The organism is Micromonospora sp. NPDC049645, assembly GCF_040675155.1.
Lineage (GTDB): Bacteria > Actinomycetota > Actinomycetes > Mycobacteriales > Micromonosporaceae > Micromonospora.
In genome coordinates, this window is the sequence record NZ_JBFAOI010000014.1 from 115,343 (window position 1) to 162,242 (window position 46,900).

General features: G+C 72.2%; 51 protein-coding genes (1 of these 51 only partly in view). 27 read left to right on the forward strand and 24 right to left on the reverse strand.

The features are described 5' to 3' along the window. Positions 1-325: the 5' portion of a TraR/DksA C4-type zinc finger protein gene (locus AB0J33_RS25905; RefSeq protein ID WP_363616801.1), read on the reverse strand. Its footprint begins 20 nt before the window's first position; only the first 325 of its 345 coding nucleotides appear in the window; it begins with the start codon at positions 323-325; its stop codon lies off the left edge, out of view. Positions 326-430: 105 nt separating this feature from the next. Then, on the reverse strand, positions 431-1,378 hold the full coding sequence (locus tag AB0J33_RS25910; RefSeq protein ID WP_363616803.1) for an ion transporter: 948 nt from the start codon (positions 1,376-1,378) through the stop codon (positions 431-433). 219 nt (positions 1,379-1,597) lie between these two features. On the opposite strand from AB0J33_RS25910, the gene AB0J33_RS25915 reads away from it, so the two are divergent. After that, positions 1,598-2,287: a helix-turn-helix domain-containing protein gene (locus tag AB0J33_RS25915; RefSeq protein ID WP_363616805.1), complete on the forward strand. Its 690-nt coding sequence runs from the start codon at positions 1,598-1,600 to the stop codon at positions 2,285-2,287. A gap of 22 nt (positions 2,288-2,309) precedes the next feature. Here AB0J33_RS25915 and AB0J33_RS25920 read toward each other — a convergent pair whose 3' ends face one another. Both AB0J33_RS25920 and AB0J33_RS25925 read right to left on the reverse strand, forming a co-directional pair. After that, a complete protein-coding gene (locus tag AB0J33_RS25920; RefSeq protein WP_363616807.1) occupies positions 2,310-2,759 on the reverse strand; it encodes a GNAT family N-acetyltransferase in 450 nt (149 codons plus the stop codon). Between the two features lie 176 nt (positions 2,760-2,935). Then, on the reverse strand, positions 2,936-3,793 hold the full coding sequence (locus AB0J33_RS25925) for an SDR family oxidoreductase (RefSeq protein ID WP_363616809.1): 858 nt from the start codon (positions 3,791-3,793) through the stop codon (positions 2,936-2,938). Positions 3,794-3,890: 97 nt separating this feature from the next. Between AB0J33_RS25925 and AB0J33_RS25930 the strand changes: the two genes are divergently transcribed. The 3 genes from AB0J33_RS25930 (at position 3,891) to AB0J33_RS25940 (ending at position 6,084) form a co-directional block, all read left to right on the forward strand. After that, positions 3,891-4,286, forward strand: coding sequence for a helix-turn-helix domain-containing protein (locus tag AB0J33_RS25930; protein WP_363616902.1), 396 nt, complete (start codon positions 3,891-3,893; stop codon positions 4,284-4,286). 104 nt (positions 4,287-4,390) lie between these two features. Continuing rightward, positions 4,391-5,077 carry a HEAT repeat domain-containing protein gene (locus tag AB0J33_RS25935; protein ID WP_363616904.1) on the forward strand — a complete coding sequence of 229 codons (687 nt, stop codon included), beginning with the start codon at positions 4,391-4,393 and terminating at the stop codon, positions 5,075-5,077. Then, complete coding sequence (locus AB0J33_RS25940; RefSeq protein ID WP_363616811.1) at positions 5,071-6,084, forward strand: HEAT repeat domain-containing protein; 1,014 nt, start codon at positions 5,071-5,073, stop codon at positions 6,082-6,084. Before AB0J33_RS25935 ends, AB0J33_RS25940 begins: the two co-directional genes overlap by 7 nt. Positions 6,085-6,209: 125 nt before the next feature. Here AB0J33_RS25940 and AB0J33_RS25945 read toward each other — a convergent pair whose 3' ends face one another. Next, positions 6,210-6,881 carry a DUF6624 domain-containing protein gene (locus tag AB0J33_RS25945; RefSeq protein ID WP_363616813.1) on the reverse strand — a complete coding sequence of 224 codons (672 nt, stop codon included), beginning with the start codon at positions 6,879-6,881 and terminating at the stop codon, positions 6,210-6,212. 56 nt (positions 6,882-6,937) lie between these two features. Further along, positions 6,938-7,900 (reverse strand): helix-turn-helix transcriptional regulator, encoded by a 963-nt coding sequence (locus AB0J33_RS25950; protein WP_363616815.1) that lies wholly within the window; start codon positions 7,898-7,900, stop codon positions 6,938-6,940. 423 nt (positions 7,901-8,323) lie between these two features. On the opposite strand from AB0J33_RS25950, the gene AB0J33_RS25955 reads away from it, so the two are divergent. Together AB0J33_RS25955 and AB0J33_RS25960 are read left to right on the forward strand one after the other, a co-directional pair. After that, positions 8,324-8,986 (forward strand): hypothetical protein, encoded by a 663-nt coding sequence (locus tag AB0J33_RS25955; protein ID WP_363616817.1) that lies wholly within the window; start codon positions 8,324-8,326, stop codon positions 8,984-8,986. Positions 8,987-9,243: 257 nt separating this feature from the next. Then, positions 9,244-10,755: a phosphoesterase gene (locus AB0J33_RS25960; protein WP_363616819.1), complete on the forward strand. Its 1,512-nt coding sequence runs from the start codon at positions 9,244-9,246 to the stop codon at positions 10,753-10,755. Between the two features lie 135 nt (positions 10,756-10,890). Here AB0J33_RS25960 and AB0J33_RS25965 read toward each other — a convergent pair whose 3' ends face one another. Beyond that, positions 10,891-11,493 carry a MarR family winged helix-turn-helix transcriptional regulator gene (locus AB0J33_RS25965; RefSeq protein ID WP_363616821.1) on the reverse strand — a complete coding sequence of 201 codons (603 nt, stop codon included), beginning with the start codon at positions 11,491-11,493 and terminating at the stop codon, positions 10,891-10,893. 114 nt (positions 11,494-11,607) lie between these two features. Between AB0J33_RS25965 and AB0J33_RS25970 the strand changes: the two genes are divergently transcribed. The 3 genes from AB0J33_RS25970 to AB0J33_RS25980 all read left to right on the forward strand — a co-directional run bounded on the left by AB0J33_RS25970 (position 11,608) and on the right by AB0J33_RS25980 (position 15,095). Then, positions 11,608-13,182 carry an LLM class flavin-dependent oxidoreductase gene (locus AB0J33_RS25970; RefSeq protein ID WP_363616823.1) on the forward strand — a complete coding sequence of 525 codons (1,575 nt, stop codon included), beginning with the start codon at positions 11,608-11,610 and terminating at the stop codon, positions 13,180-13,182. A 63-nt stretch (positions 13,183-13,245) separates the two neighbouring features. Beyond that, positions 13,246-13,842, forward strand: a complete 597-nt coding sequence (locus AB0J33_RS25975; protein WP_363616825.1) for a helix-turn-helix domain-containing protein — start codon at positions 13,246-13,248, stop codon at positions 13,840-13,842. Beyond that, entirely contained in the window at positions 13,839-15,095 is a 1,257-nt protein-coding gene (locus AB0J33_RS25980; protein WP_363616827.1) for an MFS transporter, read from the forward strand. Before AB0J33_RS25975 ends, AB0J33_RS25980 begins: the two co-directional genes overlap by 4 nt. A 58-nt stretch (positions 15,096-15,153) precedes the next feature. Here AB0J33_RS25980 and AB0J33_RS25985 read toward each other — a convergent pair whose 3' ends face one another. The 3 genes from AB0J33_RS25985 to AB0J33_RS25995 all read right to left on the reverse strand — a co-directional run bounded on the left by AB0J33_RS25985 (position 15,154) and on the right by AB0J33_RS25995 (position 17,587). Further along, the gene (locus AB0J33_RS25985; protein ID WP_363616829.1) at positions 15,154-15,849 is read right to left on the reverse strand and encodes an alpha/beta hydrolase; all 696 of its coding nucleotides are present in this window, start codon (positions 15,847-15,849) and stop codon (positions 15,154-15,156) included. A 106-nt stretch (positions 15,850-15,955) separates the two neighbouring features. Further along, on the reverse strand, positions 15,956-16,993 hold the full coding sequence (locus tag AB0J33_RS25990) for an L-dopachrome tautomerase-related protein (RefSeq protein ID WP_363616831.1): 1,038 nt from the start codon (positions 16,991-16,993) through the stop codon (positions 15,956-15,958). A gap of 171 nt (positions 16,994-17,164) precedes the next feature. After that, positions 17,165-17,587 (reverse strand): MmcQ/YjbR family DNA-binding protein, encoded by a 423-nt coding sequence (locus tag AB0J33_RS25995; RefSeq protein WP_363616833.1) that lies wholly within the window; start codon positions 17,585-17,587, stop codon positions 17,165-17,167. A gap of 155 nt (positions 17,588-17,742) precedes the next feature. On the opposite strand from AB0J33_RS25995, the gene AB0J33_RS26000 reads away from it, so the two are divergent. After that, a complete protein-coding gene (locus AB0J33_RS26000; RefSeq protein ID WP_363616835.1) occupies positions 17,743-19,545 on the forward strand; it encodes an acyl-CoA dehydrogenase in 1,803 nt (600 codons plus the stop codon). Between the two features lie 6 nt (positions 19,546-19,551). Here AB0J33_RS26000 and AB0J33_RS26005 read toward each other — a convergent pair whose 3' ends face one another. After that, positions 19,552-19,728: a hypothetical protein gene (locus tag AB0J33_RS26005; protein WP_363616837.1), complete on the reverse strand. Its 177-nt coding sequence runs from the start codon at positions 19,726-19,728 to the stop codon at positions 19,552-19,554. Between the two features lie 97 nt (positions 19,729-19,825). Further along, the gene (locus AB0J33_RS26010; RefSeq protein ID WP_363616839.1) at positions 19,826-20,545 is read right to left on the reverse strand and encodes a spermidine synthase; all 720 of its coding nucleotides are present in this window, start codon (positions 20,543-20,545) and stop codon (positions 19,826-19,828) included. Between the two features lie 128 nt (positions 20,546-20,673). Between AB0J33_RS26010 and eccB the strand changes: the two genes are divergently transcribed. Then, entirely contained in the window at positions 20,674-22,053 is a 1,380-nt protein-coding gene (eccB, locus tag AB0J33_RS26015; RefSeq protein WP_363616841.1) for a type VII secretion protein EccB, read from the forward strand. 21 nt (positions 22,054-22,074) lie between these two features. On the opposite strand, the gene AB0J33_RS26020 is transcribed toward eccB, so the two are convergent. The 5 genes from AB0J33_RS26020 to AB0J33_RS26040 all read right to left on the reverse strand — a co-directional run bounded on the left by AB0J33_RS26020 (position 22,075) and on the right by AB0J33_RS26040 (position 26,678). After that, a complete protein-coding gene (locus tag AB0J33_RS26020; protein WP_363616843.1) occupies positions 22,075-22,680 on the reverse strand; it encodes a class I SAM-dependent methyltransferase in 606 nt (201 codons plus the stop codon). A gap of 56 nt (positions 22,681-22,736) precedes the next feature. Next, positions 22,737-23,351 (reverse strand): methyltransferase domain-containing protein, encoded by a 615-nt coding sequence (locus tag AB0J33_RS26025; protein WP_363616845.1) that lies wholly within the window; start codon positions 23,349-23,351, stop codon positions 22,737-22,739. A gap of 110 nt (positions 23,352-23,461) precedes the next feature. Next, positions 23,462-24,328 (reverse strand): carbohydrate ABC transporter permease, encoded by an 867-nt coding sequence (locus AB0J33_RS26030; protein ID WP_363616847.1) that lies wholly within the window; start codon positions 24,326-24,328, stop codon positions 23,462-23,464. Next, positions 24,328-25,287, reverse strand: coding sequence for a sugar ABC transporter permease (locus AB0J33_RS26035; protein WP_363616849.1), 960 nt, complete (start codon positions 25,285-25,287; stop codon positions 24,328-24,330). The genes AB0J33_RS26030 and AB0J33_RS26035 overlap by 1 nt, the downstream gene beginning before the upstream one ends. Further along, on the reverse strand, positions 25,284-26,678 hold the full coding sequence (locus AB0J33_RS26040; RefSeq protein ID WP_363616851.1) for an extracellular solute-binding protein: 1,395 nt from the start codon (positions 26,676-26,678) through the stop codon (positions 25,284-25,286). Before AB0J33_RS26040 ends, AB0J33_RS26035 begins: the two co-directional genes overlap by 4 nt. Before the next feature lie 115 nt (positions 26,679-26,793). Between AB0J33_RS26040 and AB0J33_RS26045 the strand changes: the two genes are divergently transcribed. From AB0J33_RS26045 to AB0J33_RS26065, 5 genes are read left to right on the forward strand one after another with little or no spacing between them, the layout of a single operon-like run. Beyond that, positions 26,794-27,831, forward strand: coding sequence for a zinc-binding dehydrogenase (locus AB0J33_RS26045; RefSeq protein WP_363616853.1), 1,038 nt, complete (start codon positions 26,794-26,796; stop codon positions 27,829-27,831). Further along, positions 27,831-28,652: a sugar phosphate isomerase/epimerase family protein gene (locus tag AB0J33_RS26050; RefSeq protein WP_363616855.1), complete on the forward strand. Its 822-nt coding sequence runs from the start codon at positions 27,831-27,833 to the stop codon at positions 28,650-28,652. The genes AB0J33_RS26045 and AB0J33_RS26050 overlap by 1 nt, the downstream gene beginning before the upstream one ends. Continuing rightward, positions 28,649-29,983: a hypothetical protein gene (locus AB0J33_RS26055; RefSeq protein ID WP_363616857.1), complete on the forward strand. Its 1,335-nt coding sequence runs from the start codon at positions 28,649-28,651 to the stop codon at positions 29,981-29,983. Before AB0J33_RS26050 ends, AB0J33_RS26055 begins: the two co-directional genes overlap by 4 nt. Before the next feature lie 50 nt (positions 29,984-30,033). Further along, positions 30,034-30,432 (forward strand): NUDIX domain-containing protein, encoded by a 399-nt coding sequence (locus AB0J33_RS26060; protein ID WP_363616859.1) that lies wholly within the window; start codon positions 30,034-30,036, stop codon positions 30,430-30,432. A gap of 39 nt (positions 30,433-30,471) precedes the next feature. Further along, entirely contained in the window at positions 30,472-30,969 is a 498-nt protein-coding gene (locus AB0J33_RS26065; protein WP_363616861.1) for a DUF2267 domain-containing protein, read from the forward strand. A 19-nt stretch (positions 30,970-30,988) separates the two neighbouring features. On the opposite strand, the gene AB0J33_RS26070 is transcribed toward AB0J33_RS26065, so the two are convergent. After that, on the reverse strand, positions 30,989-32,218 hold the full coding sequence (locus tag AB0J33_RS26070; protein WP_363616863.1) for a hypothetical protein: 1,230 nt from the start codon (positions 32,216-32,218) through the stop codon (positions 30,989-30,991). A 26-nt stretch (positions 32,219-32,244) separates the two neighbouring features. Then, entirely contained in the window at positions 32,245-32,760 is a 516-nt protein-coding gene (locus AB0J33_RS26075) for an NUDIX domain-containing protein (RefSeq protein ID WP_363616865.1), read from the reverse strand. Positions 32,761-32,810: 50 nt separating this feature from the next. On the opposite strand from AB0J33_RS26075, the gene AB0J33_RS26080 reads away from it, so the two are divergent. Then, the gene (locus AB0J33_RS26080; RefSeq protein WP_030336385.1) at positions 32,811-33,302 is read left to right on the forward strand and encodes a type II toxin-antitoxin system PemK/MazF family toxin; all 492 of its coding nucleotides are present in this window, start codon (positions 32,811-32,813) and stop codon (positions 33,300-33,302) included. Between the two features lie 85 nt (positions 33,303-33,387). Here AB0J33_RS26080 and AB0J33_RS26085 read toward each other — a convergent pair whose 3' ends face one another. After that, positions 33,388-34,038 carry an NAD(P)H-dependent oxidoreductase gene (locus tag AB0J33_RS26085; RefSeq protein WP_363616868.1) on the reverse strand — a complete coding sequence of 217 codons (651 nt, stop codon included), beginning with the start codon at positions 34,036-34,038 and terminating at the stop codon, positions 33,388-33,390. 212 nt (positions 34,039-34,250) lie between these two features. Between AB0J33_RS26085 and rox the strand changes: the two genes are divergently transcribed. Beyond that, positions 34,251-35,678 carry a rifampin monooxygenase gene (gene rox, locus AB0J33_RS26090; protein WP_363616870.1) on the forward strand — a complete coding sequence of 476 codons (1,428 nt, stop codon included), beginning with the start codon at positions 34,251-34,253 and terminating at the stop codon, positions 35,676-35,678. Positions 35,679-35,681: 3 nt separating this feature from the next. Here the strand turns inward: rox and AB0J33_RS26095 are convergent, their stop codons facing one another. Beyond that, entirely contained in the window at positions 35,682-36,332 is a 651-nt protein-coding gene (locus tag AB0J33_RS26095; RefSeq protein WP_363616872.1) for a GGDEF domain-containing protein, read from the reverse strand. 263 nt (positions 36,333-36,595) lie between these two features. Here AB0J33_RS26095 and AB0J33_RS26100 point away from each other — a divergent pair, with 263 nt between their 5' ends. The 6 genes from AB0J33_RS26100 to AB0J33_RS26125 all read left to right on the forward strand — a co-directional run bounded on the left by AB0J33_RS26100 (position 36,596) and on the right by AB0J33_RS26125 (position 41,471). After that, positions 36,596-36,835 (forward strand): DUF397 domain-containing protein, encoded by a 240-nt coding sequence (locus tag AB0J33_RS26100; RefSeq protein WP_363616874.1) that lies wholly within the window; start codon positions 36,596-36,598, stop codon positions 36,833-36,835. A gap of 141 nt (positions 36,836-36,976) precedes the next feature. Next, on the forward strand, positions 36,977-37,864 hold the full coding sequence (locus tag AB0J33_RS26105; RefSeq protein ID WP_363616876.1) for a helix-turn-helix transcriptional regulator: 888 nt from the start codon (positions 36,977-36,979) through the stop codon (positions 37,862-37,864). 126 nt (positions 37,865-37,990) lie between these two features. Continuing rightward, positions 37,991-39,034, forward strand: a complete 1,044-nt coding sequence (locus AB0J33_RS26110; protein ID WP_363616878.1) for a LacI family DNA-binding transcriptional regulator — start codon at positions 37,991-37,993, stop codon at positions 39,032-39,034. Positions 39,035-39,036: 2 nt separating this feature from the next. After that, complete coding sequence (locus AB0J33_RS26115) at positions 39,037-39,240, forward strand: hypothetical protein (RefSeq protein ID WP_363616880.1); 204 nt, start codon at positions 39,037-39,039, stop codon at positions 39,238-39,240. A 110-nt stretch (positions 39,241-39,350) separates the two neighbouring features. Further along, complete coding sequence (locus tag AB0J33_RS26120) at positions 39,351-40,796, forward strand: protein kinase (RefSeq protein ID WP_363616882.1); 1,446 nt, start codon at positions 39,351-39,353, stop codon at positions 40,794-40,796. Positions 40,797-40,829: 33 nt separating this feature from the next. After that, complete coding sequence (locus AB0J33_RS26125) at positions 40,830-41,471, forward strand: histidine phosphatase family protein (protein ID WP_363616884.1); 642 nt, start codon at positions 40,830-40,832, stop codon at positions 41,469-41,471. Positions 41,472-41,493: 22 nt separating this feature from the next. Here the strand turns inward: AB0J33_RS26125 and AB0J33_RS26130 are convergent, their stop codons facing one another. The 3 genes from AB0J33_RS26130 to AB0J33_RS26140 all read right to left on the reverse strand — a co-directional run bounded on the left by AB0J33_RS26130 (position 41,494) and on the right by AB0J33_RS26140 (position 43,674). After that, on the reverse strand, positions 41,494-41,994 hold the full coding sequence (locus AB0J33_RS26130; RefSeq protein WP_363616886.1) for a DinB family protein: 501 nt from the start codon (positions 41,992-41,994) through the stop codon (positions 41,494-41,496). Between the two features lie 91 nt (positions 41,995-42,085). Further along, positions 42,086-42,919 (reverse strand): MOSC N-terminal beta barrel domain-containing protein, encoded by an 834-nt coding sequence (locus AB0J33_RS26135; protein ID WP_363616888.1) that lies wholly within the window; start codon positions 42,917-42,919, stop codon positions 42,086-42,088. Between the two features lie 56 nt (positions 42,920-42,975). After that, complete coding sequence (locus AB0J33_RS26140; protein ID WP_363616906.1) at positions 42,976-43,674, reverse strand: carbon-nitrogen hydrolase family protein; 699 nt, start codon at positions 43,672-43,674, stop codon at positions 42,976-42,978. Between the two features lie 82 nt (positions 43,675-43,756). Here AB0J33_RS26140 and AB0J33_RS26145 point away from each other — a divergent pair, with 82 nt between their 5' ends. The 3 genes from AB0J33_RS26145 (at position 43,757) to AB0J33_RS26155 (ending at position 46,425) form a co-directional block, all read left to right on the forward strand. Further along, positions 43,757-44,539: a DedA family protein gene (locus AB0J33_RS26145; protein WP_363616890.1), complete on the forward strand. Its 783-nt coding sequence runs from the start codon at positions 43,757-43,759 to the stop codon at positions 44,537-44,539. Positions 44,540-44,629: 90 nt separating this feature from the next. Next, positions 44,630-45,790, forward strand: coding sequence for a histidine kinase (locus AB0J33_RS26150; protein ID WP_363616892.1), 1,161 nt, complete (start codon positions 44,630-44,632; stop codon positions 45,788-45,790). Continuing rightward, positions 45,781-46,425, forward strand: a complete 645-nt coding sequence (locus AB0J33_RS26155) for a response regulator transcription factor (RefSeq protein ID WP_363616894.1) — start codon at positions 45,781-45,783, stop codon at positions 46,423-46,425. Before AB0J33_RS26150 ends, AB0J33_RS26155 begins: the two co-directional genes overlap by 10 nt. Positions 46,426-46,900 lie beyond the last annotated feature (475 nt).

Consider the following 46,900-nt stretch of genomic DNA (forward strand, 5'->3'; position numbering starts at 1 on the left):
CCACACACGTACGTGCTGACGGGCGGGCGGCGAGCCGTTCGCCGGGAATCGGGCGGCCACAGCCTTCGCACACGCCGTAGCTGCCCTCGTCGACCCGTCGCAGCGCGCCGTCCAGCTCGGCCAGGCGTCGGCGGGTGGCGTCGAGGACGGCGGTGAGCTGTGCGCGTTCGAAGGCGATGGTGCTGCCCTCGGGGTCGTGTTCGTCATCGGCGTTCGACGACCGGGACGCCTCGAAGAGGCTCCGCAGGTCGCCCTCCAGCGCGACGGCCTGCGCCTCGGTCTGCGCACGCAGCCGGTGCAGTTCCTCACGCGGGTCGCTGGTCATCGCCGTTCCACGGTACCGCTACCTGACGTTGCGGGTGCAGGGCGGAGAGCGCCGCCGCCCCGTCGGGCCGGGAATCCCAGGCGGACGAGGCGGCGCCGACTCGGGTCACCGTCTGGTGTGGGCGTTGTCCCGGTGGGGTCGGCCGTTGCCGTCGTCCCGGTCGATGCGTAACTCGCGTTCCAACTCGGCGATGACCGCCCGCAGGTCGTCGAGCCGTTGGGTGAGCGCGATCCGGTCGACCTCGTCCGGGACGCCGTCGCCGTCCTCGTCGTACCCGGGGGCCAGTCGCTCGGTCATCTCCAGCCGGCGGGCCTCCTCCATCGAGTTGACGATGACCGCGATGAGGATGTTGAGCAGCAGGTTGACGGTGATGACCACGTAGCTGACGTAGTAGAGCAACGTCCACGGCGAGATCGCCATGCCCTGTTCGATGAGGTCCGGCAACGTCTCCAGCGAGAGCAGCACGAACAACGTCAGCAGGGATCGGCCGATGTCGCCGTACTCCTCCGGGTACCTGTTGCCGAAGATCAGCCAACCGGCCATGCCGTAGACGTAGAGCGTCACCACGGCCAGGGCGAGGAACCCGGTGACGCCCGGCAGGCTGCGCCACAGCGCGGAGACGATGGTCCGCAGACCCGGCGAGAACCGCACCAGGCGCACCATGCGGGCGACCCGTACGACCCGCAGCAGGGCGGGGTCGCCGTGCAGGCCCGGAATGAAGATCGCCGCGATCACCACGAAGTCGAACACGTTCCAGCCGTGCCGGAAGAAGTCCTGCGGACGCCTGCCGTACGCCGCCAGTCGGATGCCGATCTCGACGACGAAGACGGCCCGGAAGAACAGCTCCAGCCCGTGCAGCGCGGTGCCCGCCGGGCTCAGGTCCTCGTACGTCTCCAGGCCGAGGACGATGCCGTTGGCGAGAATGACCACCACGATGGCGATCTCGAAGGGGCGGGACCGGGCGAGTTGGTCGCAACGCTTGGCCCAACCCGACCCGTGCGTGCGTGACGTGGGCGGCCCACCTCGCGGGGCGGGCACGGGGGCGTCGCTCACCAGTCGGTTGGCTCGATCGGACGGGCCGGGAGCGTGGCTGGGGCCCACCTCCGGCCGTCGTCGTGGCGCTGCGGATGGTGTGCGGGCATGCCACCAGCCTAGCCAAGATCAATGACCGTGGGCGACCGCGCGGTGCGTGCAGCGTGACTTGCCGGCCGCCGGTGCGACAGCTGCGGCGGGATCAAATCGCGAACGACGTTTGCAGTTTACAGTAGATCAGTGAGTGACACAGCCGCCAACAGCGGCCCCGACCGGCAGCCGATCTGGAGCAGACCCGAACGTGGCAGTCGTGGCCCCGCGCCGACGCACAGTCGGGACGCCATCGTCGGGGCCGCGATCGCCCTGGCTGACGCCGAAGGGCTCGCCGCCGTGTCGATGCGCGCCGTGGCCGCGGCGCTCGGCACCGGCGCCGGATCTCTCTACCGCTACCTGTCCTCCCGCGACGACCTGCTCGACCTGATGACCGACCGGGCCGTGCGGGAGCTGCGGCCGTACCCGCAGGCCGAGGGGGACTGGTTGGACACCATGGTGCTGTTGGGCCGCCGGCAGTTGGCGCTGTTCGGCGCACATCCGTGGCTGCTCGACGTGTTCCACCGGCCCTCCGGCATCGGCCCGGAGACCCTGGCCTGGTTCGACAACTGCATCCGGGTCCTGGAACCCGTGCGCTGTTCCGCCGTCGCGAAGTTCGAGGCCATCGCGATGATGACCGGCGTGGTGAGCCTCTTCGCCCGCCGGGAGGCCGGCGCCGGGGCGTTCAGCTTCGCCGGGGTCGATCTCGCGGCGTACCCGCACCTGGTCGCGGCGTTCAGTCGGCCCTCCGGGCCGGCGCCCCGCGCGGACCTCGTCGAGCGGACCCTGCGGGGTCTGCTGACCGGCCTGCTGCTCGCCGAGCCGACCGAGGCGGGCTGACCGGGTCGGTGTGCGGGCGGTGTCAGAGGTACCGGCGGTAACCGACAGCGGTTTGTGCGAATCCGACGGACGCGTAGAAGCGGTGGGCGTCGGTCCGCGCGGCGTTCGACACCAACTGGACCTTGTAGCAGCCGGCCTCCGTTGCCTGCTCGAACGCCGCCAGCATGAGGGCCCGGGCGACCCCGCGGCGGCGCCATCCGGGCGCGACCACCACGTTCTCCACCACCATGTACGGTCGCGCGCCGTGGGTGAGGTTGGGGGCGACGAGGGTGTCCAGGGTGCCCACGAAGGCGTCCCCGGCGACGGCCAGCAGGAGGCGGCGGCCGGCCTGCGCGTGCAGGCCCCGCCAGGCGGTGATCAGCCGGGAGGCGTCCGGCCGCGCGTCACCGGGAGCGAGCTGCCACAGCACGTCGAAGACCTGCTCGGGGTCGTCCTGCGGCACGGCGGCGCGAACGACGAACTCGGCGCTCACCGTGCCGACGCCGGTGTGTCCAGGTCGGACACCGCGGGGTGCCGACGTGACGGTCGGGTGTGCCGGCAGAGCTGGCTGTCGACGTGCCTCACCATGCCGTCGAGGATACGTCTCCGGCCGCGCCCCGTGGCGGACGACGGCGACCGCCGCCGCCCACCACGGCGGTGGGCCCCAGGTCAGGCCCGCGCGGCCCGGATGGCGTCGCGGAGCGGGGTGCTCGGGCGGCCGAGCAGCCGGCTGAGGTCGTCGCTGTCGGTCACCAGCTCACCGTTGGCGATCGACTCATCCAGCGCGGCGACGAACCCGGCGGTGCCCGCGTCCAGGCCGACGTTCTCCAGGGCGGAGGCCAGCTCGGCGGCGGACATGTCCTGGTGGACGACGGTGGTGCCGGTCACCTCGGTGACGGCCTCGGCCAGTTCGTCGAAGGTGAACGCGGTGCCGCCCAGTTCGTAGACGGCGTTGCCGTCCTCCTCGCGGGTCAGCGCCGCCACGGCGGCTCCCGCGTAGTCGGCCCGTGTCGCGGCGGAGATCCTGCTGCCGCCGGTGGCGCCGAGGATCGTGCCGGACCCCAGGTACTGCGGCAGCTGGTCGGTGTAGTTCTCGGTGTACCAGCTGTTGCGCAGCACGGTGTACGTCAGACCGGACGCGGCCAGGACCTCCTCGGTGGCCTTGTGCTCCGGGGCGAGCGGGTTCGCGGTGGTGTCGGCCCTGAGGATGCTGGTGTAGACCAGGCGCTCGACCCCGGCGAGCTTGGCGGCGTCGATGACCGCGGTGTGCTGTGCGACGCGCTGACCGGGAGCGTCGCCGGAGATGAGCAGCAGGCGGCGTACGCCCGCCACGGCACCGGGCAGCGTGGACGGGTCGTCGTAGTTGGCCTTGCGGATCTCGACCCCGCGCGCGGCCAGGTCCGCGGCCTTCTCCGGATTCCGGACGATGGCGGCGACATCGGCGGCGGGCACGCCGTGATCGAGCAGCTGCTCGATCACCAGGCGGCCCAGCCGGCCGGTGGCGCCGGTGACGGCATACGTGGGCATGAGAACCTCCGACGGGTAGGGGGCAAATTCGCCAGCACTTACTAATCTATAGCACTTACTGATGGTGGGTATGGGATAGGCTGGTGAGGTGAGCGACATGCCGGCCCGGGATCCGGCGGGGCCTACCCAGGAATTCGTCAGCGATGTCTTCGCCCGGGGCTGCACTTCCCGTGCGGCCTTCGAGGACGTCACCTCGAAGTGGGCCTCGCTGGCCCTGTTGGCGCTCGGCGAGGGTCGCTACCGGTTCAACGCGCTGCGTCGCCGCATCGACGGGGTCAGCGAACGGATGCTCTCCCAGACCCTGCAGACCCTCGAACGCGACGGAATGCTCACCCGCGAGGTGCTCACCGCGATCCCACCGCGCGTCGAATACTCGCTGACCCCCCTCGGCGCCCGGGTCGCCGAGCAACTGCGTGGTCTCGCCGATCTGCTGGAGGCCGCGGTGCCCGAGTTGCAGACCGCCCGCGACAGCCACGAGCGCGATCGGGCCTAGACCTTGACCGGCGTCGCCGTCCGGGTCGCTCAACGTCTGCTGCCCCGGGGCATGACGCGCACTTGACGTTGACACTGTGCCAAGGCTTTGACTGGGTGCAGGAGGTGGTCCCCGTCAACTCGACATACCGGAATTCACAGGACGCGCGCCTGCTCGCCGCGTTGAGCGCCGAAAATTCGTCGACGCGGCTTCAGGCGGCTTTGACGATTGGCACGCGCGCCGAGTCCGGGCTCGTCGATGCGCTCGTGGCACGGTGCGCGACAGAGCCGGACTTCTTCGTCCGCGACATGCTCACGTGGGCGTTGACCCGCCTCCCGTCGGAGATCACGGTGCCCAGACTCCGTGCGGAACTCCGTTCGGAGCGCGCTCAGGCCCGAAGTCAGGCGTTGCACACGCTGTCCAAGATCGGTGACAGGAGTGCGTACCCCGCGATCACGCGGGCGTTGCTGCACGACGCCGACGACGAGGTTGCGCGAAGCGCATGGCGTGCTGCCGTCGTGCTCGTGCCCGACGGGGAACAGCGAGGGCTGGCCGCGGAGTTGGCCGCACAACTCGGTCGCGGTGACCGGAATGTGAAGCTGAGTCTCAGCCGAGCGCTGGTGGCACTCGGAGACGTGATCGAGCCGGCCCTGCGGACGGGAATGGCGAGCGACGACCCGACGGTGAGTGCGCATGCCCGCGCCACGAAGCTGCTCCTGCGCGACCCGGATGTCGGCTTCGACGCAGCCGTCGACGAGGCGAAGCGGATCACCGCGCTCGGCCCGACACGAGTCGAGGGCACCGCGTGCTGATCGGCGAGGTGGCACGCCGCTCGGGGGTGAGTACCCGGATGCTCAGGCACTACGACTCCCTCGGGCTGGTGCGACCAACAGGCCGCACCAGGGGTGGATACCGTGCGTACTCCGCCGAGGACATCCGCCGGATCTTCCACGTGGAGAGTCTGCGGTCCCTGGGATTGTCTCTGCGACAGATCAGACGTGCTCTGGAGAATCCTGCCTTCGCGCCGTCCGCGCTGGTCGGCGACCTCATTCGACGGACCGAGGACCGACTGAAGCGGGAGCAGGAGCTACTCGACCGCCTCCGCGTGGTCAACGCCTCGGCGCCCTCCGGCTGGCAGGGCGTCCTACGGATCGTCGAGCTCCTGCGGGGGCTCAACTCGCCCAGTGCCGCGCGCCGGCAGCAGACTGTCCTGAACCCGGCCGAGGGCGTGCCGGTTCCCATCGAGCTGCTGGCTGGGGCGGTTCTCGCCGAATCCGATCCGAACGTCGCCGGCGCCCTGCGGTGGGCCCTCGCGCGGGCGGGCGGTGACGGACTGGCGAGCGTGACGTCCGGCATGTGCTCGGAGAACGTCGACATCCGGCGGCGCGCGGTCCTGGCGATCGCGGAGATGTCCGGTGACGAGGCGACCGCGGTGCTCGCGGACGCACTCGGCGATTCGGACCCGACGGTGCGCAGGCACGCTGCGCTGGCATTGGGTACGCGTGGCGCGACCGAAGCCGTGCCGACACTCGTCGGCATGGTGGTCGAAGGCACGAACGACGTCGAAGCAGCCGAGGCCCTGGGGGCATTGGCACTGGACCCGGGATGCGCGGACCGGATCATGGGCGAACTGGTCCACGAGTTCGCCGCGCACACTGCCGACCCCGCAGTGCGGATACGCCTGACCCAGGCCCTCGCCGAGATGCCGGGGACCACCGCGCAGGGCACCCTGCAACAATTGGTCGACGACGACGATCAGACTGTCGCCCTCATCGCCTCGGCCCTCCTGAAAGCGTCCGAAGAGCGGTCCAACGGCTGAAGGCCCTGCCAGTAGCACCAGGTTTTGCGCCAGATCCCGTTCCGTTCTTCCGCGACCCCCTGATCGAGTTCGAACTACTCGTCTGGGGCTGGCCCGTTCCCGGCGAGCGGGCGGTGGACGGCGCGTCAGTTGGTGTCCTGCGCGCAGATCGTGGTCATCTCGGCCAGGTAGCTGGCCAGCGTCGGCAGGCCGGCCTCGGCCCGACGCCGCTCGACGCCCGGCTCGTCCCTGATCGGAGTCGCCGGGACGGGGCCGTCCGGTCCGCAGCGGATCTGTGTGCCGTACACCTGGGGCTCGCCCCTGCCCGCCGCGACCCGGTCCTCCAGGTAGGCCAGATTGCCCGGCGATGCCTGGCGTGCGGACACCGCTGCCCGCAGCAGGTCCAGCGCCTCCTGCTGGAAGGCCGGGTCCAGGTCGGAGTGCTGGGCGATCGCCCAGGCGGCGTTGCCGCCGTCCTCGCCCGCGAGGGCGAAGGTCGGCCAGCCGTGGGTACGGAGGATCTCCTTCAGCCGGGCGGTGCGGGCCTGGTCGGACTCGCTCTGCGGCGTGCCCTCGCGGTCGGCCTGGTCGCGCTTCAGCATGCCGACCAACTCGTCGTGCAGCGCCTTGTCGAAGGCGACGGGTGACCGGACGGCGGCGGACGGGGCGGCCGCGGACGGGGCGGCGGGGGAGGGGGCGCTCGGAGATGCGGGTGGCGAGCTGCTCGGCGGGTCGCCGGTCGACCTGGACGAGGTCCCGCAGGCGGCGAGGGTCAGCAGCGCCAGCAGCGGCACCGTGATCGGCGACGGGAGCTTCACGCCGCCGATTGTTGTCGGGTCGGCTCACCCCCACAAGGCGCGGACCGGGCCGCGGCTCAGGCGTTCAGCGTCTCGCGGGGCGGCACGCCGTAGCTGGCGTGGTAACGCGCGGTGAACCTGCTGTGGCTGGCGAACCCCCACCGACTGGCGATCGCCGAGACCGTTTCCTGGCGCGGGTCGGCGCGTACCAGGTCGTGGTGTGCCCGTACCAGCCGGATCCGACGCAGGTGGGCCATGGGGGTGGTGCCGAGATGACGGCGGAAGGCGAGTTGCACCGCCCGCAGCGAGACGCCGGCGGCGCCGGCGATGTCGGCCGCGCTGATGTCCCGGTCGGCGTGCTCCTCCAGGAACGTGATCGCCCGTCGCAGGGTGGCGGTGGTGGCGTCGTTCCGGTCCGTGGCGGTCGGTTCGGTGAACGCGGTGTTGGGAAAGACCGCGAGTGCCGCCGCGGCCAACATGCGGGCGGCGTTGCCGATCACCAGCGGTTGGGCTCCGGCGGCCGGACTGTTCAACACGACGTCCCGGACGAAGCTGGTGGTGTTGCGCCACTGTCGGGCGAGGGCCGTGCCGGCGGGACCCAGATCGGTGAACTGGATCCGGCCGGGCCGGCGAGCCGGCGCGGTGGTGGCCACCTGTGCCAGCACCGACAGGTCCAGTACGCAGAGTTCCACCTCGCCGGGGTGCCAGCGGACGGCGCACGGCTCCTCCGGCCGGGTGACGAGGAAGACCTCGCCGGGGCCGAACCGGTGGGCCGGCCCGGTGCAGGAGCGATCGACGCGCGCGGTGCGGGTGCGACCGATGACCAGCCCGCTGAGCCTGCTGGCATCGATCTCGAGGTGCCCGGTCTGGCGGGTGGTCGCGATGGCGAACGGACCGGTGTCGACGCGGTGGTGGGTGAGCCGGTACCCGTTCCTGCTCTCGACACGCAGCTTCGGGTCGTACGTGGCGGACAGGAACTCCTGAATGGCCGCCGGGTCACGGCTGTCGAACTGGTGGGTCTGCACTGGCGATGACGTCATCCGCTGTCTCCGTCCGGTGGAGGTGCCGCCCGGTGGTGGAACGGGTACCGACGGCACGATCGGGACGTGCCGGGGTGCTCGGCGGCGACCCGGCACGTCGTGAGCCGGCGGTGCGGTGAGGTGGAACGTCGCGAGCGGGACGGCAGCGACCGGTTGAGGGCGTCGGACCTGGTCTGACCAATCAGTGGCGCTGAGACGCAATATCCGTGAATGGGAATGTCACCATACGACAATCATTCGCCTGGCGTCCCGCGAATCACTGTGGTGTGTCGGCAGCTCGACTTCGTTTTCCGGCTAACGCGCCGAATGGTTCTACGTCTGCTGTCCTAGCCACCCTCGCGGCCGACAGCGAAATCTTGTTCATGATTCGTCGGAGGATGACCGGACCACTGCCGGCAGACCGGCCCACGAAAGGGGGAGACGTTGGACGCTGGTGATCCTGAACGCGTCGTTCGGCTGGCCGTCGCCGAGGCGCTGGCCCGGGTGGCGGACGAGGACAGCCTGGGTCTGGGCGAGGGCGACGCGCTGGAGAGGCTCGGCGGCGGGCTGCGCGCGGTGCTGCGCCGCGCACTCGACAACCGGGTGCCGCTGACCACGCCGGACTTCGTCGACCTCTGCCGTGAGCTGCGGCTGAATCGTGAGGTCTTCGATCTGTTGGGGCACTACCTGATGACCGCGTTGCTGACACAGCATGTCGGACCGGACGCCCTGATCCGCGTCGGAGTGCTCTTCGGCACCGTCGGGCGCTACCTGCCCGGCGCCCGTCCGGTCGTGCGCCGCAACGACGGTCCCGCGCCCCGCCGACGCGACGTACGCTCGGACAACAGCGTCGTCGGACGGTACCGCCGCTCCAAGCTGCCGGAGCACCTCCCCAGCCCACCGAGCTGGACCTGCACCGGGTGTGGCCGCGAGTGGCCCTGCGCCACGAAGCAGAGCCAACTGCTCGCCGAGTTCGGCGGAGCACGCGCCTCTCTCGCGGTCTATCTCGGCTCCTGCCTCGTCGCCGCGGCCCAGGACCTGCCCACGCTGCCGCTGCCTCGGGTCCGGCTCCGGTTTCTGGGCTGGCTGCCCCGGGCCCGGATCTGATCGGGGCCGTCGGCGGCCCACCGGTCGGCCCGGAGCAGTCGCGGCGCTCCCGGCGGCTGCCCTGAACCGGCCCCGGACCCCCGGATCGGACACACGGTGGGGTCGAGGGGTGACCCGCTGCTGTCCCGGTCCAGCGCTCCACCGGTCCGGGCCAGGGAGTTCATCGGACGCATCCGCCCCGTACGACCGGCGTTCATCGCCCTCTCCGAGGCTCCTTGATCGAAAGAGCATTCGCTTGATCGAGGAGAGGCTCTCACGTGAGAGACAAGCAACCCGAAGAGACCGAGCGCGCGCAGCTGTCGCGGCGCAAGTTGGTCAAGTACGCGGGCGTCGGTGCGACGCTGGCCGCGGCCAGCCCCCTGGTCGGTGCCGGCGCGGCGTGGGCCGACGAGGACCGCCGGCCGGGTGACGACGACAAGAGCGACCGGGGCGACTCCAAGAACCGGGCGTGGCGCGCTGGTGACCACCACATCCACTCCGAGTACAGCGGCGAGTTCGACACGACCAAGTCGCCGATCGTCTTCCACAAGGGCGCGGACGCGGTCTACCCGATCGTCACCAACGCCATCATGGCCAAGAACTTCGGCCTGACCTGGGCGATGTGCACCGACCACGGTGGACCGACCCACTCGAAGGTGAACATCGAGCAGGCGTACCCCGACCTGCTGCGGTCGCGCAAGCTGGTTCCCGAGGTGCTCCAGTTCTGGGGGATGGAGTTCGACGCGCCGTCGCTGGACCACCACACCCTGATGATCCCGCGCCACGACGACGAGGCGAAGCAGCTCTTCGAGCTGGAGAGCCGCTTCGCCAAGTACGACGCGTTCCCCACCGACCCGGCCCGGGACACCGAGGCGAAGATGGTCGAGTTCCTCAAGGTCGCCCGGGGTATGCCGCACAAGCCGCTGGTGATCGCCCACCACGCGTCCCGTTCCGCGCCCGGTCTCGGCGTCTACGGTCAGGACACCCCGCGCGAGTTCCGCAACGGCAACAATGCCGCGCCGGACGTCTACATCGGCTTCGAGGGCGCGCCCGGCCACCAGGCCGGTCCGCTCAACGGCGGCAAGCGGGGCGGGTACGGCAACCACCCCACCTACGGCGGCTTCGACCAGATGACCGCTCGGGTCGGTGGCCTGTGGGACTCGCTGCTCGGCGAGGGCCGTCGCTGGTGGATCACCGCGACCTCGGACTCGCACGTGCACTGGACCCGCGGTGGCTCCGACTTCTGGCCGGGCGAGTACAGCAAGACGTACGTGCACGCCCGCCAGGACTACGGCGACATCATGGACGGTCTGCGTAACGGCCGGATCTGGGTCACCACCGGTGACCTGATCCGCAGCCTCGACGTCACCGCCACGTCGCAGGGCAAGACCGCCGACGTGGGCCAGACGATCACGGTCAGCCGTCGCAGCCGTACCGATGTCGAGATCGAGATCACGTTCCGTCCGCTGGGCGGGGTGAACGCGAACGGTGACCGTCCCGAGGTCCGCCGGGTCGACCTGATCGTCGGTCAGATCACCGGCCCGAGCGCCAACCCGGACGCCGACACCAACCCCACCACCAGGGTGGCGGCCCGGTTCGGCCCGCGGGACTGGCACCGCAAGGGCGACAGCTACGTCATCCGGCACACTCTGCGCAACGTCGAGGCCGACACCTACGCGCGGGTGCGTGGCACCAGCACCGACGAGGCCGAGCCGCTCGCCGACGGGCTGGAGAGCCCGTGGGACGACCTGTGGTTCTACTCGAACCCGGTGTTCGTGCACGTGCGCTGACCGGGTGCGGTAGCGAATCGCGGGCCCGGCCCGCACCGCTCGACGGACGACGTCGGGTGGTGCGGGCCGGGCCCGCCCTGCCGTAACCGCAGGGCCTCCGTCGTCTCGGCTCCTCGGCGACGGGTCGGCGGCCTGTCAGTCGGGCTTGCGGCGGCGGGCGCGGGGGGCGGCGGTTCGTCCGCTGCGCACCGCCGCGGTGTCGGTCCGACGTGCGGTGGGTGCCGCCGGCGTCGGATCATCCCGCACCTGCGTGACCACCTCGCAGAGGTCACGCAGCGGGTCCACCGCCTGCGTCGAGCAGGCGACCTTCTGCAGCAGTGACCGCAGCGTCGCCGACTCGGCCGGTGTGAGCGCCCCCAGCAGGTGCGACTCGACCTGTCGAAGTGTCGACCGCCGCTGCTCCCAGGCGGCCCGGCCGGCGTCGGTGACGTCGATCAGCCGGTTGCGCCGGTCGGCCGGGTCCGCCCGACGGGCGACGAACCCGGGCCGCTCCAGGTCGTCGATCAGATACGTGAGGCCGGTGCGGTCGATGCCGAGTTCCTCGGCGATCGCGCCCTGGTTGCGAGCGGGTCCGTTGATCACCGCGGTGAGCAACTGGTAGCCGCGGGGGCCAGCGGGAAAGCCGGCGAGCGCGTGCTCGGCCGCCCGTACGTAGCCGCGGAAGGCGATCCCGAGCATCCAGCCCAGGTCGTCGTCGAGCGGATCGGGCCGGTCCGGCCGGTCACTGGCACCCGTCATCCCCCGAGAATAGCGCAGTGAGCCATACCTTATTGGCAACAGATGTTCTGGATGGCATAAGGTTGACGTCATGACGCATCACCCGAGGCGTCGCGGAGTTCGGGAGGCTCGCAGATGAGCGACTACGGCCACGACCTGGTCTTCGGATCCTTCGTCACGCCGAGCGCCGGCGATCCGGACCGTACGGTCGGCGTCGCCGTCCTGGCCGAGCAGGTCGGGCTGGACCTGGTCACCTTCCAGGATCATCCGTACCAGCCGGCGTTCCTCGACACCTGGACGCTGCTGAGCTTCGTCGCGGCCCGCACCAACCGGGTGCAGGTGGCGGCGAACGTGACGAACCTGCCACTGCGTCCGCCGGCGGTGCTCGCCCGCAGTGTGGCCAGCCTGGACCTGCTCAGCGGCGGTCGGATCAGCCTCGGTCTCGGGGCGGGAGCGTTCTGGGAGGCCATCGAGGCGATGGGTGGCCGGCGGCTGACGCCCGGCGAGGGCGTGCGGGCGCTGGAGGAGGCGATCGAGGTCATCCGTCAGCTCTGGGACGTCGAGACGCGCGGCGGAGTTCGGGTCGACGGCGAGTTCTACCGGGTGGTGGGTGCCAAGCGCGGTCCCGCTCCGGCCCACCCGGTGCCGATCTGGCTGGGTGCGTACAAGCCCCGGATGCTCCAACTCACCGGTCGCCGGGCCGACGGCTGGCTGCCGACACTGGGTTACCTTCAGCCCGGCGACCTGGCCAAGGGCAACGCGATCATCGACGACGCCGCACAGCAGGCCGGTCGGTCGCCGCGGGACGTGCGTCGGCTGCTGAACATCGCCGGGCAGTTCTCGGCCGTCGGGCGTGGCCCGCTGAACGGGCCCGCCGAGCAGTGGGCGGAGGAGCTGGCCGAGCTGGCGCTGGGGGAGGGCGTGAGCGCCTTCATCCTCGGCAGCGACGACCCGGACGACCTGCGCCGGTTCGCCGGCGAGGTGGCTCCCGCCGTCCGCGAACTGGTGGCGGCCGAACGGGACGGTGACGCGGCTGCGGAGCGTACGCCGGCACAGCCGGAGCCGGTCGCGGCGCCGCCGGTCCGGTCGAGCCGCGCCACCGTGACCGGCGGCGCGTTCGCCGTGGTGCCGACGCCCGACGACGGCGTACGGCGAAGCGAGCGGCAGGTCTGGGACGAGTCGACCCGGCCGACCGGTCCCGCGCCCGACCCGGAGCGCACCTACACCCCGCACGAGCAGGCCACCGGCGCCCACCTCGTGCAGATCCACGACGGCCTGCGCGCCGAGCTGGCCCAGATCCACGACCTGATCGAGCAGGTGGCGGCCGGCGAGATCGACGCCGGCGCGGCCCGGTCGCACATCAACACGATGACCATGCGGCAGAACCGGTGGACGCTCGGCGTCTACTGCGAGTCGTACTGCCGCATCGTCACCACCCACCACACCATCGAGGACCAGTCGTTCTTCCCCCGGTTGCGGGCGCGTGACCCCCGACTCGGCCCGGTGGTCGACCGGCTGGAGCAGGAGCATCACGTCATCCACGACGTGCTGGAGGGCGTCGACCGGGCCCTGGTCGCATACGTCGGGTCTCCGGACGGCCTCGCCGAGCTGCGCGCCGCCGTGGACCTGCTGACCGACGCCCTGTTGTCGCACCTCAGCTACGAGGAGCGGGAACTGGTCGAGCCGTTGGCGCGGTTGGGCATCGCCTGATCATCGCGGCGTCGCCGCGGCTCGGGGTTGCTCCGATCTGATCTGAGAGACTACTCTCGAAACATGTCTCTCAAGAATCCGTACGGGGATTTCGAGATCACCGAGCCGCAGGCACTGCGGGCGTTGGCCCACCCGGTCCGGCTGGCCATCCTCGACCGTCTCCAACGGCACGGCCCGGCCACCGCCACCGGGCTCTCACCGCACGTCGGCGCCACCCCGTCGGTGGTCAGCTGGCACCTGCGACACCTCGCGACGTTCGGCCTGGTCATCGACGCGGAGGGCACCACCAGCAAGCGTGAGCGCTGGTGGCAGGCGGCCTCCCGAGGCTTCCGCTTCACGCTGCCCGACGATGCCGAGGGGCAGGCGGCGGGCCGTCAGCTGCGCGGCGAGATGTTCGCCCGGGTCGCCGAGGCGCCGCAGCAGTGGCTGCTGCGGGACGAACCCCGACTGGACGCGCGGTGGCGCGGGGTGGCCGGAGTGGCCGACACCCGGTTCGTGGCCACCCCCGAGGAGCTGCGACAGCTGGAGGCCGCGATCGAGGAGCTGATCGCCCCCTACGTGCGGCGCAAGGACGACGACGCGGCGCCGGCCGACGCTCAGGTCGTCCGGATGCTGCGCTACCTGCTCCCCGAGCCCGGCGACGACGCGGCCGCGTCATGACCGCCACCGCCACCGCGCCTTTGCCGGCCCTGCACCGTGACCGCCGGTTCCGCACCTTCTGGATCAGCGAGACGATCTCCGCATTCGGCGATCGGATCAGCGAGCTGGCCCTACCGCTGATCGCCGTCACCCTGCTCACCGCGACGCCCGTGCAGGTCAGCGTCCTGACCGCGTTGATCTGGCTGCCCAACCTGCTGGGTCTGTTCCTGGGTGCCTGGGTGGACCAGCGCACCCACAAGCGCCGACTCCTGATCATCGCGGACCTGGTCCGCGCGGCGGTGCTGCTCAGCCTGCCGGTGGCCTACCTGTTCGACGCGATCACGCTCACCCAGCTCTACCTGGTGGCACTGCTGACCGGCCTCGGGGCGGTGCTGTTCGCCATGGCGCGTCAGGCGTTCTTCGTCGCCCTGGTGCCGCGCTCGGCGTACGTGGACGCGACCAGCAAGCTGAGCATGAGCCGGTCGCTGTCCTTCATCGCGGGGCCGGCGGTCGGCGGTGGGCTGGTCCAGGCGCTCAGCGCGCCGGTCGCGATCGTCGTCGACGCGGTGTCCTTTCTCGGCTCCGCGCTGCTGCTCAGCCGCATCCCGGTCACCGAGCCGCCGCCCCCGCCCCGTCGGACGTCCACTCTCGGTCTGGTCCGCGAAGGGCTCACGCTGGTGCTGCGACACCCGGTGCTGCGGGCCGCCCTCGGCTGCACCAGTACTGTCAACTTCTTCACCTTCATCGCGAGCGCGCTGCTGGTGCTCTACGCCAGCCGCGAACTCGACCTGTCGGCCGGCGCGATCGGCGTCGCCTTCGGATTCGGCGCGCTCGGCGGATTCGCGGGCGCCGCGCTCGCTCCACGGGTGTCGCGCGCCGTCGGTCTGGGCCGTACCGCCATGATCGGCGCGGTGCTCTTTCCCGCGCCGCTGGCACTGACCGCGCTGGTTTCCGGATCCACCTGGACGAAGGTCGCCATGCTGGCGGCCATCGAGCTGGTGTCCAGCGTCGGGGTGATGCTGATGGACGTGAACCTGAACGCCCTCCTCACCGCCGTGACACCCGACGACGCGCGAGGACGCCGGGCCGGCGCCTACAGCGCCGTCAACTACGGCATCAGACCGCTCGGCGCGCTGGTCGGCGGTGCGTTGGGCACCACCGTCGGGCTGCGGCCCGCCCTGGTCGTCGCCGGTCTGGGTGGCGTGCTCGCCGTGCTGTGGTTGCTCGCCTCACCGGTGCGCCACATCAGGACCCTCGACGAACCGGTGGCCTGACCGCTGCCATGGAGGCTCGCGCCGCGGTAGCCGGAGCTGCGGCCCAGGCGGACGCGAATCAGGCGGCCTGGGCCAGCAGAATCCGGGCCAGCTCGGCGGGCTGGGAGAACATCGGCCAGTGGCCGGTGTCCATGGTGACCAGCCGCCAGTGGTCGCTGGTCAGCAGCTTGGCCACCGTGTCGTTGGGCTCGGGCCCGTCGAGGAGACACTTGACGTACGTCGCCGGCAACTCACCCAGCGGACGGCTCAGCACGGCCGGCTCGGTCAGCGTGGCGCCCGGGTGCGGTGTGGAGCCCTCAACCAGGCGCGTGACCTGCTCGTCGGTGAGGCCCTGACCGTCGAGGTCGGCCGCACCGAGCGGCGCCCACTGGCCGCCGTTGTCGGCGAGTTGCGCCTCGAAGGCGGCCCGGCCCTGCCACCAACCGGACGCGAACGACCCGCCGTCGACCGGCACCTCCGAGTCGACGAAGACCAACCGGGCCAACCGATCGCCGATGCGCTCGGCGGCCTGACCCACCGGGATGCCCGAGTAGCTGTGCCCGACCAGCACCACGTCGCGCAGGTCGTGACGCTCAATCTCGTCGACGACGTCCTGCACGTGGGTCTGCTGCCCGGCGGGCACCTCCCGCCTGTCGGCGAGGCCGGAGAGGGTCAGCGGGTGCGTGCCGTGGCCGGCCGCCCGCAGTGGCGGCACCACCTCGTCCCATGCCCACGACCCCAGCCACGCCCCCGCCACCAACACGAAATCAGCCATGGCCGGGAGCGTAACGCCGACCTGCGACAGGTCGGAGGGTCACGACCAGGTCCCGAATTCGGGGGCCCGGGGAGCGCCGCGTAGCCGCGGTCGCGGGAGTGGACAGTCAGGCGTGGTCCAGTGCGGGCGGTCCGGCCTCGACCGGCATCCGGTAGACCTGGACCGGATAGTCGACCGCCGCGTGCCCGCCGTTGAGCCCGGCGCTCAGGTGCAGCTGGGCCGCCGGCATCCAGAGCCGGGCCTCGGTGTCGACCCACATCGCGTCCACCCAGGCCAGCCGGGGGTCGGCGACGAGCGTACGCACGCTGCGGTCGGGTGCGAGGGCGAGGACGCGCCGCCGTTGCACGTCGCTGAGGTAGATGGTGCCGGTGGCGTCGATGGCCGTGCCGCCGGTACTGGGAGTGTCACACCACCGTTCGACCCTCCGGGCCATCTCGTCGGCGGACACCGACGGGTCGTCCAACCAGCGGGTGGCGATCCGGGACATCCCGCCGGAGGCCGGCTGGTAGTACAGCCAGCGACCGTCCGGCGACACCTCCAGCTGGTCGACGTGCAGGCGAACCTCGGCGCCGTCAGGGTCGCGCAGCGTACGACCGTCGGCCACCAACGGCCCGCCCACCGTGCTCGGATGCCCGTCCAACACGCGTCGGGACCGACCCGAGTCGAGGTCGAGCACGATGAGGCCGGCCGCCCCCGCGTCGCTGAGGTACGCCACCGGGCCGTTGAACCGGACGTCGTCGACGTAGCTGTTCGGCTGCACGGCCTCGTCCAGGTGGTAGACCCGCTCGACGCGGTCGCCGTCCAGGTCGACCACGATCAGCCGGGCGCCGCCCGGCACCTGTGCGCCGCCGACCTGCGGCGCACCCGAGTCGATGATCCACAACCGGCCGTCCGGGCCGGCACGCAAGCCGTTGACGTGCACGAACGCCCCGTCCGGCGGCTGATCAGCCCGATTCCAGGCGACATCGGGGTACGGTTCGCGGCGGCCGTCCGGCAGCGCCTCGACCACCTGGACGCCGGGACGGTCCGCCGATGGATAACTCAGGAACACCCGCCCGCGCAGGGTTGTCACACCCGTGCACACCCGTTCCTCCTGGAGCACCGACGTCAACCGGGAATCCTCCGTGGTGGGCAGCGACGACATCGACCCGCTCCTCACTCGCCCGGCGGCGCGTTCGGCTCAGCCGGTGGCCGACGGCTTCGGCCATCCGGCCCGGTATCCCCGCAGCGCACCGGGCGAAACCGCCGGCTCTCAGCGCAGTCGGCGCCCGGCCAGGCCGCACACCGGCAGGCGTTCAGGCTGGCCAGCCGGCGCTCAGCCGGCCGGCGGGACCTGCGGGCCGACCTGGGCGGCGAGCCGCTTGGGGGCCAGCACGCGGTAGCTCTCGGTGAGCAACTCACCCACCTCCTCCCAGTCGGTGTTTCCGTCCAGGACCATGCCCAGCACGTTCGGAGCCCACTCCGGTTTGTAGAACGGGTGGCCCATGCCGAGCAGCCCGGCGATCTCGTCGAGTGGCGACCGGAAGGTCAGCAGGCAGGCGGGCTGGTCGAGGGCGGCGGCCCGGGCGTGGACCGGCTGACGGTCGGGGTCGACGGTGAGCACGTGGGCGAAGGTCCGCTTGCGAATCCGCCAGCGGACGCCCACCCAGGCGGGCTCCTCGTAGGTCTCCGGCAGACCGAGGCAGACCGGCCGCAGCCGGTCGAGGACCTCGGGCGGGACGTCTCCGGGTGCGGTCACGGCCACCGACGCTAGTCGGGCGGTGTGACACGTTCCGCTCCGTGGACCGCACCGGGGCCGGTGGTGCCCGCCCTGTCGATCGGCCAGGATGGGCCGGGGGCGACCGTGGGCCGTCGTCCCGACCCGACCCGCCCCCGTGCCCGCTGAGGAGTGCCGTGCCGTCCACCCTGCTCTCCCGCCGTGACCTCGACTTCCTGCTGCACGAGTGGTTGCGGGTGTCCGACCTCGTCGAGCGCCCCCGCTACGCCGAGCACTCCCGGGAGACCTTCGACGACGCCCTGGATCTCGCCGAGCGGGTGGCCACCGAGCAGTTCGCCCCGCACAACCGCGCCGCCGACCTGGCCGAGCCCACCTTCGACGGGCAACGGGTGCGGCTGATCCCGCAGGTCCGCGCCGCGTTGGACAGTTTCGCCGAGACGGGTCTGCTCACCGCGGGGTTGGACGCCAGCATCGGTGGTCTGCAACTGCCACACGCGGTCGCGGCGGCCTGCTTCACCTGGTTCCAGGCCGCCAACGTGGCCACCTCGGCGTACCCGTTCCTCACCCTGGGCAACGCCAACCTGCTGCTGGCGCACGGCAGCCCCGAGCAGGTGGACACCTACGTGCGTCCCATGCTGGACGGCCGGTTCTTCGGCACCATGTGCCTGTCCGAGCCGCATGCCGGCAGTTCGCTGGCCGACATCACCACCCGTGCCGAGCCGCAGGCGGACGGCACGTACCGGCTCTTCGGGACCAAGATGTGGATCTCCGGCGGCGATCACGAGCTGGCCGAGAACATCGTCCACCTGGTGCTGGCGCGCATCCCCGGCGCGCCGCCCGGGGTCAAGGGCATCTCGCTGTTCATCGTGCCCAAGGTCCTGGTCGGCCCGGACGGGTCGCTCGGTGAGCGCAACGACGTGGTGCTGGCCGGGCTCAACCACAAGATGGGCTTCCGGGGCACCACCAACACCCTGCTCAGCTTCGGCGACGGCGGGCACACCCCGGACGGTCGTGCCGGTGCGGTCGGCCACCTGGTCGGCGCCCCGCACCAGGGTCTGGCACAGATGTTCCACATGATGAACGAGGCCCGGATCGGGGTCGGGGCCGGCGCCACCGCGCTGGGCTACACCGGCTATCTCAAGAGCCTGGCGTACGCGAAGGAACGGCCGCAGGGCCGCCCGGTCGGTGCGAAGGACCCGGCCGCCGCGCAGGTGCCGATCATCGACCACCCTGACGTACGACGAATGCTGCTGGCGCAGAAGAGCTACGTGGAGGGGGCACTGGCACTGGTGCTCTACTGCGCGCGGCTGCTCGACGAGCAGAAGACCGCCCCGGCCGAGGCCGACCGCGATCGCGCCCACCTGCTGCTGGACGTGCTCACCCCGATCACCAAGAGTTGGCCGTCGCAGTGGTGCCTGACCGCCAACGACCTGGCGATCCAGGTGCTCGGGGGCGCCGGCTACACCCGCGACCACGACGTGGAGCAGCACTACCGGGACAACCGGCTCAACCCGATCCACGAGGGCACCCACGGCATCCAGGCGCTGGATCTGCTGGGGCGCAAGGTGACCATGCAGGGCGGCGCCGGTCTCGCCCTGCTGACCTCGACGATCGGCGACACGGTCGAGCGGGCCGGCAAGGCCGGCGGTGAGGCGGCCGAGCTGGCGGGCCGGCTGGCCGCCGCGGTGGACCGGGTCACTGCGGTCACCCGTCGACTGTGGGCCGACGGCGACCCGGTGCTCGCGCTGGCCAACGCCAGCGCCTACCTGGAGGCCGTCGGGCACGTGGTGATCGCGTGGATGTGGTTGGAACAGATGCTGGCGCTGCCGCCGGAGGGGGCCGGTGACGCGTTCCACGCCGGCAAGCGGCAGGCCGCCCGTTACTTCTTCACCGTCGAGTTGCCCCGCACCGGCCCGCAGTTCGATCTGCTGGACAGCCGGGACCGGACGACCCTCGACATGCTCCCGGACTGGTTCTGACCAGGGTCACCGGCGGCGGGTCCGGTGGTTCATGGCCTGCCGTCCCTTGACGATGCCCAGGATGATCACGATCACCAGCGCGATCAGACCGATGATGATCAGCCAACGGACCGCCTCGAGGATCAACCCGAGCAGGATCAGCACGCCGGCGACCACGCCGACCACCCAGAGCAGTGCGCGCATGTCGACCTCCCGTAACCGGCCGCGCCTGGTGCGGCCGGCCCCGGTTTCACCTTCCCCGCCCGGCCGACACCATGCGCGAGCGGCGTACCGGAGTCGATCAGGAGGCGGTACGCGCCACGTAGACGGTGTTGGCCGACTCCCCACCGGTCAGCGGGTTGGCGAACGGCACCACGTGTGCGCGTACGCTCGCGAACACCTCGGTGAGGGCCCCGGTGAAGTCGGCGTCCGGCGGGTCGTCCGACCAGAGCGCGAAGACGCCCTCGGGGCGGAGCAGGGCGGCCAGCCGGCGCAGCCCGGCCGGCGAATAGAACGCCGCGTGGCTCGGGTGCAGGACGTTACGCGGGGAGTGGTCGACGTCGAGCAGCACGGCGTCGAACCGCCGACCGGGCACCTCGCCGTCGAAGCCGGTCTCACCGGCCACCGCCGCGAAGAAGTCGGCCTGCACGAAGCGGGTGCGCGGGTCCTCGGCGAGCCCCGCCGCGAACGGCAGCAACCCCCGCCGGTGCCAGTCGATCACGTCCTCGATGGCCTCCACCACCAGCAGCGACCGCACCCGTGGGTCGGCCAGTGCCGCGCAGGCGGTGTAACCCAGCCCGAGACCACCCACCACCACGTCGAGCGAGTCACCGGCCACCTCGGCGAGACCGAGCCGGGCCAACTCGATCTCCGCGACCGGGAAGAGGCTGGACATCAGGAACTCGTCGTCGAGCTTGACCTCGTACACCTCGACCTGTAGTGCCGGGTCGCGGCGTCGGCGCAGGCTGATCGCGCCGATCGGAGTCTCCCGCCAGGCCAGCTCTTCGAAACGCGCGCCCACGGGTGCCCTCTCGCCGCCGGATTCGTCCCCGGATGGTACCGGTTGCCCCGTGACGCACGGCCACGCAGGGTCCACGGGACATTGACGCAACGCATATCCTGTGCCCGGCCGATTCACCGGAGGACCTCATGCCGTCGCGGCAGGACCAGCTGCACTCCTACCAGTTCAGCGTCCAGCGGGCAGTCGCCGCCCTGGTCATGCGGGAAACCGATCCCGCGCAGTCGCCGTTTCGGCGGCTGGCCGGCGCCGGCCTGGCCAGCGTCCTGGTCGCGGCGATCGGGCTCGGCGGTTTCGCCCTCTACGGCCTCTTCGCCGGCGGCGGCAAGGGATGGCGCGACCCGGGCGCGGTGATCGTGGAGAAGGAGTCCGGCGCCCGTTTCGTCTACCGCGAGCAGAAGCTGCACCCGGTGCTCAACTACGCTTCGGCGCTGCTCATCGTCGGCGCGGACCGGTCGAAGACCGTGTTGGTGTCCCGGCGCACGATCGACGGAGTGCCGCGCGGCCTGCCACTGGGCATCGCCGACGCCCCCGATTCGCTGCCCGCCCCCGGCCGGTTGGCCAGCACGGCGTGGACGGTCTGCTCGACCGTCCCGGCCGGCGCGGGCTCGCCCCGCTCCGCGCTGCTCATCGGCAGCGCGCCCGACGGCGGTCGACCGCTGGGCGACGAAGCGCTGCTGCTGCGCCACCCCGACGGTGGGTTGCACCTGGTCTGGCACCAGCGGCGCTACCTCGTCCGGGATCCCAGCAGGGTGCTGGCGGCGCTCGCCACCACCCGGGCCCAGGCGGTCCCGGTGGCGCCGGCACTGCTCAATTCGTTGCCCGCCGGCGCCGACCTCGCCCCGCTGGACCTGCCCGCGCTGGGCCGGTCCGCCGCCCGGGTGCCGGGCGCCACGGTCGGCACCGTCTACCTGGTGAGCAACTCCGGCGGCGGCCGGCAGTACGCGGTGGCGCTCGACGCCGGCCTGGCCGGCATCACCGAGTTGCAGGCGGGGCTGTTGCTTGCCCGCACCGGGCAGGGCGAGCCGGTGGCGATGACGTTGGGCCGGTTCGCCGCGCTGCCCACGGTGCCCGATCTCGCCCCCAGCGGCCCGCACGCCCCGCCGCCGACCCCGCCGCGGCTCGCGGCCGGCGACGACGGCGCGCTCTGCACCGGCGTCGCCGACGACGGCGGGGTGGGGGAGGTGCGGTGGGGCGTACCCCTGCGGGACCTGACGGCCACGCCCCGCACCGCGCCGACCGGCGGCGCGGTGCTCGCCGACCACGTGCTGGTGGAGCCGGGCCGCGGCGCGGTGGTCGAGGCCGCCGCGGCGCCGGGCGCGACCGGCGGCGCGGTCTCCGTGGTCACCGACCTGGGCCGACGGTACGTGCTGGCCGACCGGGACGTGCTCGCGATGCTCGGCTACCGCGACGTACGCCCGATGCGGCTGCCGGCCGGGCTGGTCAGCCTGGTGCCCGCCGGCGCCACCCTGGACCCGGCCGCCGCTCGGGCCGTCGCCGCCCCCGACTGAGGATGACGGGTCCCGCGGGCGTCAGTCCGCCGGGCGGCGCAGCACGCTGACCGCGAACGGGGCGTCGTCGCGCCACGGGCGCAGGTCCCAGGTGGCGAAGCGCTGCTCCACCCGTAGCCCGGCGCCCACCGCGTCGGCGTCGAACGCGGTAAGCGGGTATCCGCGCTCGGTGCCGAAGCCCACGGTCAGCACGCCATCGGGTCGCAGGTGCGCGGCCACCCGGCGCAGCACCTCCGGTTCGGTGCCGACGGCGACGAAGGCGAGCACGTTGCCGGCCAGCACCGCCGCGTCGAACGGCTCCGCCTCACCCAGCGCCGGTAGGTCCAGCTCGGCGAGGTCGGCGACCAGCCACGTCGGGCCGGGATAGTCGGCGCGGGCGGCATCCACCAGCGCCGGGTCGGCGTCCACGCCGACCACGGTGTGCCCCCGCTCGGCGAGCGCGGCACCGACCCGGCCGGTGCCGCTGCCCGCGTCGAGGATCCGGGAGCCGGGCGCGACCAGGGCGTCCACCAGTCGGGCCTCGCCGGCCAGGTCCGCTCCCTCGGCCACGAGCTTGCGGAACCGGTCGATGTACCACTGCGAGTGCTCGGGACCGGTGTCGGTCGCCCAGCGGGTCGGGTTGGCCATGGGGCCACCGTAACCGGGCCGGTGGGGGCCCGGCGGGCGACCCGGGACAGCCGGGATCAGGGCAGCCGGGCCACCGTGATGAACTCGTTGTAGGTGAACACCTTCCCGAGCGGCCGGGCGAACGGGAACGAGAACTGCTTCGTGACGGTCAGGCCCAGGTCCCGACAGGTCTCCGCCGCCTCCTCGAAGCCGACGAACCGGACGTGTGAGGCGTCGCTGGCGTACCCGCGTTCCTGCGGGGTGATGAACACGGCCTGGCCGCCCGAGCGCACGTAGGGCAGGTAGGACGAGATGACCTCGCGCGCCTGCTCGGCCGGCAGGTGCTCCAGCAGGTGCGCGGCGAGCAGCGAGTCGAACGCGCCCGGTCGGGCGTGCGGGCTGTCCTTGAACTCCTCCACCGTGTAGGCCTCGAGCCCGGCGGCCCGCGAGTGCGCCACCGAGGTCGGGTTGTGGTCCACGCCGACGCCGTTGCCGTCCAGGTTCTTGAGATTGCGACCCAGGCCGGAGCCGACGTCGAGGGTGTTGCCCAGATTGAGCCGACGCAGATTCCACCGGTACGGCGCCTGCACGTCGAGCAGCTGCTTCCAACGGGCACCACCGAGGCGTTGCAGCCGGTCGGTGTAGTCCTCGCCCGCCGTCTCGGTCGGACGGGTCCGTCGTGCCTGGCTCATGCGCCGGCTCCCTCAGCTGTGCCGGATAAGGACGTGCCGATGGTACGGACATGAGGGCGATTGTGGGGGGCGTCACAGCCCGGCGTTTCCGGACTGTGACGCCAACCCGGTCAGCCCTTCTCCGCGCCGCTGGTCAGCCCCTCGGTGAGTAGCCGCTCGCTGGCGAAGAAGAGGATCACGATGGGCAGGGTGAGGACGACCGACCCGGCCATCAGCACCGTCTTGGGCACCTCCACGCCGTCGGCGAGCAGGGACAGCCCCAGCGACACCGTCCACCGGTCGGGTTTGTCGACCAGGAACAGCAGCGCGAAGAGGAACTCGTTCCAGGCGATCATGAAGTCGTACAGCGCGACCGCCATGATCGACGGCAGGGCGAGGGGCAGGCTGACCCGCCGGATGATGCCGAGTCGACCGGCGCCGTCGATGGCGGCCGACTCCTCCAGACTGACCGGAATGGTCTCGAAGTAGTTCTTCAGCATGTAGACCGAGACCGGCAGTGTCTGCGAGATGTAGACCAGCACCAGGCCGAACAGCGAGCCGCGCAGCCCGGCGAGGCTGAACACCACGAACAGTGGGATCGCGATGACGATCGACGGGAACAGGTAGACCGCGAGGAACAGGAAGTCGACCTGCCGCCGGCCGAAGAACCGCAGCCGGGCCACCGCGTACGCGCCGGGGATCGCGACGAGCAGGGTGAGCACGGTGGCCGCGACGGCGACCAGGCCGCTGTTGCGGATGAAGGTGAGGAATCCCTGGCCGCCGTCGTCGGTGGCCTTGAGCACCTCGGCGTACGTGGCGACGGTCAGCTCGCCGAAGCCGACCACCAGCGCGCCGGGGTCGAGCAGCAGCCGCTCGATGGGGCGCACCGAGAGCACCAGCATGTAGTAGAAGGGGAACACGGTGACCACCAGGAACGCGGCGATCACCAGTCGGCGCAGCCAGCGCAGGCTCACCGTCTCGACCATGTCCCGGTCCATCAGCCGACCCTCCGTCCGAAGAAGCGCAGGTAGATCAGCACGAAGACGATGAGCACCACGGCCAGCACGACCGCCTGCGCGGCGGCGGCGCCGATGTCGGTACGGGCGGTGAGGAACTCGTACACCCGCACGCTGACCACCTCGGTGCCGGCGGCCCCGCCGGTGAGCAGGTAGACGTCGTCGAACTTGTTGAACGTCATGATGAAGCGCAGCACGCCCAGCAGGGCGATCACCGGCAGCAGCTGCGGCAGCAGGATGTGCCGAAACCGTTGGGTGGGGGTGGCCCCGTCGACGCGGGCCGCCTCCTCCAGCTCACCGGGCACCGCCTGGAGTCGGGCCAGCAGGAACAGGAACGCGAACGGAAAGTATCGCCACGCCTCGAACACGATGACCGTGGCCAGCGCTGTCGACTCCTGGGTGAGGAACGGCACCGGCGCGTCCCAGCCGAGCAGCCGCTGACCCCAGTGGTTGACGATGCCGAGTTGCGGGTCGAGCATGACCTGCCAGACGAAGGTGACCGCGACCACCGGCGCCACGTACGGCAGCAGCATGGACGCCCGGACCAGGGTGCGGCCCCGGAACGGCCGGCGGACGACGAGCGCGGCGACCAGACCGAGCAGGATCGATCCGACGGTGCCGCCGATGCTGTAGAGCAGCGTGACCCACAGCGTGTCGGCGAAGCCCGGGGTGTGCAGCACCCGTTCGATGTTGTCCATGGTGAAGTCGCCGAACAGCCCGGTCTTGCGCAGGGTGGCGAGTCGGACCCGCTGGAAGGCGAGCACCACGGTCCAGACGATCGGGATGCCGATCACCGCGATGGTGACGAGCAGGGTCGGCGCGACCAGCGCCAGCCCGGCCCGGGACTCGCGGCGGCGCAGCGTCAGCGGTCGGCGGCGGCGGGCCGGCTCCGGCCGCTCCCCGGTGGGGGAGCGGCCGGTGTCGGGGGCGGTGGTGGTCAATTCACGCCCGCCTTGATCGCCTCGACGTCCTTCTTGGCCCGGCCGGCGGTGGCCGCCGCGTCGGACTTGCCGGAGACGAGGTCACCCAGCACCTTGGGCACCGGAAGCTCGCCGAGCATGGCGCCGACCAGCTTGCCCTGCCCCTGACTGAGCCCCCAGCGCCCGAACGTGTCCGGGCTGCGGCGCAGCGTGCCCAGCACCTCCTCGCCGTACACGTCGGCGAGGGGCTTCTTGCTGTCCACGCCGGCCTGGCTGGTGTTCCACGCGGTGAGGAACGCCTCCGGCTCGGCCGGGGTGCCCTTGCGCACCGGGAAGCGACCCTCCGGGGACATGCCGAACCAGCGCGGGTAGCCGTCGCCGAGCATGTACTCCACGAAGGACTTCGCCGGGTCGGTCACCGCGCCGTCCAGCACGGCCCACGAGCTGATCTCGCCGTACTGGGCGGGCTCGGTGCCGTTCGGGCCCTTGATCGCGGTGACGAACCCGCTGTTCTTCGCCAGGAACGCCGGGTCCGCCTGGCACTGCGGGCAGGTCGGCTTGGCGTCGTTGCGCAGCCCGGCCAGCTCGTCGAGGATGAACGGCGACCAGATCACCATGGCCGCCTTGCCCGCGAAGTAGGTGGCCCGGGTGGTGTCCACGTCCTGCGCGCCCCGCACCGAGCTGGTGCGGATCAGGTCACCGTAGAAGCGGAACGCCTCCACGCACTGCGGTGAGTCCAGGGTGACCTTGCCCGAATCGTCGGCGAGCTGGCAGCCGTTGGCCAACGCCAGGTGCTCGAAGGTCTGCTGGGTGAACACGTCGCTGGGGGCGGTCGCCGCGGTGATCCCGGCGACGCCGCCGGTGTTCAACCGCGCCGCGGCGGCGGTGATCCGCTCGTACGTGTCGGGGGCGGGCAGGCCGGCCGCGGTGAACAGGTCCTTGCGGTAGACGAGCAGCTGCCCCCACCCGTCGCTGGGCACGGAGAGCTGCTTGCCGTCGTCGGAGGTCAGCTCCAACGCTCGGGGGGAGAACGTCTGCCTGCCCAGCCTGTCGACGACCTCCGCGTTCGCCGAGGCGTGCAGCAGCTCGTTGCCGGCCAGCGTGCGGATGCCGGCGAGCGAGACCGACCCGACCACGTCAGGCAGGTCACCGGCGGCGGCGTTGGCGGCGATGAGGGAGGGGAACTGGTCCTCGTTGACGGTCACGAGGTCGACCTGGATCCCGGTCTTCGCGGTGAAGTCCGCGATGATCGCCTTGGTGGCGGTGACCCGGTCGGCCACGTCCTCCAGGCTCCAGACGGTGATCTTCTTGCTGTTGCTGTCCGGTTCGTCGTCTCCGCAGGCCAGCAGGGTGGACGTGGTCAGTGCCAGGATCAGGGTGGTGGCGAGTATCCGCCTCGGAGGTGCTGACATCGGTGGCACTCCTCTCGAAGGGTACATCACGGATCCAACACCTTCGATTGATCAATAGCAAGACATATTGCGATTTTTTGCTATCCTGGAGCCCAGTGCTACCGGGATGTGACACATGGTCAACTGGGTGGTCTCTCTCGCCGGGCCTCGACGCATCAGCCTCGAGCCCTGTCCACCGGATCCGCTCGGCCCCGGCCAGGTCCGGGTCCGCACCTGCTACTCGGGCATCTCCGCCGGCACCGAGCTGACCCTCTACCGGGGCAGCAATCCCCGGCTCAGCAAGGACTGGGACGACACCGCCCGGATGTTCGTCCCCCGACAGACCCCGGTGCCCTACCCGCTGATCGGCTTCGGCTACGAAGAGGTCGGCGAGATCATCGAGGTCGCGCCCGGGGTCACCGACCACCATCCGGGGCAGCTCGTCTGGGGCATCTGGGGGCACCGCGCCGAGGCCGTGCTCGCCGCCGAGGCGGTCCGCGCGCTCCCCGCCGGGCTGGATCCGCTCGCCGCGGTGTTCGCCCGGCCCGGCGCCATCGCGCTGACCGCCGTGCTCGCCGGTGACCTGCACCTCGGCGACTGGGTCGGTGTCTTCGGGCAGGGTGTGATCGGGCTGCTCGCCACCCGGCTCGCCGTGCTCTCCGGGGCCCGCGTGGTGGCCGTCGACCCGGTGCCCGTCCGGCTGGAGCACGCCGCCCGATACGGCGCCCGATCCACCGTGGACGCCACGGTCGCGTCCGCCGCCGCCACGCTGCGCCAGGCCACCGGTGGTCGGGGCGCGGACGTCTGCCTGGAGCTGTCCGGGGCGTACCCGGCGCTGCACGAGGCGATCCGATCCACCACCCACGCCGGCCGGGTCGTGGCCGCCGGCTTCTACCAGGGCCAGGCCGACGCGCTCGGCCTCGGCGAAGAGTTCCACCACAACCGCATCCAGTTGGTGGCCGCCCAGGTCTCCGGGCCGACTCCCGCGCCGAGCATGGCCGGCCGGTGGACCGGAGACCGGGTCGCGCAGACCTTCATGGACCTGGTGGCCGAACGCAGCGTCGACCCGTTGCCGCTGGTCAGCCACATCGTCGACGCCAGCGCGGTCGCCGACGCCCTCGCGCTGCTCGACCGCGGCGCCGGTGACGTCCTCCAAGTCGTGCTGAGGTTCTGATGACCACCATCGCGCTGGCCTGTCAGGAACAACTCCTGCCGGGCACCAACCTGATCCAGAAGTACGCCCTCGCCGCCGCCCTCGGCTACCAGGGCATCGAGCTACGCGGTCGCGGCGACCTCGCGTTCGCCCGCCGGTTGCCCGAGCTGCGCCGGGCCCGCGCCGCCGGGGTGGTGATGCCCACCGTCTGCGTCGAGATGGACCACTTCATCGGCGACTTCGACCCCGACCGGTCCGCCGACGCCGTCCGCAACCTGCGCTCCCAGCTCTCGGTGATCGCCGAGCTGGGCGGCGTCGGGGTGATGACCCCGGCCGCGTGGGGGATGTTCTCCCGGCGGCTGCCGCCGTTCGAGCCGCCGCGCCCGCCGACCGGCGACCGGCAGGTGCTCCTCGACGCCCTCGGCGAGCTGGGCGAGCACGCCCGGGCCGAGGGGGTCACCCTCTTCCTCGAACCCCTCAACCGGTACGAGGACCACATGGTCAACCGGCTCGACGAGGCGGTGACACTGTGCGCCGCGCTGGGGTTGCCGTCGGTCCGGGTGGTCGCCGACACCTTCCACATGAACATTGAGGAGGACGACGTGCACCGCGCGCTGCGCGCCGCCGCGCCGTACCTCGGGCACGTGCAGGTCAGCGACTCCAACCGGTACCAGCCCGGCGCCGGGCACCTGGACTGGCCGGCGCTGGTGCGGACCCTGCTGGAGCTGGACTACCGGGGCTGGCTGGCCCTGGAGTGCCGACTCCGCGGCGACCCGGTCCGGGCCCTGCAACAGGCCGCCACGGTGCTGCGGCACGCGCTGCCCCGGCGGGCCGCCGCGTGACCGCCGCCGCCGCCCGCACGGGTGGCCCGACCGAGCTTGCCGGGCTGCGTCGACTCGCCACCGACACCCTCGACGCCAACTGGGAGCACGACCACACCGTCCCCTCACGCACGCTCTACCCGCACCAGTGGAGCTGGGACTCCGCGTTCATCGCGATCGGGCTGGCCCAGGTCCGCCCCGACCGAGCCTGGCGGGAGCTGGCGAGCCTGTTCCGGGCGCAGTGGGCCGACGGGCGGGTGCCGCACATCGTGTTCAACCCCGCGCTTCGGGTCGGCGCGTACTTCCCGGGGCCGGAGATGTGGCGCTCGGACGACGTGCCGGATGCGCCGGCGGTCGCCACCTCCGGCCTGGTCCAGCCGCCGGTGCACGCGCTCGCCGCGTTGCTGGCGTACCGGCGGGCCCCCGACCCGACCGGCCTGGCCGCGCTGCGCCGGCTCTATCCCGCGCTGGTCGGCCAACAGCGTTACCTGGCCGACCGGCGGGACGTGGCGGGCGACGGCCTGGTCTGCGTCGTGCACCCGTGGGAGTCCGGGCTGGACAACAGCCCGGCCTGGGACGAGCCGATGGCCGCGGTGCCGGCCGAGGCGGCCGTGATGCGCGCGTACCGTCGGCACGACACCGCGCACGCCGACGCCGCGCACCGCCCCACGGACCTGGACTACGCGCGCTACCTGGCGATCGTCGCCGCCTACCGCGACCACGGCTACGCCGATCGGGACCTGGCCACCAGTCATCCGTTCCTGGTGGAGTGCCCGCTGTTCAACGCGGCGTTCGGGGCCGCCGAACACGCCCTCGCCGAGATCGCCGCGCTTCTCGGCGCCGACCCCGGGCCGCACCGGGCCCGCGCGGCTCGGATCACCGAAGCCCTCGTCCGCCGGCTGTACGACCCGAACACCGGCACGTTCCAACCCCGTGACCTGCGTACCGGCCGACTGGTCGAGGCTCGTACCGTGCTCGGCTTGACCCCACTGATCCTCCCGGACCTGCCGACCCGGCAGGTCGACGCGCTGGTCGTCGAGGCCCGCTCGGCGCGTTTCGGGGTGGCCCGGCGGATGGACCGGCCGCTGCCCACCTACGACCGCACGGCACCCGACTTCGAGCCGCTGCGCTACTGGCGCGGCCCGAGCTGGCTCAACATCGGCTGGCTGGTCCGGCGTGGGCTGATCACGCACGGGCACCCGGAGTTGGCCGCCGGGCTGCGCCGCTCGATGATCGGTCTGGTCGCCGGGGCCGGCTGCCACGAGTACTTCCACCCGGACACCGGAGTCGGGCTGGGCTCACCGGCGTTCAGTTGGACGGCCGCGCTGCTGCTCGACCTGCTGACCGACTGAGCGTGCCACCGGTGGTAGCGTGCCCGATCCGGGCGGCCGGAGGGAGCAGCGTGCGCGAGATCGACAAGGTGGCGTGGATCGTCGTCGAGGACGGGCGGGTGCTGAGCACCCGATCGGAGGGCAAGGACGTCTGGTACCTGCCGGGTGGAAAGCGCGAGGCGGGCGAGACCGACCTGGAGACCCTGCGCCGGGAGATCCGCGAGGAGTTGAGCGTCGAGGTCGACGTGCCCGGCGCCGTGCATTTGGGCACCTTCACCGCCCAGGCGCACGGCCACGCGGCCGGCGTCACCGTGCGGATGACCTGCTACCGGACCGGATATCAGGGACGGCTGCGGCCGGCCAGCGAGATCGCCGAGATGGCCTGGCTGGGGTACGCGGACCGGCACCGCACCTCGACGGTGGACAAGATCATCTTCGATCACCTGCTGGCTGAGGGCCTGCTGCGCTAGGGCAGTTTGTCGCGGCCGGCCGGGGGTAACCGCCCGAGCGTGACCGACGGCGACGGGTTCCCGTACTTCATCGACGCGGTGTCCCAGCGGTCCGGCCTGCCGGCCGAGCAGGCCGCCGCGCTCGCCCGCGCCGTGCTCCAGACGTTGGCCGAGCGGGTGACCGGCGACGGGCCCGACGACCTCGTCGGGCACCTCCCGAACGAGGTCGACGGCTACCTGAGCAGCCCGGCCCCGGACCCCACCGGGGCCTCCGGTCCAGCCCCGGCCGGGACCCTCGCGCCGGCCGCCAGCGCCGACGGGTCGACCAGCGCCGACGGGTTGACCAGCGGCGTGGGCCTGGAGGTCGGCGGTGCCGGCGCGACCCCGATGGACGCCGGCCCGACGGAGTTCCTTCGTCGGGTGGAGCAGCGTGCCGGGGTGGACCCGGCCACCGCCCGGGCCGGAACCGGCGCGGTCTTCGCGACGTTGCGGGCGGCGATGACCGTCCGGGAGTTCCGGGAGATGGTGGCGCGACTACCGCGCGACGGCGGGTTCTGACCCGTTCTTCGGAACTGGCTTACGGCTCGGGCGCCTCCTCGGGCTCGGTGACCCAGGCGGAGAAGACCGGCACCCCGTGCCAGGGCCCGGTGACCCCGTCGGCCCGGGTGTCGGTGGCGACCGCCACCACGGCGTAGGGGTGGCCGAAGCGCAACTCGGCGGTGCGGGCCACGCCCTCCGGCGGAAGGCTGGTCAGCCCGAACATGCCGGTCACCGCCGCCGCCTCGAAGCCGTACCGGTCGAACCGGGCCACCGCCGTCTGCCGCGCCTCGAAGCGCTGCACCGGTAGCGCCATCGTCGCCGCCAGCGTCGCCGACGCGGCCGGAAAGCCGAGCGCCGCGCCGGCCAGGTCGTGCTCGCTCCGGGCCGACCAGCAGGGGAGGACGGCATGGTGTCGCTCCTCGCGGCCGTCGCGGGCCCGGGTGCGTACCCGCTCCTCACTGACCGTCCACAGCGGAGTGTCACCGAGCGGCAGGTCGAACAGCGAACGGCTGCCCGCCGGTTGCGCGCCGTCGGCCGCGCCGGCGCTGAGCTCGTACGCGACGGCCAGCACCTCGACCGACGGCACCTGCGCCGCGGCGGCCACCGAGAGGACCACCAGCCCCGCGCCGTCGGTCGTCTGCGCGGGTGCGGCGTGTACGACAACATCGCCGGCGCGGGCGGTGGACACGATGGCGCACCGGTGGCCCTGGCTCGGGCTGCGCAGCGCCCGCCGGAGTCGGCGCGCCCACGGGCTGCCGGCGCCCAACGCCCGGGCGTCGGCGACGTCGAATGGCGTCGCCCAGGACACCCGGGTGGCCAACGCGCTGGCCAGGGCCAGCACCACGTCCGGCCCGACCCGCAGCGGAAACGTCTCGATCAGGCCGAGGGTGTGCTCGCGCGCCCAGGCGTCCAGCCCGGCCTGGTCGGGCAGTACGCCGACGTCGGTCGTGCGGGGCAGCGCGGCCCGCCACGCCGTCGGCCCACCGTCGCCCTGCCCCGGTCGGTGCCAGAGCGCGGTGGCCGACCCGACCAGCGGGTGCGGCGCGTCCAGCAGCGTTCGGGCGACCTCGGCCGCGCTGGCCAGATCGGTGCCCAGAGCCTGCGCCAGATCCGCGGCGACCGGGTCGTCGGTGTCGGCCACGCCGGTGGCGCAGAGCGCGAGCAACAGCCAGGCGCCGAGCGGGGAGGCGACGTGGTGCCGGTCGCCGGCCGTGGCGTGCAGCCGCGCGGCGTACCCGGAGAGCGGCCCGTGCAGATCGGTCCTCATTCCCCCACTCTGCCCCCCGGCCCGGCTCAGGACCACAGCTCGAACGGCTCGTCGATCTCCGCGCCGGTGAGGAACGAGGTGATCAGCCGGGGGAGCTGCCCGGGGTAGAACCGCTCCCGACTGGCCTCCACCTCGGGCAACGGCCACCAGCGGAAGCCGAAGTAGTCCTCCCGCTCGTAGTCGAGCCGGTCCGCCTCGTCCACGTCCGGGCCGGGGCCGGGCAGCCGTACGCTGACCACCACCTCGTCCTGGACGTGCCGCAACTGGCGGTGCAGGAAGCTGGCCCGCCGCCTCCAGGTCGGGCTGCCCACCTGGTCGACGGTGACCACGATGCCGGTCTCCTCCCGCAGCTCCCGTACCGCCGTGTCGCGATAGGTCTCACCGGGGTCCATGCCGCCGCCGGGCAGCTCCCACCAGGTGCCCAGCCGGGGGTGGTCCGGGTCGCGGGTGTGGAACAACAACACCCGGTCGGCGTCGTCGGTGACCACCACCCGCACCGCGCGTCGCTTGAGGATCGGCAGGTCGCGGGGCAGCTCGTTCATCCGGCCAGTCTGTCGCACCGCCCGGCGCGGCGACGGGTAGGCTGCCCGCCGTGGCTGGTCTGTTGAGGAATGTCGCGGCTCGCATCTCCCGGGTCGGTGCGGTGATCCCGTCGCCCCGGCGTACCGGGCCGGCTCCGGCGCAGGTGGCCCGCCGCCGTCAGGTGAGCGCCCTGCAACGTCGGGAACTGACCTACGCTCCGGAGCGGGACGGTCAGGCCGACCCCGGTGAGATTGTCTGGACGTGGGTGCCGTACGAGGACGACCCCCGGCAGGGCAAGGATCGGCCGGTGCTGGTCGTCGGTCGGCACAGCCGGACCCTGTTCGGGCTGATGTTGTCCAGCCAGAGCGAGCGGGACGGGCAGCGGCACTGGTTCGCGCTCGGGCCGGGTGAGTGGGACCGCGACAACCGGCCCAGCTGGGTTCGGCTGGACCGGGTGCTCACCATGCGCGAGGACAGCATCCGCCGCGAGGGTGCCGTGTTGGATCGGCCCCGGTTCGACCGGGTCGGGCAGGCGTTGCGCGCCGGCTACGGCTGGCGCTGACCGTCCACCGCCCCACCGGTGGGGCAGCTCGACAGGCACCCATCCCTGGGCATGACGCCCGGTCGGGACAGGCCGGGGGCACTGTTCAGGCGGACTCTCGGCTTGGGCCAACCCCGGCACCCCGTGCGTCCGGTGGCGGGTACGGCTGGTCGGCGAGGAGCCGGGCCAGGTGCGCGCTGTTGAGCGCGAGGGCCTTCGTGGTGCGGCCGGTGGTGTCGGGCTTGGGGCCGGCGTCGCGGTAGTCCACCGTGTGCAGTGCCTCGCCGACCCAGTAGGTCGCGGCGGCGGCGGCGATGGTGAACCCGACCTCGTTGAGCGCCTGTTGCACCTCACCGATGGTGTGGTGGGCGCCGTCCTCGTTGCCGACGACGGCGACCCCGGCCACCTTGCCGTAGGTGCGCAGTCGACCCTCGGCGTCGGTCTCGGAGAGTTCGGCGTCGAGGCGTTCGAGAACCATCTTGCAGACGCTGGCGGGCTGACCGAGCCAGATCGGGGTGGCGATTATCAGCACCTGGGCCGCCATCAGCTTGGCGCGGATCGCCGGCCAACCGTCGCCGCCGCCCTCGTCGGTGGACACCCCGAAGCGCACGTTCTGGTCGACCACCCGGATCATCTCGCCCTCCACGCCCTGCGCGGCCAGCTCGGCGAGCACCTCCCGACCGAGTTGTTCGGCGCTCGATGGCGCCGGGGACGGTTTGAGGGTGCAGTTCAGTACGAGGGCACGGATGGTCGCCACGTCGATTCCTCTCGGCGGTCGTGTCGGGCTACCGGCTTCCCATACCCGTAGACCACGTCTCAGAACGCGCCTGCCCGGTTTGGTGATCGGATGACCGAAGAATCCCCCCGCGCCGTGTCTGCGGCACTCGCCGAGGTCGTCCGGGGCGGACAAAGAGAAAGGCAGAGAGCGCATGCGCTCTGTGCCACCTCCAACCTATGTCGGGAGATTCCATGATCGATGTGATCGTTGCTGGCGGTGGCCCGACCGGCTTGATGCTGGCCGGCGAGTTGCGGCTGCACGGGTTGCACGTGCTCGTGCTCGAGAAGGAGACCGCGCCGACCAGCTACGTTCGCGCTCTCGGCCTGCACGCGCGCAGCATCGAGGTGATGGACCAGCGGGGTCTGCTGGAGCGGTTCCTCGCCGTCGGTCAGCAGCATCCGGTCGGGGGCTTCTTCGCCGCCATTCCCAAGCCGTCGCCGGGCGGGCTGGACAGCGCGCACGCCTACGTCCTCGGCATTCCGCAGACCACCACCGACCGTCTGCTGAGCGAGCACGCCAGCGAGGTCGGCGTCGAGATCCGGCGGGGCGCCGAACTGGTCGGGCTGAGCCAGGACGACGACGGGGTGACCGTGCAGCTGGCCGACGGCGTCCGGCTGCGTGCCCGCTACCTCGTCGGCTGCGACGGTGGTCGCAGCACCGTACGCGGGCTGCTCGGTGTCGGCTTTCCCGGCGAGCCCAGCAGCGTCGAGACCCTGCTCGGCGAGATGGAGGTGGGAGTGCCGCCGGAGACGGTGGCCGAGGTGGTGGCCGAGATCCGCAAGACCCATCTCCGATTCGGTCTCGGGCCCCTCGGGGACGGGGTGTACCGCGTCCTCGTCCCGGCCGAGGGGGTGGTCGAGGACCGCTCCGTCGCACCGACCATCGAGGACTTCGCACACCAACTGCGGGTGTACGCGGGCACCGACTTCGGCGTCCACTCACCGCGCTGGCTCTCCCGCTTCGGTGACGCCACCCGCCTGGCCGAGCGTTACCGGGTCGGTCGGGTGCTGCTGGCCGGCGACGCCGCGCACATCCACCCGCCGACCGGCGGGCAGGGGCTCAACCTCGGCATCCAGGACGCGTTCAACCTCGGCTGGAAGCTGGCCGCCGACATCAACGGCTGGGCGCCGGAGGGGCTGCTGGACAGCTACCACGACGAACGGCATCCGGTGGCCGCGGACGTGCTGAACAACACCCGGGCGCAGATGCTGCTGCTCTCACCCGAGCCGGGGCCCCGGTCGGTGCGTCAGCTGTTGTCGGAGCTGTTGGACTTCGAGGACGTGAACCGGTACCTGATCGAGAAGATCACCGCGATCGGGGTCCGCTACGACTTCGGCGCGGGCCACCACCTGCTCGGGCGCCACATGCGCGACGTACGCCTGAGGCGGGGGCGCCTCTACGAGCTGATGCACGCGGGCCGCGGGCTGCTGCTCGACCAGACCGGCCGGCTCTCGGTCGCCGGTTGGGCGCAGCGGGTCGACCACGTCGTCGACGTCAGCGAGGAGTTGGACGTGCCGGCCGTGCTGCTGCGGCCGGACGGTCACGTGGCGTGGGTCGGCGACGACCAGAGCGACCTGCTCGGCCAACTGCCCAGGTGGTTCGGCGCGCCCGTCGCCTGAACGTCAGCGCTCCGCCAGGGAGGCGCTGTCGAGCAGTTGTCGGGGTGACCGGGTGCCGCCGAGGCTCTTCGCCTGGTACATGGCCGCGTCGGCGCGGCTGAGCGCGTCGGTGAGCTGGGCCGGGCCGGTCACCGGGGCGAGCCCGACGGAGGCGGTGACCCGGACGCTGCACCCGCTCAACCGGATCGGCGCGGCGACGGTCTCGCTGAGACGGCGGGTGGAGTGCTCGATCCAGCGGCGGTCGACGGTGGGGCTGGAGAGCAGCCCGGCGAACTCGTCGCCGCCGAGGCGGGCGACGAGGTTGTCCCCGGCGAAGCCGGCGAGCCGCTCGGCCACACTGATCAGCACCTGGTCGCCGGCGGCGTGCCCGTACCGGTCGTTGATCTGCTTGAAGTCGTCCAGGTCGAGCACCACGGCGATCAACGGCTGGCCGGCGGCGTCGGTGAGCAGGGCGGCTGCCAGGCGGTAGAAGGCGCGGCGGTTGGGCAGCCCGGTGAGCGGGTCGTGACTCGCGGCGTGCCGCTCGGCGGCAAGCTCGGCCTGGAGGTGGCCGATCTCGGCCTCGGCGCGCAACGCCCGACGGCGTAGCTGCCAGGAGGAAAGCAGCGCGCCGGCCGCGCAGACGCCGGAGGCGACACTCATCGGATCCGGCACGAACCCTCCCATCGCCGCGACCGCCTCCAGCCTTCGGTCGACGCGGCACGCCGCGTCGGGCCCAGTTTTGCCTGATCGCGCCCGTGTGGCGGTAACTCAAAGTGAACGGATGGGCACCGATCTTGTGCGTTATCATGCTCGCCGTCGGGTGCAGATGCAATAGCAGATGCACGTGCAGAACCGTCCAATGTCGATACCGCACCCCCTCGCCGTTACCGCTCCTCCCACGGCCACCGGCGGGCTCGTAACAGAAAGACGCCCCCATGCAGCAGCCACCCAATGGCGTACCGATCCACCAGTTGCCTCCGCTGAGCTGGCAGAAGAGCCGCCGCAGCAACCCCAGCGGCAACTGTGTCGAACTCGCCGAACTGCCCGGGGGAGCGGGCATCGCGGTCCGCAACTCACGGCACCCGGAGGGGCCGGCACTGATCTACACGGTCGATGAGATCGCCGCCTTCGTGCTCGGTGCCCGGGACGGGGATTTCGACCATCTGATCGACTGACCGTCCGGGGTGGGTCGTCCCGTCGACGGAACTTATTCACCGGCGCGGAGGAGTTCACCTCACTATCGGTCCATGGCATGCTTACACGTCGGCCGGGCCGGGGCGCCCGGCCGCCGTGGGTCGGTGTCCGGAGGTCCGCACGTGACGATGGTTCCCGCCGAGGGTGGCCCGACAACCGGGCCGACCGTGCTGCGCATGCTGCTCGGTGCCCAACTGCGCCGCCTGCGGGAGTCCAGCGGGGTGACCCGGGAGGGCGCCGGTTGGGAGATCCGCTCCTCCGAATCCAAGATCAGCCGGATGGAGCTGGGTCGGGTCGGCTTCAAGGAGCGCGACGTCGCCGACCTGCTGACCCTCTACGGCGTCACCGACGAACACGAGCGCGACGCGTTGCTCAAGCTCGCGCGCGACGCGAACAGCCCCGGCTGGTGGCACCGCTACGGCGACGTGCTGCCGTCCTGGTTCCAGTCGTACCTGGGCCTGGAGGCCGCTGCCGCGCTGATCCGCAGCTACGAGGTGCAGTTCGTGCCCGGCCTCCTGCAGACCAAGGAGTACGCCCGGGCGGTCGTGCTGCTCGGGCACGGCGCGGCCGGTCCGGGCGAGATCGACCGACGCGTCGCGCTGCGGATGCAACGTCAGCAGTTGCTCCGCCGGGACAACCCGCCGCAGCTCTGGGCCGTGGTGGACGAGGCGGCGTTGCGCCGACCCATCGGCGGCGCCGAGGTCATGCGCGGTCAGCTCGCCGCGCTCATCGAGGCGACCAAGTCGCCGCACATCCGGCTCCAGGTCATCCCGTTCGCCGCCGGGGGCCACGCCGCCGCCGGGGGCGCCTTCACCATCCTGCGCTTCGGCGACCAGGAGCTGCCGGACATCGTCTACATCGAGCAGCTGACCAGCGCCATCTACCTCGACAAGCGCGACGATCTGGATTACTACGCGGTGGCCATGGAGCGGCTCTGTGTCGAGGCGGAGCCGCCGGAGCGTACGCCGGAGATTCTCGGCCGGCTGCTGGACGACACCTACCCGCTCTGATCCTGGGCCGTGGCGGCCCGTTCTCCGCTGACGTATTGACCGACGCCGACTGTCGGGGTTAATCTCTGTATCGATCCAGACTGAATCGATACAGAGAGGTGCCCGGTGAAGCCAACACTGCAAGACGTGGCCGACGTCGTCGGCGTCTCCCGCAGCACCGTGTCCAACGCCTACAGCCGCCCCGACCAGCTCTCGACCACCCTGCGCGAGCGGATCCTGGACGCCGCCCGGCAACTCGGGTACCCCGGCCCGAACCCCACCGCGCGCTCCCTGCGCCGGGGCTTCGTCGGGTCGATCGGGGTGCTGTTCACCTCGCAACTGTCGTACGCCTTCACCGACCCGTTCGCGGTCCGCTTCCTCGCGGGTGTCGGCGCGGCCACCGAGCAGCACGGCACGAGCATGCTGCTGGTGCCGCTGTCGCGGGCGGTCACCGACGCCCGACGGGCCGTCGAAAACGCCGCCGTCGACGGGTTCTGCGTCTACTGCGTCGCCGACGAGGAGTGGGCGTTGGACGTGATCCGCCAACGCGGCCTGCCGTTCGTCAGCACGGCCCCCCGTGACAACGCCAGCGCCGACGAACGGTTCGTCGGCATCGACGAGCGGGCCGCCGCGCGCAGCGCGGGCGCGCACGTCGCCGGGCTCGGGCACCGTCGGGTGGCGTTGCTCGCCGACTCCGTGCTGCCCGACGCGCCGGCCGGCCCGCTCACCCTGGCCGGGGTCGACCAGGTGCGGCATCCGACCACCCGCGGTCGGCTCGGCGGGTTCGCCGACGCCTTCGCCGAGGTCGGCGTCGGCTGGGACGAGCTGACCCTGGTCAACGTCACCGGCAACAGCCGCCCCGCCGCGGCCGCGGCCGTCGCCGGGCTGTTCGACCAACCCGCACCGCCGACCGCCGTGCTGGCCGGCTCCGACGTCCTCGCGCTCGGTGTGCTGGACGCCCTGGCGGCGCGGCCAGCCCATGATCGTCCAACGGTCTCGGTGACCGGCTTCGACGACGTCCCCGAGGCCGCCGCGGCCGACCTCACCACCGTCCGGCAACCGGCCGAGGAAAAGGGCCGGATCGCCGCCGAACTGCTGCTCGACCCGCCCGCGGACGCCGCGGCCGGTCACGTCCTGCTGCCCACCGCACTCGTCGTCCGGGGCTCCACCGGACCTGTCCCGAGGAGTTGACCATGGAACTGCCCACCGGCTACGTCACCGCGCTCGACGCCATGAACCGGCACGTCAACTCGGCCCGACCGGACGCCCCGGTCCAGGTCGACCGCCCCCGCCGGGCACTGCTCGCCCCGACCCGGCAGGCCACCGCTCTCGCCCTGCGTCGGCTCGCCGACCGCATCCAGCCGCGACCGCTGCCCGGCGCGCCCCGCTGCTCCTGACCGGAACCAACCCCATTGCGGCACGGACGGGACGAACCGTGTGGGGTCGGGCACGCAGAGTGGTCGAGTAGGGCGTTGCCAGGCAGACTGGGGAAGCCATGTCGCCGTTCATGCCCACTCTCCGCCTCCACGACCGCTACGTACTGCACGAGCGGATCGGTCTCGGTGGCATGTCCGAGGTGTGGCGCGGTGACGACGAGGTGCTCGGCCGACCCGTCGCGATCAAGGTGCTCGCCGGGCAGTTCGCCACCGATCCGCAACTGCGGGCCACCATCCAACGCGAGGCCCGCGCGGCCGCCCGGCTGACCCACCCCCACGTGACCCAGGTGTACGACTACGCCGAGGCGACCCTGGCCGGCGGCGTCGTGGTCCCGTACCTGGTGATGGAGTTCGTCGACGGCCACAACCTGGCCGACCGGCTGCGGACCGGGCCGCTGCCCTGGCCGGAAGCGGTCCGGGTGGCCGGGCAGATCGCCGCCGCGCTGGCCGCCGCGCACCGCATCGGTGTCGTGCACCGCGACGTCAAGCCCGGCAACGTCATGCTCACCGACACCGGTGCCAAGGTGCTCGACTTCGGCATCGCCGCCCTCGGCAGCCTCGACAGTCAGTCCGGCGAACCGCTGATGGGCACCCCCGCCTACTTCGCCCCGGAGCGACTGACCGCCGGCCCACCCGACCCGGCGAGCGACGTGTACGCCCTCGGCGCACTGCTCTACCGCACCCTCACCGGGCGGGCGCCACTACCCGTGCAGAGCTGGGAGGACGCGCTGGAGGTGCACCGGCAGGGCACTCCGGTGCCACCGCTGCGGGTGCCCGGCCTACCCGCCGACATCGCCGAGCTGACCGTCGCCTGCCTGGCCGCCAACCCGGCCGACCGACCGAGCGCCGCCCACCTGGCCCGCCGATTCGGCGCCGGTCAGCCGGTCGAACCGCCCACCGAGTTGCTGCGCCTCCGGCCGGCCGCCCACCCGCCCACCCTGATCGACCGATCGGTGGTGGCCCGCCCCGCCCAGGTGGCCGCCGCGCCGGCCCGCCGCCGATCGCGTCGGCCCCTCGCCGTGCTCGTCGCGGCCGTTCTCGCCGTGCTGATCGGCGTCGGCGCGCTGCTCGCGGAAAATCCGCTCAACAACCCGAGCACACCCGACCCGGCCGAGATCGCCGGGCCGCCGTCGACCTCCGCGCCGTCGCCCGCGGCCACGACGCACTCGCCGACACCGGCCGTACCATCCTCGCCGGCGCCCCCCGCCAGCACCGCGCCCCCGACCGTCGGGCAGCAGGTGCCGGTCAGCTTCCGGGAGGTGACCAGCGAGTTCGCCGCCGTCCTCGCCGGCGCGGTCGCGCGCGGCGACGTCGAACGGAAGACCGCCGACGAGCTGCGTGACGATCTCGCCGACCTCAGCCGCCACACCAGGGACCGGGCAAAGCGCGTCGCCGACCTGCGCGAGCACATCGCCGAGCTGGCGGAACGCGACCGCCTGCCAGCGCGGACGGCCGCTCAACTCGACGCTCTGCTCACCCAGGCCGACGGCTTCTCCAATGGTCGTACGGACGACTGATACCTGCGTCGATGCCGCTGGCATGATGTCCCGATGCGGACACGTCTGATCTTCGTGCGACATGGCGAGTCGGTCCATCAGATCGAGGGGATCGTCGGCGGACCACGCGGCTGCCGGGGCCTCACCCCGCTCGGCCACGAGCAGGCACACGACCTGGCCAACCGGCTCGCCGGTGAGGTCGCCGCCGACGGTCCGGTGGCGGTCTACTCGTCCGTGCTGCGCAGGGCCGTCGAGACCGCGGAACCGATCGGCGCGGCGCTCGGCGTCCGACCCGTGGCCGACTGCGGCCTGTGCACCTGGCACACGCCCCCGTACGCCGACGGCCTGCCGGTCGCCCGCTTCCGCACCGAACACGCGGTGCCCGGGGGCGGTGTGTTCCGGCCGTTTGAGGAGGGCAACGAGAGCTGGGCCGAACTGGTGGTGCGGGTCAGTCGCGCGATCATGGAGATCGCCCACCGGCACCGCGGCTCCACAGTGGTCCTCGTCGGCCACAGTGAGACCGTCGAGGGCGCGTTCCACGCCCTCGCCGCGCAGCCGGTCTTCCGGGCGTTCGACCTGGACGTGGCCCCGGCCTCGATCACCGAATGGACCAGTGACCACGACCCCGGCGGCTGGCCGCCGGCCCGGTGGACGCTGCGTCGCTTCGCCGACGTCGGCGGGTGGGCCAGACGCTGACCGGTGTCGCCGGGCGGCGGAGCTATTCGGCGGCGAGGATCTGCTCCCGCAGGATCTCCGCGTGCCCGCAGTGCTGGGCGAGTTCCCGCAGCACGTGCAGGTAGACCCAGCGCAGCGGCACCGGGCCGCGCCGGTGGCCGCGGAGCACGTCGTCGAGACCCAGCGTGGAGGTGGCGCGGCGGGAGGCGTCGCAGGCCGCGCGGTGCGCGCGCTGGACGGTGGCGATCGTGTCGCCGTCGTCGAGGATGAACGAGTCGTCCGCCGTCGGGGGGATGCCGATCTCGGCGCGCGACCGGCACGTGACCGCCTCGTCGAACCAGACCTTCTCCACGAACGCGGCGTGCTTCACCAGGCCGAGCAGCGTGGTCCGGGACGGCACCAACGACCGGCGTGCCTGCTCCTCGGTCAGCCCGTCCAGGTAGCCGTTGAGCGCCCAGCGGTGCTCGTCGATGAACGCCTCGAGCTGCGCCTGGGCTGAACGGCCGACGACGTCATCGGCGAAGGTTCCCGGAAAGGAGGTCACCCCGGAAGCATTTCAACCTCGTCGGCGACGCGCAAACACGGCACCCCGGCCGACGGAGACGGCAGCGCCACGGACAGCCGGGGGACAGCGCTCATGAACCGACCACGACGCGGTCGCCGTCCGCCACCCGGCCAGGACGGACCACCCTCGCGTACGCGCCGACGCACGGCTGGGGACCCGCTCCGGGCAGCGGCTCGATCCGGTTGAGCCGGGCCGGCACCCGCAGCGCCTCGGGCTCGCGGGGCAGCGGGCCGTGCGCGAGCGTCGGCACCGCGCAGCGCGGCGTCGGGGCGAGCACGGCGAGAACCAGGTCCGGGCCCACCCGCAGTTCCCGTCCGACCCAGCTGTTCTCGGCGAAGGCAGCCGTGTCCGTGTCGAGCACCAGGTTGGGCCGGTAGCGTTCCACCGTCCCCGCCCCGGGGGGTAGGTGCCCGGCGATCCGGTCCAGGGTCGCGGTGGTGACCAGGTGAATCGGAGCGAAGTCGAAGAAGGTGCCGGGCAGCACCGACCCGAGCCGGCTCTCGTCGGCCGGGACCTCGTCGGTCAGGCCGGCGGCGAGCACCGCCTCCGGGTGGGAGCGCAGCAGGGTTGCGCCGGCCGGTACGGAGTCGACCAGGGTCACCGGGCGGCCCGCCGCCGCGCTGAGCACCGCGTCGATGTCGGGGTCCTCGGCCGACAGCTGTCGGCCGTCGGCCAGGGTGACCCGGACCGGGTCGGTCGCCCCGCCGGCCGCCCGTAGCGTGAGCAGGCCGCGCCAACGGTGGGGTTGCTTGGCGCTGGCCACCCGCCCACTGGTCTGGTCCAGCAGGGCCAGCCGGCGGTCACCCGCGACGCCGGTCTCGTCGATGTCGGCGGCCGGAAGGCGTTCCCCGAGCAGCGACTTCACCGGGTACCGCCGCAGCCGCACCACTCGTCCGGAGATCATGACGTCACCCTAGCCGCGCGGGTCGCCGCCACGGTCGGGCCACCTACGGCGGCCGGTCAGTCGATGCTGGCGGTGATCGACTCGCCCGGGTCGATGCCCGCCCGGGCGTACACCTCGCCGTCGGACGCCCAGATGCCCGACCGCCCCGCCGCCTCGGTGTAGCCACCGCCGGTCGACCCGGCGAAACTCGCCACCACCACCCAGACCCGGTGCGTGGTGGCGACCCGGTGGGCCCGCTGGTCGATCACGGACGCGTCGCCCGCCGACTCCAGGACGCCCGCCGCGTACACGTCGATGCCGAGCGCCGCGGTCCGCGCCGCGTGCGCGGCCACACCGGTGTCCTTGCAGATCGCCAACCCCACCCGCCAACCGTCCACATCGCACACCGCCGGCGCGTCGCCGGGCCGGAACCGCCGGGCCTCCGCGTCCCCCAGCCACACCTTCCGGTACGCCACCGCCACACCGTCCCCGGTCACGGCCAGCATCGCGATGTGCTCACCCGCGACCGGCGCACCGGCCAGGGCCAACGTGCCCGTCTCGGCGCACGCCTCGACCAGCGGCGCCAACCGCGGGTCGTCGACCGACACGACCGGTGCCGCCAACTCGTACCCGGTCAGCGACAGCTCCGGAAAGACCACCAACCGGGCACGCGCCGCGCGGACCGCGACGGCGTGCGACCGCGCGTTCTCCGCGACATCCAGGGGTACGCACGGCGGCTGCGCCACCGCGAGCCGCAGCGGGGTGCGGTCTTCCACACCCCCAGCGGTGCGGTCGGCCCGCGCGGCCCGGTGGTCGGCCTCATGGTCGACTCTCAGGATCGCTTCGTAGCGTGGGGGCATGATTCGAATGTCCCACGCCGTGCTCGCCACCGGAACCTCCAGCGCCGCCGCTGAACCACCCCAGGGTGGGATCGTCGGCTACGTCAGTGACCTGGTGGAACGGCTCGGCGGCCCCGGCGCCGGTCTGGCGGTGGCGCTGGAGAACCTGTTCCCGCCCATTCCCAGCGAGGTGATCCTGCCGCTGGCCGGTTTCGTCGCCGCGCAGGGCCGGATGAGTCTGGTCGGTGCGATCTTCTGGACCACCCTCGGCTCGGTGGTGGGCGCGTTGGCGCTCTACCTGATCGGCGCGTCGCTGGGGCGCGACCGGATGCGTGCCATCGTGGCGCGGCTACCGCTGGTCAAGCTGAGCGACGTGGACCGGACCGAGGCGTGGTTCCTCCGGCACGGCGTGAAGGCGGTCTTCTTCGGCCGGATGATCCCGATCTTCCGGAGTCTGATCTCCATCCCGGCCGGCGTGGAGCGGATGCCGGTGCAGACCTTCCTGCTCTACACCACCCTGGGCAGCCTGATCTGGAACACCACCTTCGTCCTCGCCGGCTACCTGCTCGGGGACAACTGGCACCTCGTCGAGGGGTACGTCGGCACACTCCAGAACGTGGTGATCGTGGTCTGCGCGGCGGCCGTCGCCTGGTTCGTCGGGTCGCGCGTGCTGCGAGCCCGCCGCGCCGCGCGGAACCCCGAGCCGACCGACGCCGAGCCGCGCCCACTGAACTCCGTGCCCGACCCGGGCGGTCGCGGCACCCTCTACCGAAGCGAATCCTGGGCCTCCGACGAGCGCTGACGAGTCAGGGTGGGCGCGGTAGGGCTTGCCGGCACCCCTGATGGCTCGGCGAGTGGGCTATCGGGCGGTGCGCGGCACGGAAGGGGCAAGGTGGCGGAGGAGCGACGAACCGGCCCGTGGTGGGGCCGACTCCGGCTTCCGGTCGGCGTCGCCGTCGGGATCGCGACGGCCGCCGTCGAGCTTGCCTTCCTGGCCGTCGTCGCCGTCACGTTCACCGCCTCCGCGCTCGTGCCGGTGGCCGGTCACCGGCTTCGCGATCTGACCGAGAGGTACGCGGTTCGGCTGCTGCGTCTGGAACGGCACCGCCTCACCGGGCTGCTCGGCGCGGACGAACTGCCGACACCGCACGACGTGCCGACCGGGCGACAGGTCGGCTACCTGGCCGCCCGGCTGCTACCCGGCACACTCGGCCTGCTGGCGTACGCCGTGCTCGGCGTCGGCGTGGTGCTGGCCGGGATCGTGTTACGCGCGGCGGTGCGCGGTGAGCTGACCCTCCTCGACGCCCTGTCACAGGTCGCCGTCGGGGCGGTGCTGCTCCTGCTCAACGTCCAGGCTCTCGCCAGTGTCGCCGCGCTGGACGTCCGGCTGGCTCGACGACTGCTCGGGCCGGGAAGTAGGGCCGAGCTGACCCGGCGGGTTCAGGAGCTGACCACCAGTCGAGCGGGCGTCATCGCCGCCGTCGACGCGGAACGGCAGCGCATCGAACGCGACCTGCACGACGGCCTGCAGCAGCGGTTGGTGGCCCTCGGCATGCTGCTCGGCCGGGCCCGGCGCGCCCGCGACGCGGACCGCACCCGCGCACTGCTCGCCCAGGCCCACGAGGACGTGCAGCGGGCCGTCGAGGAGTTGCGCGACGTGGCCTGGCGGGTCTACCCGTCCGCACTCGACGGCAGCGAACTGGGCGAGGTCCTGGCCATCGTCGCCCGCCGCTCCGAGGTGCCGGTGCGAATCACCTGCCAGCTGCCCGTACGCCCCCATCGGCAGATCGAGACGGTGCTCTACTTCGTGGCCTGCGAGGCGCTGACGAACGCGGCGAAGCACGCCGCCGCTAGCCTGGTCACGGTTCAGATCGAGGCACGGGAGGGGTGGGTCCGGATGCGCGTGCACGACGACGGCGTCGGCGGTGCGGACCCGGCCGGGCGTGGACTGTCCGGGTTGGCGCGACGCGCAGCCGCGCAGGACGGGCGGCTGTGGGTGACCAGCCCGGCCGGTGGCCCGACGGACGTGCTGGTGGAGTTGCCGTGCGACTAGTTCTCGCCGAAGACTCGACGCTGCTCCGGGAGGGCCTGACGCGGCTGCTCGCCGAGGAGGCCCACGAGGTGCTCGCGGCGGTCGGCACCGCGGCCGAGCTTGTCGAGGCGGTCGGACGGTCCCGTCCCGACGTGGTGGTCACCGACGTCCGGATGCCCCCCACCCACACCGACGACGGTCTGCGTGCCGCCCTGGAGATCCGTCGACGCTGGCCGGACACCGGCGTCCTCGTGCTCTCCCAGTACGTCGAGCGGCGTTATGCCGGCCGGTTGCTCGCGGACCGTCCTGAGGGGGTCGGCTACCTCCTCAAGGACCGGGTCGCCCAGGTGGACGACTTCCTCGACGCACTCGACCGGGTTGGCGCCGGCGGCACCGCCCTCGACCCCGAGGTGGTCCGTCAGGTGGTGGCCGGCTCGCAACGGCCCGACCCGCTCGGTCGACTCACGCCACGCGAACGGGACGTGCTGCATGAGATGGCCCAGGGCCACACCAACCTCGCCATCGCCCAGCGGCTGCACGTATCGCAGAGCGCCGTGGAAAAGCACGTGAACGCCATCTTCGACAAGCTCGACCTCACGGAAGCGACCGGCTACAGCCGGCGAATCCTCGCCATCCTGCGCTACCTGGGCACCTGACCCGCCCGCCGCCCAGCTGACGGGGTGACCCTGGGTGGTTTGCCCGGTTCCGGGTGGTGCTGGGGTGTGGCGGGCCGCACCCGTGGGCCGGAATCGCGGCCGGGTCGGGGTCGTTACACACCCTGACGATCGCAGCACCACCGGCCCACGCTCCCCGCCTTCACGGCCTGGGGATGGGTCGTGCGGGTTGGAATGCCGGCCCGCGTCCGGTCGTTGCAGTCCCCGCGACCGGCCCCGTTCGGGGCACCGCCCGAGCTAGGGGCAAGCCCCCGGGAATGACCCCGGCCCGTGGGTCGTTACACACGGTTCCGGCGCCACGAGCCCCCGCTCGTCAGGTCGCCGACCCCGACGCCGAGTAACCGTAGGCGTCACCCCCGCAAAGACTTTCCCCTTGTTTGTGCAGCGCCGGACGAGGTGCTCACACCCTGACCGCCGTCCCCCTGTTTGGCGGCCGGGGTGTCCTACCCCCGAAGGA

Excerpts from the sequence above, each read along its gene's own strand:
- AB0J33_RS26025 (WP_363616845.1), bottom strand. The coding sequence starts at position 23,351 with ATGAGCCAGGCACGACGGACCCGTCCGACCGAGACGGCGGGCGAGGAC.
- AB0J33_RS26050 (WP_363616855.1), top strand. The coding sequence starts at position 27,831 with ATGACCACCATCGCGCTGGCCTGTCAGGAACAACTCCTGCCGGGCACC.
- AB0J33_RS26070 (WP_363616863.1), bottom strand. The coding sequence starts at position 32,218 with ATGAGGACCGATCTGCACGGGCCGCTCTCCGGGTACGCCGCGCGGCTG.
- AB0J33_RS25970 (WP_363616823.1), top strand. The coding sequence starts at position 11,608 with ATGAGCGACTACGGCCACGACCTGGTCTTCGGATCCTTCGTCACGCCG.
- AB0J33_RS26040 (WP_363616851.1), bottom strand. The coding sequence starts at position 26,678 with ATGTCAGCACCTCCGAGGCGGATACTCGCCACCACCCTGATCCTGGCA.
- AB0J33_RS26075 (WP_363616865.1), bottom strand. The coding sequence starts at position 32,760 with ATGAACGAGCTGCCCCGCGACCTGCCGATCCTCAAGCGACGCGCGGTG.
- AB0J33_RS26045 (WP_363616853.1), top strand. The coding sequence starts at position 26,794 with ATGGTCAACTGGGTGGTCTCTCTCGCCGGGCCTCGACGCATCAGCCTC.
- AB0J33_RS26125 (WP_363616884.1), top strand. The coding sequence starts at position 40,830 with ATGCGGACACGTCTGATCTTCGTGCGACATGGCGAGTCGGTCCATCAG.
- AB0J33_RS25930 (WP_363616902.1), top strand. The coding sequence starts at position 3,891 with ATGCCGGCCCGGGATCCGGCGGGGCCTACCCAGGAATTCGTCAGCGAT.
- AB0J33_RS25925 (WP_363616809.1), bottom strand. The coding sequence starts at position 3,793 with ATGCCCACGTATGCCGTCACCGGCGCCACCGGCCGGCTGGGCCGCCTG.
- AB0J33_RS25965 (WP_363616821.1), bottom strand. The coding sequence starts at position 11,493 with ATGACGGGTGCCAGTGACCGGCCGGACCGGCCCGATCCGCTCGACGAC.
- eccB (WP_363616841.1), top strand. The coding sequence starts at position 20,674 with ATGCCGTCGCGGCAGGACCAGCTGCACTCCTACCAGTTCAGCGTCCAG.
- AB0J33_RS26115 (WP_363616880.1), top strand. The coding sequence starts at position 39,037 with ATGGAACTGCCCACCGGCTACGTCACCGCGCTCGACGCCATGAACCGG.
- AB0J33_RS26120 (WP_363616882.1), top strand. The coding sequence starts at position 39,351 with ATGCCCACTCTCCGCCTCCACGACCGCTACGTACTGCACGAGCGGATC.
- AB0J33_RS26030 (WP_363616847.1), bottom strand. The coding sequence starts at position 24,328 with ATGGACCGGGACATGGTCGAGACGGTGAGCCTGCGCTGGCTGCGCCGA.
- AB0J33_RS26100 (WP_363616874.1), top strand. The coding sequence starts at position 36,596 with ATGCAGCAGCCACCCAATGGCGTACCGATCCACCAGTTGCCTCCGCTG.
- AB0J33_RS25980 (WP_363616827.1), top strand. The coding sequence starts at position 13,839 with ATGACCGCCACCGCCACCGCGCCTTTGCCGGCCCTGCACCGTGACCGC.
- AB0J33_RS26020 (WP_363616843.1), bottom strand. The coding sequence starts at position 22,680 with ATGGCCAACCCGACCCGCTGGGCGACCGACACCGGTCCCGAGCACTCG.
- AB0J33_RS25985 (WP_363616829.1), bottom strand. The coding sequence starts at position 15,849 with ATGGCTGATTTCGTGTTGGTGGCGGGGGCGTGGCTGGGGTCGTGGGCA.
- AB0J33_RS26145 (WP_363616890.1), top strand. The coding sequence starts at position 43,757 with ATGATTCGAATGTCCCACGCCGTGCTCGCCACCGGAACCTCCAGCGCC.
- AB0J33_RS26005 (WP_363616837.1), bottom strand. The coding sequence starts at position 19,728 with ATGCGCGCACTGCTCTGGGTGGTCGGCGTGGTCGCCGGCGTGCTGATC.
- AB0J33_RS25990 (WP_363616831.1), bottom strand. The coding sequence starts at position 16,993 with ATGTCGTCGCTGCCCACCACGGAGGATTCCCGGTTGACGTCGGTGCTC.
- AB0J33_RS25975 (WP_363616825.1), top strand. The coding sequence starts at position 13,246 with ATGTCTCTCAAGAATCCGTACGGGGATTTCGAGATCACCGAGCCGCAG.
- rox (WP_363616870.1), top strand. The coding sequence starts at position 34,251 with ATGATCGATGTGATCGTTGCTGGCGGTGGCCCGACCGGCTTGATGCTG.
- AB0J33_RS25950 (WP_363616815.1), bottom strand. The coding sequence starts at position 7,900 with ATGACGTCATCGCCAGTGCAGACCCACCAGTTCGACAGCCGTGACCCG.
- AB0J33_RS26135 (WP_363616888.1), bottom strand. The coding sequence starts at position 42,919 with ATGATCTCCGGACGAGTGGTGCGGCTGCGGCGGTACCCGGTGAAGTCG.